Raw genomic sequence first — 56,323 nt, forward strand, 5'->3', positions numbered from 1 at the left:
GAGCGGACCCGCGCCCACGTGCCCGCCGTCCTCGTCCACGACACACCCCGCCACCCCGAGCCCGGCTCGCCCGAGGCGAGGGAGAGCCGGTATCCGGTGACCGTCCGCTTCACCGGCCCCGACGGCGAGACCCGTACCGGCACCGCCGAGGTGGAGCCGGGGCTCACCGCCGGGAACACGGTCCACGTGTGGACCGACGCGCGCGGCACCATCACCGAACCGCCGCTGGGCGCCGGGGAGATCCGCAGCCGCGCCATGGGCTGGGCGATCCTCGCCCTCCTGGCCGTGGTGCTGAGCGGCCTCGCCGCGTACGGGATCGGCGGGCGGATGCTGCACCGCCGCAACCTCGCCGGGTGGGACACCGACTGGGCCGCCACCGAGCCCCGTTGGAGCCGCTTCCCCTGACGTGAACCGGCCGCACCCGCACCCGCACCCGCGCCCCGCACCCGCGACCCGGCCGACGACGGGACGAGGGCCCTGCGCCGGTCCCTCCCCCGGACCCCCGCCCGCGGACCCGCCTACGCCGTCGCCGCCCCCGTGGCCGGCGGGGCCAGATGGCGGGCCAGCCACGTCGGCACCCCGCCGAGCAGGCGGAACAGCCGCCGCGCCTCCTCCCGCAGCCGCGACGCCTCCGGCTCGGTCTCCGCGTCCGCGAGCGACACCAGCGCGGGCGCCGTGCCGACCAGGTACCCCAGTTCCTCGCGCAGCCGCAGCGACTCGGCGAAGCCGTCCCGGGCCTCGGCCAGTTCGCCCTCCCGCAGCGCCAGCCCGGCCAGGTGGCGCCAGGTGAAGGACTGGAGCAGCGGATCGTCCTGGGAGAGCGCCGCCGCGTGCGCCCGCCGGTACGCGGCCCGCGCCGCCTGCGGGGAGCGCGTCACGTTCTCCGCGAGCAGGCCCCGCCGGAAGTCCAGCACCGCCCGCTCCCGCGCCCCCGGCGCGATCAGCGCCGCCGCCCGGCCCAGCGCGGCCCGCGCCTCGTCGGCCCGGTCCCGTACGCCGTGCACGGTGGCGGCGTAGGCGAGTTGCCCGCGTTCGCAGGCGGCGGCGCCGCGCTCGTCGTCGGTGTCGGCCAGCGCCTCGGCGGTGCGCAGCGCCTCCTCCGCCTCGGCCCAGCCCTGCTCGGTGTAGAGGCACCGCTCCACCAGGAGCGCGGTGCGCTGGAGCGCCGCGGCGGCGGTCGCGGGCCGCAGCAGTTCGGCGGCGTCGGCCCAGCAGGCGCGCGAGCGCAGCCGCCATACCGCGGTCTGGAGCGGATCGTCCCCACCGGTCGTTCCCGAACCAGCACCAGCCATGGCGGAGTCCGCCACATCGCCCTCCCAAGCACGCCGTCGAGCCGTCGAGTGGTGGCGGCATCTCAGCATGGATCACCGGGCCCGGCCAAGAGGATGGGTGAAAATTTTCACAAAGTCGTGGGACTTCCGGCCACCCCGGACGACGGCGGAACGGGCCGCCGCGCGGCTCAACTCATCCGCAGCGCAAGGAAGAAGTCCAGTTTGTCCTCCAGTCGCGCGAGGTCACGGCCCGTCAACTGCTCGATCCGCCCGACGCGGTAGCGCAACGTGTTGACGTGCAGGTGGAGCCGGGCAGCGCACCGGGTCCAGGAGCCGTCGCAGTCGAGGAACGCCTCCAGGGTGGGGATCAGCTCCGCGCGGTGGCGCCGGTCGTAGTCGCGCAGCGGGTCCAGCAGCCGCGCGGTGAAGGCCCGCCGTACGTCGTCGGGGACGAAGGGGAGCAGCAGTACGTGCGAGGCCAGCTCCTGGTGGCCCGCCGCGCAGACCCGGCCCGGCCGGGCGGCGGCGACCCGGCGGGCGTGCCGGGCCTCCTCCAGGGCGCCGCGCAGCCCCTCCGCCGAGTGCACCGCCGCGCTGACGCCGAGGGTGATCCGCCCGTCGCCGTCGAGCCCGGCCGTGAGCGGCTCCCGTACCGCCTCCAGCAGGGTGTCGGCCTGGACGTCCGTCCCGGAGCCGTCGTGCTCGCCGCCGACCGAGGGCAGCGGCACCAAGGCGACGGCCTCCTCCCCGGAGTGGGCCACCGCGATCCGGTCCCCGTGGTCCGGCCCCGCCGGGACGCCGGAGCGGGCCCGTCCCGCCGGGGAGGGGTCGACGAGGATCTCCTCCAGCAGCCGCCGCGCGGCCGGGCCCGGCTCGCCCCGCGCCCCGTCCGCCCACTCGACGCGGGCCACCACCACCTGCCAGTGCGGGGCCGCGCCGACGCCGGGCAGCAGCACCGGCGCGGCGACCCGGAGCCGGGCGGCGATCTCGGCGGGCGGGGCGCCGGACTGCACCAGTTCCAGCACCTCCTGGGCGAGCCGGCGCCGCACCGTGCGGGCGGCGTCGCGCCGCTCCCGTTCCACGGCGATGAGCTGCGTGACGCCGTACAGCAGGTCGAGCCGTTCCCCGGGCCAGTCACCGGCGTCCGCCTCCACCGCCAGCAGCCAGTCGGAGAGCACCGTCTCGCGCACGTCCCGCCCGGCCCGCGGGGCCCGGCCGCCGCCGTGCACCGGGAAGAGGCTGTACGCCGTCGTGCCCACGGTCACCCGGTGCGGCGCGGGGCGCTCGGCGCGGGCCGCGGCGAGGCGCTCGGCGGCGAGCCGCGTCCGGACCTCGGCGGGCAGGTCCGGCCCCGCCGACTTCGCGCCGGCCACCAGGCGGCCGGTGGGGGAGAGCACCCAGGCCCGCAGGTCCAGGTCGGAGCCGAGCAGGTCGAGGACGACGTCGGGGCCGCCGCCCACCGGTCCCGAGGTCATCATCCGGCGGTGCCGGTCGACCACGGCCGCCAGGTCCCCGGCGCGCTCCCCGGAGACCTGGCGCACCACGTGCTCGGTCACCGTGGCGAAGGCCACCGACTCGTTCACCGCGAACAGCGGCAGCCGGTGCCGGGCGCAGGCCGCCACCAGGTCCTCCGGCACCTCGCCCAGCTCGGCCTCCCCGGCGGCGAGCGCGGCCACCCCGGAGCGCACCAGGATGCGCACGAACGGTTCGGAGTCGGCGGGTCCGCGGCGCCAGGCCAGCCCGGTGAGGACCAGCTCCCCGCCGTTCAGGTAGCGGCTGGGGTCCCGCAGGTCGGTGGTCATCACGCCCCGTACGGAGCGCTCCAGCTCGCCCTCGCCGCCGAGCAGCCTGAGGCCCAGTGCCTCGGTGTCCAGCAGTGCGCGCAGCCGCATTCTCGTCGCCGCCGTTCCGTGTCTCGAAATACCGTGTCGATCGTGGACGTCCGGTGCGGGAGCCGTCCGGGGCCGGCGGGCGTCGCGCGTCCGCGGCGGGGCCGCGTTCCAGGTCACATGGCCGGAACGCCCGCTTCCAGAGGAAGACGCGGAGGGAACCCCTGCCCTCCGTTCATACGAATCTACAAGATGTGTGCCCTGGCCAGCCAACTCCTTCATGGTTTCGGCGACTGACCCCGTCGGCGCACCCGGCGGCGTACCCGGGCCACTTCGTGAAGAGGGCACGGGAAGGGGCCCTGCCCGCCGCGCCCGGATTGGCTCGATCCGTACGCCCACGGGACGAAGAGGAGAGCCGGTCGTGCACGAGGCGCCCATGAGGGAACTCCCTCCCCATCACCGCCGTGAGGAGGCCGACAAGATGCTGGACATCGCCGAAGAGCTGTACCGGTGGGTCGAGCAGGGCCGTGACGCCGCCGTGGCCACCGTGGCCGCCGTCTCGGGCAGCGCTCCGCGCCGCCCCGGCGCCGCCCTCGCCGTGGACGCCGAGGGCACCGCCATCGGCTCGGTCTCCGGCGGCTGCGTGGAGGGCGCCGTCCACGCACTGTGCCGCCAGGCCCTCGACGACGGCGAAACCGTCCTGGAACGCTTCGACCACAGCGACGAGGACGCCTTCGCCACCGGCCTGACCTGCGGCGGAGCCATCGACGTCCTCGTCACCCCGCTCCGGGCCGCAGACCCGGCCCGCCCCGTCCTCGCCGCCGCCCTGGCCGCCGCCGCGCGCGGGGAGGCGGTGGCGGTGGCCCGCGTCGTCACCGGACCGGCGGAGCTGAGGGGGCGCGCGCTGCTCGTGGGCGCCGACGGCACCCGTACGGGCGGTTTCGGCGCCCACCCCGCACTGGACGCCACGGTCGCCGCGGAGGCCGCCGCCTTCCTCGCCGCCGGCCGCACCGGCATGCTGGGGATCGGTGAGCGGGGCTCGCGCTGCGGGGCGCCGCTCACCCTCCTCGTGGAGTCCTCGGTGCCCCCGCCCCGCCTGATCGTCTTCGGGGCCGTCGACTTCGCCCAGGCCCTCGCCCGGATCGGCCGCTTCCTCGGCTACCAGGTCACCGTCTGCGACGCCCGCCCCGTCTTCGCCACCCGCGAGCGCTTCCCCGAGGCCGACGAGGTCGTCGTCGAGTGGCCCCACGCGTACCTGCGCCGCACGCGGGTCGACCGGCGTACGGTCCTGTGCGTGCTGACGCACGACGCCAAGTTCGACGTCCCCCTGCTCGCCCTCGCCCTGCGCCTTCCGGTCGCCTACGTCGGCGCGATGGGCTCCCGCCGGACCCACCTGGACCGCACCGCCCGGCTGCGCGAGGCCGGCCTCACCGACCGCGAGCTGGACCGGCTCAGGTCCCCCATCGGCCTCGACCTCGGCGCCCGGACGCCCGAGGAGACGGCCCTGTCCATCGCCGCGGAGGTCGTCGCCGCCCGGCACGGCGGCAGCGGGGCCGCGCTGACCGGCGCGGGCCGGCCCATCCACCGGGACGGACCGGAGCCGGCGGGGGTGAGGTGGCGGGGGTGAGGCGCGGGTCGGTCGTCAGGGGGTGCGCAGGAGGTGGTTGACGGCTCGCCCGAAGACGTGGCGTCCGGCGGCGCGCAGCGCGCCGTCGGCCGCCGGGGGCAGGAACCGTACGCCCAGCTCCTCGTTCCACACCACACGTGTCCGGCCGCCGGGCCCCGGACGGACCTCGATCTCGGCCCAGCCCCGCACGAGCCGCCCCCGCTTCTCCAGTCGGCACCGGCCGCCCCCGCCGTCGCGCGGGGGCTCCCAGACGGTCACCTCCATGCGGTCGTCGAAGCCGAACGGCCCGACCCCGGTACGCGCCACCACGACCGTCCCCGGGCCGGTGGGCGGCGGCGTGACCTCGTCGACCCGGGTCAGCGGCACGGTGTCGCCGTGCCGCTGCCACCGCGTGAGCCGTCGCCACGCCTCCTGCGGGGAGAGCGGCGCCGTGCGTTCGATACGGAAGGTGACCACGCCCCGATGGTAGGGAACGCCGCACCCCACCGGCGGTGCCCGCGAGGGGGTACGCGTGGTGTACGGCCGGAGGGCGGGCTTCCTCGAATGTCAGTTCGGGGGTAGTGGGGGCCGTCTCCGGTTACTCAGCCGGCACGCACCTGTCGGCGAGGACGAGGAGGACCCCGTGAGCGAGAGCCCGACCGGGTACGCCGTGGTGGTCCCCACCCTCGTACGGGACACGCTGGCCGACTGCCTGGCCGCGCTGGCCGCCTCCACCGGCCCCGGCCCGGACGCGATCGTCCTCGTCGACGACCGACCCGGGCCCGACGACGACCCCGCCGCGCTGGAGCACCCGCTGAGCGTCCTCGGTGACCTGCGCGACCGCACCGTGGTGCTGCGCGGCGGCGGCCGTGGCCCCGCCGCCGCCCGCAACACCGGCATGCGCGCGGTGACGTCCCCGTGGACCGCCTTCCTCGACGACGACGTGCAGGTCGGCCCGCACTGGTGCGCCGAGCTGACGCGGGACCTCGCCGAGGCGGCCCCGGACACGGGCGCCGTCCAGGGCGTGATCGCCGTACCGCTGCCCGGGGGACGCCGGCCCACCGACCGGGAACGCGGTACGGCGGGACTCGCGCGGGCCCCCTGGACCGCCGCCGACATGGCCTACCGCACCGACGTCCTCAAAGAGGCCGGCGGCTTCGACGAGCGGTTCACCCGGGCCTTCCGGGAGGACGCCGACCTCGCGCTGCGCGTGCTCGGCGCGGGCTGGCGCATCCGGCGCGGTCGGCGCACCACCCGGCACCCGGTCGGGCCCGCCTCCCGCTGGGCCTCCCTGACCGAGCAGCGGGGCAACGCCGACGACGCCCTCATGCGGCACCTGCACGGCCCCGACTGGTGGGCCAAGGCGGTCGCGTCCCGGGGCCGCATCCGCCGCCACGCCGCCATCACGGCGGCGGGCCTCGCGGCGCTCGCGCTGGCCGCCGCCGGCCGGCCCCGGGCCGCGGCGGTCACCGGAGCCGGCTGGGCGGTGGGCACCGGCGAGTTCGCCTGGGCCCGGATCGTGCCCGGCCCCCGGACCCGCGAGGAGGTGGTGACCATGCTGGTCACCAGCGTGCTCATCCCGCCGGCCGCCACCTGGTACCGGCTGACCGGGCTGTGGCGGTACCGCGGCGCCCCGTACTGGCGGGGGACGTCCGCGTAGCCCCGCCGGGGCGGTGCGCTCCGGCGGGGCTACGCGGCCCGTGACGCGACGACGGCACGGGGCGGCCTGGTGGCACCCGTACGGCCCCCGCGAGGGCGCCGGTCCGCAGACCGACGCGCTGGTCACAGGGGCCGTACGGCGGCCGTCACCGCTCGCGTTCCTCGCCGGTCCGGTGGCACAGCAGGCGGAAGACGGCGAAGAGCGTCACCGGCCAGGACAGGGCGAAGGCCCAGATCACGCCGGGTACGGAGGTGGCGATGCCGGTGGCCATCAGGGTGAGCGAGACGGCGAGGAGCAAGACGGCGGTCAGCGGGCGCGGCCGGCAGGCCGCGAGACGCGACAGATCGGGGAGGCGGCTGAGCCGCATGGTGCGCAGCCGCCGGTCGAGGCGGTGGTCGTGGCGCAGCGCCCGTTCCACTTCGTCGAGGACGCGCTGCTCGCGTGCGGAGAGTCGGCCGATGGTCACGGTGTCTCCCTCGGGGCCGGGGACCGACGCTCAGCCGAGTGCCCGCGCGGCCCGGGGCCTAACCGCGCCCGTCCGGCGCGAGCGACTGCCCGCCCGCCCGGCCCGGGAGGCGGAAGCGGCCGGTCACCGGGCGTGCCGTCCCGCTACTCCTCCTCGGCGGCGACGTTCATGTCCGCGTCGAGGACTCCGTCGGCCTGGAAGAGGTCGGAGGTCAGCCGGACCGCGTCCCCGGTGCCCTCCAGCCGCAGCAGCACCCGGGCCGCCGAGTCGGTGCGGCCGGGCAGCCGGTCGGCGGTCACCCGCAGGATGCGGAACCCGCGCCGCGTGCACGTCTCCATCAACTGGGGCAGCAGCGCCTGTCCGATGAGGTAGGTGATCCGCAGCTCGATCGTGGTGGTCACCGTCTTGACGAGCCTGCGGGTCAGCGCCGGATAGCCGCGTACGACGAGGAAGTGGAGGATCGTGACGGCCACCGCGAGGATCGGCAGCCCGCCGCCGCAGGCCATGCCGACCGCGGCCGTCAGCCAGATCGTCGCCGCCGTCGTCAGCCCCCGTACCGCGTCCCGCCGTACGAAGATCAGACCGCCGCCGATGAAGCCGATCCCGGAGACGATCTGGGCCGCCACCCGGGACGGGTCCAGGCCGACGCCCTCCATGCCGAGGACGGCGGAGAAACCGTGCTGGGAGATCTCCATCATCAGCGCGCTGGCGACGCCGACCAGGGTGTGGGTGCGCAGGCCGGCGCTCTTCTGCTGGGCCTCGCGCTCCCAGCCGATGAGACTGGACAGCACCAGGGCGAGCCCCAGTTCGGCCAGTTGGCGCGGGCCCTGCCCGCTGTCCAGGTCCCACAGCGCCATCGCCACGTCGCGCATCCACGGCCTCCCTCGCAGTCGGGCCATCCTCCCACCGCGCCCGCGACGACCGGGGGCGCTCACACCGGAGGGACCCCTTCGGGTGTTCCCCGGCACGGGGCGCCCACGGGGGAGGGGGAGCACGTGGAAAGGGGGCGTTGCGGGCCGCTCGTGGTGGCTCGCAACGCCCCCTGGTCTGGGCCTGAGCGGCGCTCAGGGGAACACGGGAGCCGTACGGGGTGCGGAGGGTGATCCCTGCCAGGACGCCCCAGGAACCCGGGGAACCGCCGCTGTCGTCCTGGCAGGTGTACGTGTCGCCGGGCGGCTCCCCGGCGTACGGGCGGTGCGGGCGGGCACCGCGGACGCCGCCCCGCGGCGGCCGGCCCGGGAGACGGGCGGCACGGCGGCGGTGGGCGGTCTGGCGCGGGTGAGGCCGGACATGGGTCTCCTCGAAGGCCGGTGGGGGGTCGCCGGGCGTGGGGGGTACGGAGACCTCGGGAACCGCCTCCGTGTGCCCGGCGAGCGGCACGTGCTCACGCTAAGACCGGCCCGAGGGACGGCCCAATGAGGGAGTCCCCTAAGGGAGTTCGGACAGGGAAAACCCTCGGTCCGCCCGCAGAAGAGGAGTTGACGGCCCGCCGAGGCCCCCACCCCGGCCTTCCCTCGCCCCGGGCGGGAGCCCCCCGTTCACTCGTCGCGGCGGCCCGCCGCCAGGCGGACGAGGTCCACCCGGGAGCGGATGCCCAGTTTGCGGTAGACGCGGGTCAGGGTGGCCTCGACGGTCTTGACGCTGACGAAGAGGCGGGCGGCCGTCTCCCGGTTGGTGGCGCCCTCCATCACCAGCGCGGCCACCTGACGCTCCATCGCGGCGAGCCCCGCCAGCCCGTCCGGCGCGGCGGCCCGCGCCGGGGGCGGCCCGGCGGCCCGCTGCGCCGCGGCGGCCTCCACCTGCCGCAGCCAGGGCAGCGCCCGGCACCGCCGGAAGAGCCGCACCGCCTCGTCGTACGACCCCGGGCCCGGCCGGCCCTCGCCCAGTTCGGCCAGCGCGAACGCGGTCCGCGCCTCCTCCAGCCCCTGCCCGAGCGCCGCCAGCCGGTCCCGCGCCGACACCAACTGCTCGACGGCCGCCCGGCGTTCGCCCCGCGCCGCGCGCACCAGCGCCTCGGCCCGGTCCAGGACGGCCAGGACGCTCTCCCGGCCGAGCCTGAGCGCCTGCGCCCGGCTGGCGTCGACGACCTCCTGCGCCTCGGCCGTCCGCCCGCCGCGCACCAGCGCCTCGGCCAGATCGCCCTGCCACCGCCCCCGCGCCGGGTCGGTGATGCCCGCGCCCGCCTCCAGCTCCCGCACCCGGCCCAGCGCCCGTACCGCCGCCTCCGCCTCACCGGCCACCAGATGGGCGTGGCCCAGCGCGGCCAGCGCCCGCGACAGGTACACGGCGTCGCCGTCGGCCTCGGTGTGGCGCACCGCCTCGTGCCCGAGCGCGAGCGCCTGGGCCACGTCGCCGCCGGCCGCCTCGGCGAGGGAGGCGAGCATCACGCCCGCGCCCTCGCCGATGCCCGCGTCCCGGGCCAGGGTGAGGCTCTCCCGGGCCAGCTCCAGCGCCCGCCCGCAGTGCCCGGCGTACAGCTCCGTCTCGGCGAGGAACCGCAGGTAGTGCACCTCGCTCTCGGCCATGCCGCGCCGCCGCACCTCGCGCAGCAGCCCGGTGAGGATGGCGCGCGCCTCGGCCAGCCGGTCGCTCATCACCAGCCAGCGGAACCGGGTGGAGCCGGCCCCGTTGTGGTGGCAGGCCACCCGCGGGTCCTGCGGTTCGCGCTGCGCCCGCTCGATGGTCGACGCGGCGTCCGGGTGGCCCATCAGGGTCTCGGCCTGGGCCTGGAAGGCGAGCGCGAGCAGCTCCGTGCGGCGGTCGCCGGCCCGCGCCGCCAGCTCCGCCGCGTGCGCCGCCTCCTCCCGGCCCTGCGCGAAGTCGCCCTGCACCACCAGCCCGCGCCAGGCGAGCTGGTAGTGGACGAGGGCGAGCAGCCGGGGATCGTCGCCCGCGTCGGCCAGGGCCTGCGGGAAGACCGCGTCGACCTCGCCGATCGCCTGCCCGGCCGCCTCGATCACCACCATCCAGGCGCGCACCCGGCGGCCGGGCGCGCTGTCCCGGGCCAGCACCTCGCGGGCGACCTCCCGGGCGAGGTCCGCCTCCCCGGCGGTGATGGCGTCCTCGGCGGCCTGGAGCCGGTACTCGTCGGGGCAGGGGTCGCCGTCCGGCGGGGTGTGCCGGGCCGCGAGCAGCCCCAGCGAGGCCGCGACCGACGGCGCCCCCCGGTCCCGGGCCAGCGCGGCGGCCTCGGCGAGCCGCGCCGCCACCCCGGGGTCGGTGCCCGGGGTGGCCAGCGCCAGGTGCCGGGCCCGTTCGATCGGGTCGGAGGCGGCCGTGGACAGCGCCGCGTGCGCGGCCCGCCGCTCCGGCGCGGGGGCCTCCGCGTAGAGCGCGGCGGAGATCAGCGGGTGCGCGAAGCGCAGGGTCGGCTCCTCCGGCTCGGCGGCGAGCAGGCCCAGCTCGGTCGCCTGCGCGGTCTCCGCCTCGGCGTTCTCGCGGCCGGCCGCGTGCAGCAGGGCCGGGGTGGGCCGGGCGCCCGCGCTGGCCACCAGGAGGGTGTGGCGGGCCTCGGGCGAGAGCATCTCCAGGCGGCTGAGGACCAGCGCCCGCAGCGAGGTCGGCACCGGCAGCGGCTCGCCCGGCCGGGGCGGGGTGGGGCTCTCCGCCAGGGCCCGGCCCAGCTCCAGGGCGAAGAGCGGGTTGCCGCCGCTGGTGCGGTGGATGTCGCGGACCGTGGAGCGCGACAGGGCCGGGAAGCCCTGGCGGGCCAGCAACTCCGCCACCTGCGGCCGGGTCAGCGGGCCCAGCCGTATGGCGCGGGTGTCCGGCGGGCAGGCGCGCAGGTGGCGGTCGTACTCCTGGTCGTCGGTGCGCACCGCGCACAGCAGCCGTACGGGGGTGTCGCCCAGGCGGCGGGCGGCGAAGCCGAGCAGTTCGGTGCTGGCCGGGTCCAGCCACTGGAGGTCGTCGGCGACGACGAGGACCGGCCCGTCGGCGGCGAGCGCGCGCAGCGCGGAGAGGACCGCGAGCCGCAGCGCGAGCCCGTCGCGGCGCAGCGTGGACTCGCCGCGCCCGGTGAGCGCCGCCTCCAGGGCGGTGCGCTGCGCCACGGGCAGGGCGCCGGAGACCCGGTCCAGGACGAGTCCGAGGAGGTCGGCGAGGGCGAGGAAGGGGAGATGGGATTCCGACTCGGTCGCCGAGCAGCGCAACACGGTGCTCGCCGTGCGGGCATATTCCGCGGCCAGTGTCCGCAGGACCGTCGACTTTCCAATTCCGGCCGGGCCGTGCAGGAGCACACTCCCGCCCCCGAGGAGCTGTCCACGCGCCGCCTCGAACGGCTCCTCCCTGCCGATGACCAGGTCGGAGCGGTTTCCGGCAGACTTCGTGACGTCCCGTCGCACGGTAACCGCTCCCTCCGATGGTGTGTAGGGGCCAATATTAGGCTTTGGCCCATTGCATAACGGAGCGGAGAGCCCGCGGGCGGAATCGACAACGCTGTCGGTGACGAATACATAAAGAGCGGGACGGGAAAACCGGGAGCCGGCCGCTACGGCAGCCGGCCCGCCCGGCGGGCCGCGACGACCGCCTCGCCGCGGGTGGCGGCACCGAGCTTGCGCATGGCCGAACGCAGGTACCCCTTGACCGTTTCGGGCCCGACCCCCAGCTTCTCGGCGGCCATCGCGTTGGTCGCGCCCGCGGCGACACAGGCCAGCACGTCCACCTCGCGCGGCGCCAGCCGGACCCCGGGGCCCTCCCCGTGCCCGGCGGCCAGCAGCCCGCAGGCCCGCAGCAGCTCGTCGCGGAGCGCGGCGTCCTCGATCCGCGGCGCCAGCGCCCGCAGCGCCGCGTGCGCCTCCCGCACCCGCTCCCACGCCGGGGCGTCCGCCGGCTCCCGGGCCGGCTCCGGCCGCGCCGCCGCCAGCAGCTCGCCCGCCTCCTCCCGCAGCAGCAGGGCCTCCGCCACGTCCCGGGCCGCGTCCACGGCCGCGCTCAGCGTGCGGTCGCCCAGCGGGTGCGCCGCGCGCAGGGCGCCGTAGAGCACGCCGCGCACCCGGCGCCGTACCACCACGGGCACCGCCAGCACCGAGCGCAGGCCCTCGGCGGCGACCGGGCGGTCGTACTCGTGGCTGATCTGCCGGGAGGCCGAGTAGTCGGTGACGGCGCACGGCCGGGTCAGCGCGATCGCCTTGCCGCCGAGCCCGTTGCCCGAGGTCACGGCGAGGGCGCTCAGCGCGCCGGTGGCGGTGCCGCTCAGCTCGCTGATCCGCACCTGCCGGCGCCCGGACTCGACCAGGCCGCCGAAGGCGACCGGGAGCCCGGTCGTCCGCCGCATCCGCCCCAGCGCGTTGCGGATCTCCACCACGTCCGTCGCCACCCGTCCGCCCTCTCCTCGACGCCTCCCGAGGCGTACACCCCCGTTCGGGGGTAGTGAGACCAGCATCACGGATTACACGATGACAGAGAGCCGCCCGGCAAGGCCCCAGGAGGACGACAGATGACGACGGCGACGGAGCTGTTCCGCGAGGCGCGGGACTTCCTGCTGGAGCACCGCGAGGACTACACGGCCGCCTACGAGGGCTTCGCCTGGCCCCGGCCCGCGCGGTTCAACTGGGCGCTGGACTGGTTCGACGTCATCGCCGAGGGCAATGCGCGCACCGCCCTGCACATCGTGGAGGAGGACGGCTCCGAGGTCCGGATCTCCTTCGCCGAGATGGCCGAGCGCTCCGACCGGGCCGCCAACTGGCTGCGGGAGAACGGGGTGCGCGCCGGGGACCGCGTCCTCGTCATGCTCGGCAACCAGGCCGAGCTGTGGGAGACGGCCCTCGCGGCGATGAAGCTGCGTGCCGTCGTCATCCCCGCCACCCCGCTGCTCGGCCCCGCCGACCTGCGCGACCGGGTCGACCGCGGCCGGGTCCGGCACGTGATCGTCCGCGCCGGGGACACCGGCAGGTTCGACGGCGTGCCCGGCGACTACACGCGCGTCGCGGTCGGCGGCACCACCGCCCCCGGCTGGCTGCGCTACGAGGACGCCGCCGCGGCGCCCGCCGCCTTCGTCCCGGACGGGCCGACCGCCGCCGACGACCCGCTGATGCTCTACTTCACCTCCGGCACCACGGCCCGCCCCAAGCTGGTCGAGCACACCCACACCTCCTACCCGATCGGCCACCTGGCCACGATGTACTGGATCGGGCTGAAGCCGGGGGACGTGCACCTGAACATCTCCTCGCCCGGCTGGGCCAAGCACGCCTGGTCCAACCTGTTCGCGCCGTGGAACGCCGAGGCCACCGTCTTCCTGCACAACTACACCCGCTTCGACGCGGCCCGGCTGATGGCGGAGATGGACCGGGCCGCGGTCACCACCTTCTGCGCCCCGCCCACCGTGTGGCGGATGCTGATCCAGTCCGACCTGGGCCGGCTCGCCACCCCGCCGCGCGAGGTCGTCGCCGCCGGCGAGCCGCTCAACCCCGAGGTGATCGAACGGGTCCGCGACGCCTGGGGCGTGACCATCCGCGACGGCTTCGGCCAGACCGAGACCGCCGTACAGGTCTCCAACAGCCCCGGCCAGGTGCTCAAGACCGGCTCCATGGGCCGCCCCAGCCCCGGCTACCGCGTCGAACTCCTCGACCCCGTCTCCGGGGCGCCCGGCGCCGAGGAGGGGGAGATCTCCCTCGACCTGTCCGACCGCCCCGTCGGCCTGATGACCGGCTACCACGGCGACGCCGACCGCACCGCCGAGGCGATGGCCGGCGGCTACTACCGCACCGGCGACATCGGCGCCCGCGACGCCGACGGCTACCTCACCTACGTGGGCCGCGCCGACGACGTGTTCAAGGCGTCCGACTACAAGATCTCCCCGTTCGAGCTGGAGAGCGCGCTGCTGGAGCACGAGGCGGTGGCCGAGGCCGCCGTCGTCCCGGCCCCCGACGAGCTGCGGCTCGCGGTGCCGAAGGCGTACGTCGTCCTCGCGGCCGGCTGGGAGCCCGGACCGGACACCGCGAAGGTGCTGTTCGAGCACTCCCGCGAGGTGCTCGCCCCCTACAAGCGCCTGCGCCGCCTGGAGTTCGGCGACCTGCCCAAGACCGTCTCCGGCAAGATCCGCCGCGTCGAGCTGCGCGAGGCCACGGCGGCCGGATCGCCCCACGAATACCGCGAGGAGGACTTCCGGTGACCCCGTCGTACGCCCACGGCACCAGCACCACCCCGCTGCTCGGCGACACCATCGGCGCCGGCCTGGCCCGGACCGTCGCCGCCCATCCCGGCCGCGAGGCCCTGGTCGACGTCCCTTCCGGCCGGCGCTGGACCTACGCCGAGTTCGGCGCCGCCGTCGACGAGGTGGCGCGCGGCCTGGTGGCCCGGGGCATCGCCAAGGGCGACCGGGTCGGCATCTGGGCCGTCAACTGCCCCGAGTGGGTCCTCGTCCAGTACGCCACCGCCCGCATCGGCGCCGTCCTGGTCAACGTCAACCCGGCCTATCGCGCCTACGAGCTGGAGTACGTCCTCAAACAGTCCGGCGCGGTGATGCTGGTCGCCTCCCTCGCCCACAAGGGCAGCGACTACCGGGCCATGGTGGAGGAGGTGCGCGGCCGGTGCCCCGCGCTGCGCGAGACCGTCTACATCGGCGACCCGAGCTGGAACGCGCTGACCGCTGCCGCCGCCTCGGTGCCCGCCGCGGAACTGGAGGCCCTGGCGGCCGGGCTGAGCTGCGACGACCCGGTCAACATCCAGTACACCTCGGGCACGACCGGCTTCCCCAAGGGGGCCACGCTCTCCCACCACAACATCCTCAACAACGGCTTCTGGGTGGGCCGTACGGTCGGCTACACGGAGCGGGACCGGGTCTGCCTGCCGGTCCCCTTCTACCACTGCTTCGGCATGGTCATGGGGAACCTGGGCGCCACCTCGCACGGCGCCTGCATCGTCATCCCGGCCCCGTCCTTCGACGCGAAGGCGACCCTGGAGGCGGTCCAGAACGAGCGGTGCACGTCCCTGTACGGGGTGCCGACCATGTTCATCGCGGAGCTGAACCTCCCCGGCTTCGCCGCGTACGACCTGACCTCGCTGCGCACCGGCATCATGGCCGGCTCGCCCTGCCCGGTGGAGGTCATGAAGCGGGTCGTCGCCGAGATGCACATGGCGGAGGTCTCCATCTGCTACGGCATGACGGAGACCTCCCCGGTCTCCCTCCAGACCCGCCGGGACGACGACCTGGAGCACCGCACCGGCACCGTCGGCCGGGTCCTGCCGCACATCGAGGTCAAGGTCGTCGACCCGGCGACCGGCGTGACCGTGCCCCGCGGGACCGCCGGCGAACTGCGCACCCGCGGCTACAGCGTGATGCTCGGCTACTGGGACGAGCCGGAGAAGACCGCCGAGGCGATCGACGCCGGCCGCTGGATGCACACCGGGGACCTGGCGATGATGCGCGAGGACGGGTACGTCGAGATCGTCGGCCGCATCAAGGACATGATCATCCGGGGCGGGGAGAACGTGTACCCGCGCGAGATCGAGGAGTTCCTGCACGGGCACCCAAAGATCGCGGACGTCCAGGTCGTCGGGGTGCCGCACGAGCGGTACGGCGAGGAGGTCCTCGCCTGTGTCATCCCGAGCGACCCCGCCGACCCGCTCACCCTGGAGGAGCTGCGCGCCCACTGCGACGGGCAGTTGGCCCACTACAAGATCCCGAGCCGGCTCCAGGTGCTGGACTCCTTCCCGATGACCGTCTCCGGCAAGGTCCGCAAGATCGAACTGCGCGAGACGTACGGGGCGTGAGGGCACCGGGCCCGGGACGGCGACGCCCCGGGCCCGGCCGCCTTCGTCCCCCTCGTCGCTTCATCCTCCCTGTCCCTTCGTCCCCCTGGTCCCCCTGGTCCCCCTGGTCCCCCTGGTCCCCCTGGTCCCCCTGGTCCCCCTGGTCCCCCTGGTCTCCTTGGTCCCCTTGGTCTCCCTGGTCCCCCTGGTCCCCCTGGTCCCCCTGGTCCCCCTGGTCCCCCTGGTCTCCTTGGTCCCCTTGGTCTCCCTGGTCCCCCTGGTCTCCTCGGCCCCCGTCACCCCGCCCTCGCGTCCAGCGCGACGGCCGCCGCGTTGACCGCACGGCACCGCCCGCACGGTTCGAGCACGAACAGCGGGACGTCCAGCCGGTCCGCGCCCGCCAGCGCCCCGTCGGTGTACCCGCCCCGCGAGAAGTGCGCGCACTGCGCCGACTCCGCCATCGCGCTCAGCCACAGGCACTCCACGTCCCGCGCCGTCGCCAGTCGGCCGGGCACCGGGTCCACCTGCGCCACGATGCCGCGCGCCGCCAGCGCGATCCCCGGCGCCGCCCGCCGGTCCGCGCGCCGCACGTCCCGGTGGCCCAGCCCGCGCAGATGCAGCACGGCCGCCGTCACCGCGTCGCGCGCGGTCCGGACCGGCACCGCCCGGTGCGCCGGGACCCGTGACCCGGGAGCGCGGCCGGTGCGCCCCGCCGCCGACCGGTCCACCGGGACGCTCGTCACCGTCCCGCACGGGCAGCCCACCTCCGGGCGCGGCCACTGGCTCTCGGTCCCGCAGGCCGCGCAGCGCACGCCGACCCACTCCTCGTCCCACACCCGGCGGGTGACCGTCACGGGCGACCCGTGCGGGTCGAGCGGCGCGGCGACGGGCGCCCCGCACACGCACGGGTACGACGGGGCCGTGTAGCGGTGCCGGCGGCCACAGGTCGCGCAGCACACGAGAACGCTGTCGGACATGGTCCCCATCGTCGCCCCAAGTGCACCGCGCTGTCCCCGACTTCCCGCGCGGGGCCCGGTGCGCGTCTTGACGGCTCGGGACCGGACCGCTTACCGTACTTCCAGATCGTAGAAGTTCAGTTTCACTATACGGAAAACGATCGGACTTGGCTCACCGCGGGCGCGACGGGAGGGCGAATCCGGCAGTCGGACCAGGAGACTCCATGGCTCGAATGACCGCTGCCCGCGCGGCAGTTGAGATTCTCAAGCGGGAAGGCGTCACGGACGCGTTCGGCGTTCCCGGCGCGGCGATCAATCCCTTCTACGCGGCGCTCCAGGCGTCCGGTGGCATCACGCACACCCTCGCCCGCCACGTCGAGGGCGCCTCCCACATGGCCGAGGGCTACACCCGCACCCACGCCGGCAACATCGGGGTCTGCGTCGGCACCTCGGGACCGGCCGGCACCGACATGATCACCGGCCTGTACTCGGCGACCGGCGACTCCATCCCCATCCTCTGCGTCACCGGCCAGGCCCCGACCGCGGTGATCCACAAGGAGGACTTCCAGGCGGTCGACATCGCCTCCATCGCCAGGCCGGTGACGAAGATGGCCGTCACCGTCATGGAGGCCGCCCAGGTGCCCGGCGTCTTCCAGCAGGCGTTCCACCTGATGCGCTCCGGCCGGCCCGGCCCCGTCCTCATCGACCTGCCGGTCGACGTGCAGACCACGGAGATCGAGTTCGACCCCGGCACGTACCAGCCGCTCCCCGTCTACAAGCCGGCCGCGACCCGTGCCCAGGCGGAGAAGGCCCTCACGATGCTCAACGCCGCCGAGCGCCCCCTGATCGTGGCCGGCGGTGGTGTCGTCAACGCCGACGCCTGCGACCTGCTGGCCGAGTTCGCCGAGCTGACCGGCGTCCCGGTGGTGCCGACCCTGATGGGCTGGGGCGCGCTCCCCGACGACCACGAGCTGAACGCCGGCATGGTCGGCCTCCAGACCTCGCACCGCCACGGCAACGCGACCTTCCTGGAGTCCGACTTCGTCCTCGGCATCGGCAACCGCTGGGCCAACCGGCACACCGGCCGGCTCGACGTCTACACCGCCGGCCGCACCTTCGTCCACGTCGACGTCGAACCCACCCAGATCGGCAGGATCTTCGCCCCCGACTACGGCATCGCCTCCGACGCCAAGGCCGCGCTCGCGCTCTTCGTCGAGGTCGCGCGGGAGCTGAAGGCCGGGGGGCGGCTGCGCGACCGCTCCGTGTGGGCCGCCGCCGCCCAGGAGAAGCGGGCCACGCTCCAGCGCCGTACCCACTTCGACGACATCCCCATCAAGCCGCAGCGCGTCTACGAGGAGATGAACAAGGTCTTCGGACCGGAGACCCGGTACGTCTCCACCATCGGCCTCTCGCAGATCGCCGGCGCCCAGATGCTGCACGTCCACCGCCCCCGGCACTGGATCAACTGCGGCCAGGCCGGCCCGCTCGGCTGGACCGTCCCCGCCGCGCTCGGCGTCGCCAGGGCCGACCCCGAGGCCCGCGTCGTGGCGCTCTCCGGCGACTACGACTTCCAGTTCATGATCGAGGAACTGGCCGTCGGCGCGCAGCACAAGATCCCCTACGTGCACGTCCTGGTCAACAACTCCTACCTGGGCCTGATCCGCCAGGCGCAGCGGGCGTTCGACATCGACTTCCAGGTCAACCTGGAGTTCGAGAACATCAACTCGCCCGAGCTGGGCGTCTACGGCGTCGACCACGTCAAGGTCGCCGAGGGACTGGGCTGCAAGGCGATCCGGGTCACCGACCCGGACGAGCTGGGCGGCGCGCTGGAGCTGGCCGGGAAGCTCGCCGCCGAGCACCGCGTCCCGGTGATCGTGGAAGTCATCCTGGAGCGCGTCACCAACATCTCCATGTCGGGCACCAACGACATCGGCGACGTGGTGGAGTTCGAGGAGGTGGCCACCGAGCCGTGGCACGCCCCGACCTCGATCCCGCCGCTCAGGAGCTGACGCCCGGCGCGGTCCCGCAAGGGGGCGGTCCGTCTCCCCGACGGGCCGCCCCCTCACGCGTCCTCGGGGTCACTCCTCGGGGGGTTCGTGCAGCCCCGGCCAGTGGTCCGGGCCGCCGCCCTGCCAGACGACGAGGTCGCTGGTGGCGACGTCGGTCACGTACAGGTCGGCCAGCCGCAGGAACTCGGCCACGTCGTCGACGTGGGAGGCGACGCCCAGCGTCTCCCCGTCCGAGGTGACCCGACGGGACCCGTCCATCCCGGGGGTGTGGACGACGATGCGGGGGTGTCCGGTCGGTTGTGCCATGCCTCCAGGCTGCGGCGCGGGGCGGCGTTCCGCACCCGGACCGGCGCACGCGGGGGCCGGGAACGCGGGAGACGCCGGCGGCGGGGTGGTCCGCCTCCGGCGTCTCGTCCGCGTACGTGGGTCCGTCCGGCGGCGCGGGGCCGGGCGCGACGGATCGTCCGCGCCGCCGGACGGGATCTGGGGGCCCGCCCCTCACGGGCGGGCGGACGTCCCCTCTGGGCCCCCGGCACCCGTACGGGGGGTGCGGGGACCGGCAGCGGGTGCCGGACGGTGTCGCCGCTCGGGCCCGACCGGACAGGTGTCGGCGGCGCCGCCGAGCGGGGTCCGTACGGGCCCTGCCTCAGACCCGGCCTCGTCTCGGACCCGGCCCCGCCTCAGATCCGGGCGCCGGAGAGGCGCTCCACGGCGCGCAGCAGCGCCGAGTGGTCGAGGCCGCCGTCGCCCTGTTCGCGCAGGGACGCGACGAGTTGGGCCACCACGGCACCGGCCGGCAGCGCGGCACCCACGGTGCGGGCGGCGTCGGTGACGATGCCCATGTCCTTGTGGTGCAGGTCGACCCGGAAGCCCGGCGTGAAGTCGCGGGCGAGGAAGTTGTCCTTCTTCCGCGTCAGCACGGTCGAGCCGGCCAGACCGCCGTTGAGCACGTCCAGCGCGGCCTTGAGGTCCACGCCGGACTTCTCCAGGAAGACCACCGCCTCGGCGCACGCCTGGATGTTCATGGCCACGATGAGCTGGTTGGCCGCCTTCACCGTCTGGCCCGAGCCGTGCGGCCCGCAGAGCACGATGGTCTTGCCGAGCGCTTCCAGGAGCGGCTTCGCCGCGTCGAAGTCGGCCTGCTCGCCGCCGACCATGATGGACAGCACCGCCTCGACGGCCCCGGCCTCACCGCCGGAGACGGGGGCGTCCAGGACACGGATGCCCTTGGCCCTCGCCGCCTCGGCCAGGTCGATCGAGGTCTGCGGGGTGATCGAGGACATGTCGATCAGCAGCGCGCCGGAGCGGGCGTTCTCCAGGATGCCGTCGGGGCCGTAGGCGACGGCCTCGACCTGCGGGGAGGCGGGCACCATCGTGATCACGACGTCCGCGTCCCGTACGGCCTCGGCGACGGAGCCGGCCGCGGTGCCGCCGGCGGCGGCCAGCCGGTCCCGCTTCTCCCGCTCCAGCGTGTAACCGGTGACCGGGTAACCCGCCTCGACCAGGTTCTCGGACATGGGGGAGCCCATGATGCCGAGCCCGATCCAGGCGACCTTGGGGAGGGTGCTCATGGAAGTGCCTCTCTCTGGGAACCTGGGGGTCAGCGGGGTGCGCGGGCGGCGGCGGGCAGCCAGCCGAAGGCTTCCGCGCTCGGGCGGTCGCCCGGCTTGTACTCCAGGCCGACCCAGCCCTCGTAACCGGCCCCGCGCAGCCGCCCGAGCAACTCCTCCAGCGGGAGCGAACCGGTGCCGGGTGCGCCACGGCCGGGGTCGTCGGCGATCTGGACGTGCCCGGTCCGCGCGGCGTACGCGTCGATCACCTTGGGCAGGTCCTCGCCGTTCCTGGACAGGTGGTAGAGGTCCATGAGGAACCGGGCGTTGCCGAGTCCCGTCGCCCGGTCGACCTTCTCGACGACGTCCACGGCGGCCGGGGCCGACAGCAGCGGGTAGTGCGGCGACTCGGGCCCGTTGAGCGCCTCGATCAGCAGGACGGCGCCGATCCGGTCGGCGGCCCGCGCGGCCAGGACCAGGTTCTCCAGGGCCAGCGCGTCCTGTTCGGCCGGGTCCACGCCCTCGACACGGTTGCCGTAGAGGGCGTTGAGGGCCGTGCAGCCGAGGGAGTGCGCGAAATCGGCGGCCACGTCGACGTTGGCGCGGAAGCGCTCCGACTCCTCGCCGGGGACCGACAGCGCGCCCCGGTCGGGGCCGGGGAGCCGCCCGGCGTAGAAGTTCAGCCCGGTCAGGCGGACGCCGGCGTCCTCGATCGCGCCGCGCAGCGCGTCCAGCTCGGGCCGCCCGGGGACCGGTGCGCCGGCCCAGGGCCACCACAGCTCCACGGCGCCGAAGCCGGCCGCGGCGGCTGCCGCGGGGCGCTCCAGCAGGGGCAGCTCCGTGAAGAGCATCGACAGGTTGACGGTGAAGCGGTGGTCCGCGGCGGTGCTCCACGCGATACCGGGCATCGGATGCCGCGCCCCCTTCCAGGAGAGTCCGTTAATTTCATATCGTGGAAAGTCATTTCTGCTTACTGGAAGGTTGCCGCCGGGGGGTGAGCCTTGTCAAGGGGGTCGGACGGCCCGAGCCGGGGAGCGGCGCGAGGCGGCCCCGGGCGGGCGCCGCCCCCGGCCTGAGCGCCCGCCCGCCCGAGCGGTGGCCGACCTGCGGAAGATCGCCCGGCGTCGGCGGTGTCCGGGCGCCGCCCCGCTCGTTGAGCCCTGCCGTAGACATGGCTCCAGGTGGGGAGGTGCCGGTGCGCGCGTCCGAAGGGGAACCGCGACTGGTGTTGAGCGGGGTGGCGAAGTCCTACGGACGCCGACGCGTCCTGAACGGCGTCGACCTGACGGTCCGGGCGGGCTCGCTCGTCGGCGTCGTCGGCGAGAACGGCGCGGGCAAGAGCACGCTGCTGCGCGTCATGGTCGGCGAACTGACCCCCGACGGGGGAGAGGTGCGCCGCGGCGGCGAGGTGGGCTACTGCCCCCAGGAGACCGTCCTCAACCCGCTGCTCACCATCGCCCAGCACCTCGAACTCTTCCGCGTCGCCTACCGGTTGCCGGACGCCGCGCGGGCGCGGGAACTGCTGGCGGAGTTCGGCTGCGCCGACCGGCTCGACCAGCGCGCGGGCACGCTCTCGGGCGGCACGCGGCAGAAGCTCAACCTCGTCCTCGCGCTCATGCACGATCCGCCGCTGCTCGTGCTGGACGAGCCCTACCAGGGGTTCGACTGGGACACCCACCAGCGGTTCTGGCGGCTCGCCCGCGCGCTGCGCGACCGTGGCCAGTCCGTCGTCGTGGTCTCCCATCTCGTGCACGACCTGGGCCACTTCGACGCGGTCCACCACCTGCGGGACGGCGTCCTGCGCGAGGGGGTGCCGGCCGCGTGAGCAGGCAGTGGACGGGGTTCACGACCGCGCTGCGGTTCACCCTCACCGCACACGTGCGCAACCGGCTGGCCCTCGTGCTGGCCGTCACCTTCATCCCGCTCTGGGTCCACCTGGTGCGGGTCTGCGCCTACGACGCCGTGCTCCACTTCCAGGTGCACGCCGCCGGCGGGGAGATCGCCGCCTCCAACAACCGCGCCACCCAGGTCAACAGCGCCCTCAACGCGGTGACCGTGATCGTCGGCTTCATGATGTTCATGGAGGCGTTCCAGTCCGGACCGCTCGACCGGCGCCTGGTCCTCGCCGGGTACCCGCGCCGCCACCTCATGGCCGGCAAGGTCGTCGCCCTGGTCGCCATCGCCGCGGTCCTCGCCGTCTACACCGCCCTGCTGCTGCGGCTGTCCTTCCCGCTGGAGCAGTTCTGGCAACTGGCCCTCGCCGTCTTCACCGCGAACCTGGCCTACGGCGGCATCGGCGTCATGCTCGGCCCGCTGCTCCGGGGCGAGTTGGAGGGCTTCTTCCTCATCATCATGACGAGCCTGGTGGACGCGGCCCTCCAGAACCCGGGCATGAACCCCCTCGCCGACCAGCCCGGCCTGCGGTTCCTGCCCATGTACGCGCCCTCCCAACTCGCGTACACCTCCGCCTTCACGCCCGTATGGGCCGGCTCGTACGCGGCCGGCGGCCTGGTCTGGTTCGCCCTCTGCACCACGGCCGGCCTGCTCTTCTTCTCCCTGCGCACCCGGTCCTACCGGCGTCCGGGGGCCCGGGGCCGGGGCTTCGCGCTGCCCGGCCAGAGGAGGGCCGGGCGCACGACGGAGGAACGGGCACGGCCCGGCGCGGAGGTGTGAGGGGGCGGGACGGGGGCGGGGCAGGGCGTGAGCGGGCGGGGCCGTGAGGGGGCCGGGGCCGTGAGCGCGCGGGGCGTGAGGGGGTGCCCGGGGGCGTGCCCCGGGCGTCGACGCGCCGCCCAACAGGCGGTCCAGGGCGCACCGTTGCACTCGCGGCCCCGGGGCGTGTCCTCCGTCGCGGGGCCTCGTTAGCCGACGCGTGAACGAGGTCATCTTCTCCGAGGCCGGCCCGCGGGCGGCGGCGTCGGGCCCGCCCGCGGCCCCCCGTGCCCACGTCCCCGCCCCGGCCGGCCCGGACGGCGGCGCGGCGCCGGTCCGCCCGGCCGTCCCGGGCGCCGGGGCACCCACCGGGACGCCCACCGAGGCAGCCACCGGGGCAGTCACCGGGACGGACGTCGCGTGGCGGTTCCGGCGGGCCGCGCTCCGGATCGAGGAGCACATCACCCGCCTCTACCCGCCCGCCCCGTCCGGCGTCGAGTGCTGGCTCTCCTCGCGGGCCGCGTCCGGCCTCGGCCCCGGCACCGCCGACCTCGTCGCCCGGCGCCTGCACCGGACGCTCGCCGCCCCGGTACGCCACCTGGTGGACGCTGGCGGCCGACGCTGGCGGCCCGGCCTGATCGCCGAGATGATCGACCTGCTCGGCGGGGACAGCGAGCACTACGGCCCGCTGTGCGCGGCGACGGAACTCACCCACACCGGATCGCTCATGGTCGACGACGTCCAGGACGGTTCCCCGCTGCGGCGCGGCATCCCGGCCGTGCACAGCGTCCTCGGCGTCGCGGCGGCGCTCAACGCCGGGACCAACGCCTACTTCGCCCTGGACCGCGCCATCGCCCTGACCACGGCGGACGATCCTGCCCTGGCCGGCCGGCTGCGGGAGGTGTACCTCGCGGCGCTGCGTACGGCGCACGCCGGGCAGGCGCTCGACATCGAGGGCCACCGCGCGGAGATGGAGCAGGCCGTGGCCACCGGCGACGCCGGTCCGGTCCGGGATCTGGTGCTGCTGACCCACCGGCTGAAGTCGGGGGCGCTGGTGTCCGCCGGTTCCGAGGCCGCCGCCCTGGTCACCGGCGCCGGCCCCGGCACGCGCGGGGCGCTGGCCGCCTTCGGCGACGCGGTCGGCACCGCCTACCAGATCACCGACGACGTGGCCGACCTGCTCGGCGTCACCCGGGACGGCACCGCCACCAAGCGGGTCGCCGAGGACGCGCGCAACGGCAAGGTGACCATGCCGCTCGCCCTCGCCGTCCCCCTGCTGCCCGCCCCGCGCCTGCGGGAGCTGTGGCACCTGGTCCGCGACCCCGGCGCCGACGACCGGCGACTGGAGGAGGTGCGCGACACCCTCACCGACTGCGGGGCCACCGACGCCTGCCGGCGCGAGGCCGACGCCCTGCTGGAGCGGTCCTGGCGGGAGCTGGAACCGCTGCTGCCCGCCGGACCCCGCACCCGGACCCTGCGCGACATGGCCTGGTACACCGTGCACGGCGACCGGGTCGCCTGACCGTGACGGGAGACCGAGGGTCACCCTGTTGACGCGGGGAACCCCGTCTCGCCCATGCTGGTCCGCGGGCCGCCCGCCGAAGGGGCCGGCCGCCCGTGGCAGCGGGCCGGGACACCGGGAGGAAGCGCATGGTCGAGAGGCGACGTTTCGCGGTCGTCGGCGGCGGCATCATCGGCGCCGCCGTGGTGGGGGAGGTGAACCGGCGCCTTCCGGACGCGGAGGTCGTCCTCTTCGAGAAGGAACGCGAGCCGGCGGCCCACCAGAGCGGGCACAACTCGGGTGTCGTGCACGCCGGGCTCTACTACGAACCCGGCGGGCTGAAAGCACGCCTGTGCCGCCGCGGCGTGCGGCTCTTGCGGGACTACGTGGCCGAGCGGGACATCCCGTACGAGCGCTGCGGCAAGGTCGTCGTCGCCCTCGACGAGGGGGAGCGCGGGCGCCTCGAAGCGATCCACGACCGGGCGAGGCGGAACGGGGTCCCCGGCGTCCGTCTCGTCGGCGGAGCCGAACTCCGCGAGATCGAACCGGAAGCACGCGGCATCGCCGCCCTGCACTCGCCGGACACCGCGATCATCGACTACGCCGCGGTCACCCGCGCGCTCGTGCGCGACGCCGAACGCGCCGGGACACACGTCCGCCTGGGCGTCGAAGTCCTCGGCGCCCAGGCCGCGCCCGGCGGCGGCGTCACCCTCCGCACCCGGCACGGGGACGAGCGGTTCGACCATGTGATCGCCTGCGCGGGGCTCCAGTCCGACCGGCTCGCCCGGCGCTCCGGAGCCGGCCCGTCCCCGTCGATCGTGCCCTTCTTCGGGCAGTACCTGCTCCTCGAACCCCGCTTCGGCGACATCACCCGCGGACTGGTCTATCCCGTGCCCGATCCGGCGTACCCGTTCCTGGGCGTGCACCTGACGAAACGGGTCGACGGCGCGATGACCGTCGGCCCGAACGCCTTCCTGTCCTTCTCCCGGGAGGTCTACCGGGGGCTCGGGATCGACGTCCGCGACACGCTGGCGGTGGCCGCGGACCCCGGCTTCTGGCGCTTCGCCTCCAGGAACCTCGCCGGTGCCCGGCGCGAGCTGCGCGGGGTGCTCTCCACGGGGAGGTTCCTCCGGGAAGCGGCGCGTTACGTCCCCGCGATCGAGGGGGCGGCCTTCACCCGCCTGCCCCGGGGCATCCGCGCCCAGGCCCTCGGCCGCGACGGCCGGCTCGTCGACGACTTCGTCATCCAGCACACCGGGCCCGTGACGCATCTGCGCAACGCCCCGTCCCCCGGCGCGACCTCGTCCCTGGCGATCGCCGAACACATCGTCCAGCACGTGATCGAACGGCAGGGCCTCGCTTCCCGCCCCCGCCGGTGAACCGCCCACGGCGCCCCCCGCTGTCGTCGACGACGCGGAACGTCCTTTCCCCGTAGGGGATTCGAGGCCCGGGAGTGTCCGTTAAGGTCGTGCCCGAGCGACCGGGGAACGCGCCCCGGACACGCCCCCTCGGCCACCAGGCCGGTGAAGGGTGCGGGGCCGGTCCAGTGAGGGGGCACAGTGCGTCGGAGAGCGGAGTCCACGACCGGCCCCTTCGGCCACGACGAGGCGCCCGCGATGCCGCGCCGCTCCCCGGGGGCCGGCGCCACCCGCGTCCCGCTCCAGGCCGCCGGGGCCGGGGAGGACGGGCGGTGACCGGTCCGGGGGAGGAGTCCTTCATCGCCGCCGTGAAGCCCCTGGTCGACGCCGTGGGCGGCGAGATGCTCCCGCCGGACGAGGCGGGCCGCCACGACGTCGTGCTCTCCTGGCAGGGCGCCGACCTCGTCGCCGTACGGCTGCCGCGGCTCGCCGACTCCCTGGATCACCTCCTGGCCGCGAGGGAGCGCCGCGAGGGCAGACCGCTGGCCGAGCTGGACCGCACGGCCAGGCAGGAGGTCGTACGGGACCTGGAGGCGCGCGGCGCCTTCTCGGTGCGGCACGGCGTCGAGACCGTGGCGAGCGCCCTCGGGGTCAGCCGCTTCACCGTCTACAACTATCTCAACCGCGAAAAGGGCGGCTGACGGGAACCCGCGCCGACGGCGACGTGCGGCCGGCCGGAGGGACGCCGCCCTGGCCGGCCACCCTGTCGACGACCGGGAGGCGCGGTCCCACCGCCCGCACCGCTCCTGCCCCACGCCCCGCCCGCTACGCCCGCCGGGGCGACGCCAGCAGATACCGTGCCCGGGTCCGCGGCTCGGTGTGCTCCCCGGCCTGCCAGCCGGCCCCCGCCAGCGTCGCCGCGCAGGCCGCGAGCGCCGCCGGGTCCTCCTCGTACACCGCGACGGCCTCGGGCTGCGGCGTCGCCCGCACCCGGTACCCCGCCCCGCCGCCGGGGCCCGCCGGGGTGTGTCCGGCCGCCTCCAGGGCGAGCGCGGCGGCCCGCACGAGGTGGCTCCGCTCCCAGTCGCAGGGCCGGTCCACGGCACCGTCGGCCCGGGTCATCCGGCGCAGCTCCAGCAGGCCCTGCCAGGCGCCGCGCACCTCGCGCAGCCGGGCCGCCGCCGCGCCCTCGGGCAGCGGCTCCTCGCCGCCCACCCGCGCGGCGAACACCCCGCCCGCCGACCCGTCCTTTGCCGGCTCGGGTGCCGGGGCCCCCGGCGCGTCGGCGGACTCCCGCAGCCGGTGCCCGGCCGGAGTGAGGAAGTGGTCGTGCGGCGGCCGGGGATGCCGGAAGACCAGGCCGCGCCTGAGCAGCGCGGCGAGCTGGGCGGGCGTCCCCCGCACCCGCCCGGTGACCGGATCGGCGGCGTCGACGACCCGCCGCTGCGCGGCGCTCGGCGGCCCTGCCATGGTGGTCCTCCCTCCCTCGCCGGGCCCATGAAAGACCCTGCCCGAAGGCTACGACGGGGGTCGGACATTCCAGGCGGCGATCACCGGCCGCCCGTGCTCCGTGCCCAGCCGGCACAGCGTGCCCGTGGCGAGCTGGAACAGCGCCCCGGCCGACGGATCGAGCCCGAGGTGACGCGCGGTCAGGACGCGCAGGAAGTGCCCGTGCGAGACGAGGACGACACAGCCCTCGGTGTCCGCGAACGCGGCCTCCACCCGGGCCAGCACCCGGTCGGCCCGCTCCCCGACCTGCTCCGGGCTCTCCCCGGGATGCTCCGGCGGCCCCGGCACCACGCCATCCGTGAACAGGAACCAGTCCGGCCGGCTCCGGTGGATCTCGACCGTCGTGATCCCCTCGTAGCCGCCGTAGTCCCACTCGTGCAGGTCCGCGTCGACGTCCGCGTCGTCCAGACCGATCAGCTCGGCCGTCTCCCGGGTGCGCTGGAACGGGCTGACGAACGCGGCGCCGATACGGTGCGAGCGGATCAGCGGGACCAGCGAGCGGGCCTGGTCCCGGCCGCGCTCGGTCAGCGGCACGTCGCTGAGCCCGGTGTGCCGCCCGCCGCGCGACCACGCGGTCTCGCCGTGCCGGACGAGGAAGAGATCACCCATACCGCCAGGCTACGAGCGGTGACGGCCCCGCGCCCGGCCGGACGCGGGGCCGTACGGGTCAGTGGCGGGCGGCGTAGGAGACGAAGGGAGCCCACTGCCGCGCGGCGAAGGCGAGGCGGGGGCCCCGTGTCTGCTTGGAGTCCCGTATGTGGATGGTGCCGGGGGTGGTGGCGATCTCGACGCAGGCCGCCCCGTCGGGGTTGCTGTGACTGCTCTTGACCCACCGCAGGCCGCAGCGGTGGTCGGCCGGGGGCTTCAGGCTCATGTCTCTCCCAGCACTTTCTCGATGAAGGCCAAAGACCCCCTGGGCGTGAGAGCCTGCGCCCGGATGATCCCATGGCGCATCTCAAGGACCTGCACGTCTTTCGGATCGGCGAGAACGCGGCTGATGAGCTGGACCTCGTCGAGCCCCACCGTCTTGCCCTCCTTGAGGCGCAGCAACCGGAACGAACCGGCGAGGGCGGCGTTGTCCTCGCGGTCCAACGGCAGTACCCGGATGTCGATGTTCCTGAACTGCCCCGCCTCCAACAGCCGTTCGAGTTGTCGGCGCATCACCATTTTGCCTCCGATGGGCCGACGCGGCGTCGCCTCGTCCTGGACGAAGCTGAAGACGGGCGCCGTGCGTGAGCCGTCGACGATCTCCTGGCGGGCCGGCCGCGCGGCGACCTGCCGCTCCAACTCGTCCTCGGCCAACGGTGGTCGACGCACGCCGAACAGCGCCCACGGGAGTGGTCCGGGCGCCGCTCCCGTCGCGTCCGCCGACGCCCCTCGTCATTTCGCCGTCCGTCGCAGCTCCACCCGCCGGGGCGCCCGGCTGGCGCGGCGTCTGGCGTCACGCCAACTCGATGTCTGGGGATGGCCGTACGACGTGGAGGGGAACCGTACGGCGACCCTGCTGGTGGCGGAGCCGGCCGCCAACGCGGTGCTGCACGGCAGGGTGCCGGGGCGGGACTTCCGGCTCGCCCTCGCGCTGCGTCGTGAAGCGGGCGTCCCCGTGCTGCGGATCGAGGTGACCGACGCCCGGCCGGAGCGCCGGCCGCCCGCTCCCGGGGCCCTCGAACCGCCCGGGAGTGACGCGGAGACCGGCCGTGGGCTGTTGCTGGTGGCCGCCCTGGCGGCCGGCTGGGGGACCGTGCGGGGTGACGGTTGTGGCAAGACCGTGTGGTGTGAGGTCGGCCTTGACCGACCGGCCGCGCGGGCCGAGCGGAGTGGCCGCCTACTGTCGGTAGCCGCTCAGGAAGCGGCCGATGCGGCCGATGGCGGCCTCCAGGTCCTGGGCGTGCGGGAGGGTGAGGATGCGGAAGTGGTCGGGGGAGGGCCAGTTGAAGCCGGTGCCCTGGACGACCTGGATCTTCTCCCGCAGCAGCAGGTCCAGGACGAACTTCTCGTCGTCGTGGATCGGGTGCACCTTCGGGTCGATGCGCGGGAACGCGTAGAGCGCGCCCTTCGGCTTCACGCAGGAGACGCCCGGGATCTCGTTGAGCTTCTCCCAGGCCACGTCCCGCTGTTCGCGCAGCCTGCCGCCCGGCGCCGTCAGCTCCCGGATGGACTGGCGTCCGCCCAGCGCGGCCTGGATGGCGTACTGGGCGGGCGCGTTGGCGCACAGGCGCATGGAGGCCAGCATGGTCAGCCCCTCCAGGTAGTCCCGCGCGTGCTGCCGGGGGCCGGTGACGACCAGCCAGCCGGAGCGGAAACCGGCCACCCGGTAGGTCTTGGAGAGGCCGCAGAAGGTGAGGACCACCAGGTCCGGGGCGAGGGCGGCGGCCGAGTGGTGCACGGCGTCGTCGTAGAGGATCTGGTCGTAGATCTCGTCGGCGAAGACCATCAGGCCGTGGCGGCGGGCCACGTCGAGGATGCCCTCGACGATCTCCTTCGGATAGACCGCGCCCGTCGGGTTGTTGGGGTTGATCAGGACGACCGCCTTGGTGCGGTCGGTGACCTTGGCCTCCATGTCGGCGAGGTCCGGGTACCAGTCCGACCCCTCGTCGCACAGGTAGTGGACCGCCTTGCCGCCGGCCAGCGTGGTGACCGCCGTCCACAGCGGGAAGTCGGGGGCGGGGATCAGGACTTCGTCGCCGTCCTCCAGCAGCGCCTGGACGGCCATGGAGACCAGTTCGGAGACGCCGTTGCCGAGGTACACGTCGTCGACGTCGACCTCCAGGCCGAGTGCCTGGTAGCGCTGGGCGACGGCGCGGCGGGCGGAGAGGATGCCCCGCGAGTCCGTGTAGCCGTGCGCCTGCGGCAGCATCCGGATCATGTCCTGGAGGATCTCCTCCGGTGCCTCGAAGCCGAACACCGCCGGATTGCCGGTGTTCAGACGCAGCACACTGTGGCCTGCCTCCTCCAGGGCGTTGGCGTGCTCGATCACCGGGCCGCGGATCTCGTAACAGACCTCGCTGAGCTTGTTCGACTGCCGGAACTCCATGCGCGGCTTCCCCTCGGGTATCCGTTGATGCTTGGTTTTACCAAGTGAACGCTTGGAAAGTCCAACAACATGTCTAGACTGCGTCGCATGTCACCTCGCCGACGCTACGACCAGTACTGTTCCGCCGCCCGCGCGCTCGACGCCGTCGGCGACCGCTGGACCCTGCTGATCGTCCGGGAACTGCTCGCCGGACCGCGGCGCTACACCGACCTCCACGCCGACCTGCCGGGCGTCAGCACGGACGTCCTCGCCTCCCGGCTCAAGGACATGGAGCGCGAGGGCCTGGCGACCCGCCGCCGGCTCGCCCCGCCCGCGGCGGCGACCGTCTACGAACTCACCGGACGCGGCCGGGCGTTGCTGCCGGTGCTGGACGCGCTCGGCGCCTGGGGCGCGGGCGAGCTGGGGGAGCGGCGGCCCACCGACGCCGTACGCGCCCACTGGTTCGCGCTGCCGCTGCTGCGCGCCCTCAGGGCGGCCGGAGCCGACCGGGGCCTGGTCGAAGTCCGCCTGGAGGAGGGCGACTTCCACCTGTACGCGGATGCCGGGGAGGGCCCGCTGTACGGCGACGGGCCGGCCCCCGGGGAGCCGGGTGCCCGGCTGGTGCTGGACGCCGGGGTGTGCGCGGAGGTCTGCCGCGGCGAGCTGTCGCTGCGGGACGCCGTGCGCGCGGGACGGGCCGGGCTCAGCGGCGAGGGACCGGCCGCGAAGGCGCTCCGCGAGGGGTGAGGACGGCGGAAGGCCCCGCCGGTGTCCGGCGGGGCCTTCCCCTGCGATGCTGAACCGCCTTGCCGACAGAGCCCGTCGGTCAGACGCCCGGCGGGACCCGGGAGGGCCGTCCGGAACCGCGGGTCAGCACGTAGCCGCCGATGCCCGCGAGCGCGGCCAGCGCCGCGCCGATCCCGGTCCACACCCACCGGTCGGACCACCAGCCGGTGGCCCAGCCGTCCTCGGGCTCGATCGCGGAGAGCAGGGCGTTCTTGCGCTTGCCCTCGCCGTCCTCCGTCTCCTCGGCGGCCTTCTTCGCGGCCTCCATGGCGATGCCCGGCACCAGCGGCTCGGAGAGCCGGCCGTCCACCGCGGTGGCGCCGCCCATGTCCTTGGAGTCGACCCGGACCTCGGCGCCGATCCGCGAACCCAGGTCGCCCGTCGGCAGGTTGGCCACCGTCAGCCGCAGGTAGTACGTACCCGGCAGCGGATCGTTGGCCCACGGCTCGGCCCAGGCGCGGACCGTGCGCAGCACGCAGGCCAGCTCCACGCTGGGGGAGCCGGCCGGGGCCGTGCGGATCTGCGCGCCGTACTGGCACGCCTGGTGGCGGCGGAGCCCGTCGTAGACGTCGAGCCGCCAGGTCTGCGCGGCGTGCGACTCCGGCAGGGTCACCGTGGCCTTCACGGTGGCGCGCTGCCCGACGTCGGCCGGGAACGACCAGTACAGGTAGTCGCCGGCCGAGCCGTTCGCGGTGGCCCGCTGACCCTGCTCGATCTCGGTCGCGGTACGGAAGGACGTGCCGGCCAGGGTCGGCCCGTCACCGTCCCCGGACGGGCTCGCGGAGGGCGAGGAGTCGGCCACGGCGGGGGCCACCGCGAGGCCGAGCACCAGGAGGGCGGCGCTCACGCTTCGTATGAGACGCATCAGTTGGTCCTCCAGATCGCGAACCGCCAGCGTGAGAGCCAGCCCCACAGCAGACCGGCGAGGAAGCCGGCGACGACCAGGACGCCCAGCAGCCACCAGCCGCGGCCGAGGCCGAAGGAGGCGACGTCGTCGGCCTGGCTCGGGCCGTCCACCACGTCGACGGTCAGCTCCAGCGGAAGTCCGGGCGTGGTCTGCACGCCGGACGCGGCGGAGAAGGAGTTGGTGACCTGGAGGCACACGGTCTCCGCGGGCGCCTCTTCCTCGTCGCTCGGGGCCTTCGGGTAGCGCAGGCCGGTGGAGAGCACGTCGGTGCGGCCGTTCTCGCCTGCCTCACCGCGTACGATCTCCCGGCCGTGCACCGTGACGGCGCGCAGCAGCACCCCGTAGGACGGGGTCACGGCCCGGTCGGCGCCCACGCTCAGCGAGGCCCGCAGTTCCTGGCCCGGCTTGACGTCCACCCGGTACCAGCGCTGCTTCCCGAACTCCTCGCGGTCGGTGTAGAGACCGGAGGTGAGGGTCGGCGCCCGGGAACAGGAGTCGGCGCCCTCGGTGGCCACCGGCGTCACCACCGGGTCGGCCGCCCGGTCCACCAACTGATTGACCCGGTCGGTGAGTTCGTCGGTGTGCTCGACCGAGGCGTAGGTGCCGCCGGTCGCCTCGGCGATGCAGCTCAACTGCCGGCGCAGCTTGGTGTTCGGGACCAGGCCGAGCGTGTCGATGGTCAGCCCGATACCGCGGGCGGCGATCTCGCGGGCCACCTCGCACGGGTCGAGCGGGGCGCAGGTGTCCTCGCCGTCGCTGATCAGCACGATCCGCTTCGAGCCGTCGCCCTCGGTGAGGTCGTCGGCCGCCTTGAGCAGCGCGGGGCCGATCGGCGTCCAGCCGGTGGGCGACAGGGTCGCCACCGCCGCCTTCGCCTCGGTGCGGTTCAGCGGGCCGACCGGGTAGAGCTGCGCGGTGTCCTTGCAGCCGGTCTGCCGGTCGTCGCCCGGGTAGTCGGCGCCCAGCGTGCGGATGCCGAGCTGGACCTCTTCGGGCGTCGCGTCGAGCACCTCGTTGAACGCCTGCTTGGCGGCGGCCATGCGCGTGCCGCCGTCCATGTCCCGCGTGCGCATCGAACCGCTGACGTCCAGCACGAGGTTGACCTTCGGCGCGTCCTCGCCGGTGGGTTCACCGGCGGACGCACCGGCGGGAAAGGCCACCCCGGCGGTCAGCGCGGCGAGCAGGGCGCAGACGCCCGCCGCCAACCGTTGTCTTGTGATCATCGGCGGATACTATTGAGCAAAGGTGCCGGGCTCCAAAACGGCGGGTGCCCGTTGTCCGCCCCGACGGTGAGCGAGGGCGGCCCGTGACACACGCTCCTTGGACCGTTTCCAACCACCTTGTGACGCATGGGGATGCGGTACGCGGCCGACGCGCCGTCAGGCGTCCGGCGCCGGGACCGGACGGCCCGTCACCGGGTTGGGCAGCTCCGTCCACAGGTCTCCGGCGCGGCCGGGGGAGAGGCGCATCAGGGTCAGGGCCTTCACCGGCAGCGGCTCCTCCCCGAGCGCCCGCGCGTCGTCCGTACGGGGCGCGTCCCGCAGCGCGGGCTCCAGCGCCGCCCGCAGCGCCTCGCCCGAGCCCACCGCGCCGGCCAGCGCGCCGCCCACCAGGGAGCCGAAGAGCTTGCGGCGCAGCGCCACCGGGTCGTCCGTGAGCATCCGGGCCGGCAGCGCGGGCGCCGTCAGCCCGTGCCGGGCGAGCCGGGCGGGACTGACCCGGATGTCGGCCAGGTCCCGGTAGACCAGGCGCAGCGGCTCACCGGACGCGGAGAGCACCACCAGCAGGTTCTGGCCGTGCGCCTCCAGCGCCACGCCCAACTCCAGCAGCCGCAGCGCCACCGTCAGCGTCAGCCGGGCGAGCCGGGCCGCCCACCCCGGCGACGCGGGCAGCCCCGTGCCGGCCAGCGCCGCCACCGGCACTACGTGCTCGCCGGGCGCCGCGTACTCCCGGGGCGACTCGCGCAGGACGGCGGCCAGATCGGGGGAGTCGGCGGTGGCCGCGCCCAGCGTCCGCGTGACGCGCAGCAACCCGTCCGTGTGCGCCGCGAGTTGCTGCCCGAACGCGGACACGGCCGCCGACGAGGTGATCGAGGCGACCGAAATGTCCCGCACCGAGGAGGTCAGCCGGGCGCTCAGCGCGGTCTTGACGTGCGGCCCGCCCGGCACGGCCAGCGTCCGCAGCGACATCAGCGGATGCGCGGCCAGATGCCCGTCCGCGCCCCACCGCACGCGGGGAAGCCCGGCGAGCCGCCCGTCAGCGCCCTCCCCGCCCCACCGCTCGTGCGGGAGCCCGGCCGGCCGGCCGTCCGCGCCCTCCCCGGCCCGTCGGCCGTGGACGTCCTGCCCGGCACGGCCGGCGTCCGCGTCCTCCCCCGCCCGCCGCTTGAGCACGTGCGTGGCCTGCCACGGGTGCACCGGCAGCAGCAGCCGCCCGCCGTCCCGCAGTTCCTCCGGCCACGCCCCGCTCACGAGACACCGGCCCACGTCCACCGGGAGCAGCGCCAGCTCCACCACCGGCCCGTGCTCGGGACCGTAGGCGAGCTGTTCGGCCACCGAGAACCCCGGCCGGGCCCGGCAGCCCGGATGGAACGGATGCCCGTCCACCACCCGCTGCTCCCACCCCCAGTCGGTCGCGGGCCACTCGTCCGGGTGAATCTCCGGCGCCCCTGCCCGCGCCAGCGCCAAGGAGGCCGCGCTGTGCCCCAGTTCGGCGGCGAAGGCGGCCGAGTGCGGTACGGAGAGGTCGGTCATCAGCCGCGCCGGATCGTCGTAGGCGACCTCGTCGAGGTGGACGACGGGGACGTACGCCCCCGTGCGGTACGGATCGGCCGCCGGGCCGCTCAGCACCCGGCCGTCGCGCAGGCGCAGCACCAGCGCGTCCCCGGCCGCGCGGCGCCCGGCGATCCACGGCAGTGGCTCGTGGGCGAGCGCACGCCACAGGCGCGAGAGCACCTCCGCGCGCGCCCCGGGCACCCCGGCCGTGAAGGCCGGTATCAACTCCGGTCGTACGTCGGCCAGTTCGTCGGTCATCTCGGCCTCTGCGGTGGGCGGACGGTGCACGGGCGGGCTCCTCGGGGTACGGGAAGGGCGTCACGGCGGCCGGACGACGCCAGACATACTGATCGTCTCCGCCACTGGATTGACCGTAGGGAACGAGTGGAACGCGTGGATCTCCTGCCCCCGCCCACCGGCGCCGACCCCGCCGCCCGTGACGACATCGCGGCGCGGGCCGACGCCTACGCGACGGCCCCGCTGCTGAACTGCCTGCTGCGCGAGGTGGCCCAGCCCGTGCCGGGACCCGCCGAACGCCCCGTCTACCGGCTCCCGGACGGCCGGCTGCTGCGCGTACGCGCCGGCCGCCGCCCCGCCGAACCGGAGGTGTACGCGGGCGCCGCCTGGCAACCCGTCGGCCACGACGCCCTGGTGAGACTCGTCACGGAGGAACTCCACCGCCACACCGGTCTGTCCAACCGCGAACTGCCCGCCGAGATGGCCGACAGCCGCGACGCCGTCGACGCCCTGCTGCGGGCACGGCAGCGGGCCCTGCCGCCCGACGACCCCTACCTGCGCTCCGAGCAGTCCCTCCTCACCGGCCACACCCACCACCCCGCCCCCAAGGCGCGCGGCGGCGGCCCGCACACCGGCTGGCTGCCCTACGCGCCCGAGGCGCACGCCCGGTTCCCGCTGGTGCTGCTCGGGGTGCGCGAGGACACGGTCGTCGAGGAGGGCGACACCAGCGCCCTGGACGCGCTCGCCGAGGCCCCGCCCGGCTACCGGACGCTGCCCGCCCACCCCTGGCAGCTCGACCTGACGCGGGCCGCGCTGGAGGCGGCCTTCGCCGACGGCCGCCTCGTCCGGCTCGGCACGACCGCCTTCCCGGCCTGGCCGACGGCGGCGATCCGCACGGTGTACGCGCCCGAGCGGGATCTCTTCCTCAAGTTCAGCCTGGACGTGCGCATCACCAACGACATCCGCCGCCTGTGGCGCCACGACCTGCTGCGGCTGCGGCGCACCGACACCGCCGTCGCCGAGGCGTTCGCGGCCATCGGCCCGCCCGCCGCCTGGCTCGACGACCGCGGCTACCGCACCGCCGACTTCGCCTTCGAGGAACTCGCCGTCGTCGTCCGCGACGGACTGCGCGGCCGGCTGCTGCCCGGCACCACGGCGCTGATCGCCGCCTCCCTGGTGGAGGCCGACAGCCCCCTGGAACGCGCCGCCGATCCGGCCGCCTGGTGGGAGGCGTACCTCGCCGCGGTCGTCCCGCCGGTCCTGACCGCCTTCGCCGACGACGGGGTGGTGCTGGAGGCACACCTCCAGAACACCCTGGTCGCCGTGGACGCGGCCGGCACCCCCGTGCAGGCGCTGTTCCGGGACGCCGAGGGCGTGAAGCTGCTCCCGGAGACGCCCCGCGCCGCCGGCTGGGAACGGCTGGTGTACTGCCTGGTCGTCAACCACCTGCACGAGATCGCCGGGGTCCTCGCCGAGCACCACGGCCTCGACCCCTGGCCCGCCGTCCGCCGCGAGCTGGCCCGCCACGACCTCCCCGAGATCCCCGCCCTGCTCGCCTCACCCACCCTGCCCGGCAAGACCAACCTGCTCCTGCGCTGGACCGGCGCCGACGGCGCCGCCTCCCACTACCGCCCCCTGCCCAACCCGCTCCGCGGCGCGTGAGGCCGCGCGTACCCGTCAACCGGCGGCGGGCGGACGGAACTCGGGCTGGTCCAGGACGCGCAGCCAGCTCCCGTCGGCCTGCCGGCGCACGACCTGCGCGCGGGCGCCCGCGCCGTCCCGAGGCGGGGTCGAGGTCAGGGCGAGGCCGCCGCTGACCAGCGTCGGCAGCGGCTCCTCCGGCGCGAAGCGCGGCGCCTGGGCGAGCACCTCCTCCCAGAGCCGGCGGATGGCGTCGCGGCCCGTGGTGACGCGGCCGGGCGGGTAGGCCATCACCGCGTCCTCCTCGTAGAGCGCGGCGAGCCCGGCGGCGTCGCCGGCGTTGGCCCGCTCCACGAAGAGGCGGGTGAGGTCCTCGGGGCGCAGGGCCTTCTCGTTCTCGGACACGGCGGATCGGGTCCCTTCATACGGTCCGGCATGGAGTCCGGCATGGGGCGCGGTACGAGGCGGTACGGAGTCGGTACGGGGTGCGGTCTGGCTCCGGACCCCTTCGCCTTCCATGCTGTGCGCCCGGCTCCCATCAGTCCAATCAATCGTTCTGATCGGCTCTATCATCGAAAGTTATGGAGATCAGGCAGCTCAGGTACTTCCTCGCGGTGGTCGAGGAGGCCGGGTTCACCCGGGCGGCGGAGCGGGTGCGGATCAGCCAGCCGGGGATCAGCGCGCAGATCCGCCGGCTGGAGAAGGATCTCGGTGCGACGCTCCTCGACCGCTCCGGCCGTACGGTCACCCTGACCGCGGCCGGTGAGGCGGTACGCGATCACGCCCGGTCGGTGCTGGCGGCGGCGGACGCGCTGCGGCAGGCCGTCGACGAGATGAACGGGCTGGTCCGGGGCCGGCTCGGGGTGGGCATGGTCACCGCGTGCACCATCACGCCGCTGTTCGACGCGCTGTCCGGCTTCCGCCGCGCCCATCCCGGCGTGGAGATCAGCCTCGTCGAGGACGACTCCGCCGCCCTCGTCGACCGGGTCCGCGACGGCACCCTCGACCTCGCCCTGATCGGCGCGGCCCGGCGTCCGCCCGAGGACCTGGACAGCCGCCTGGTCGTCAGCGAACCGCTGGTCGCCGCCGTGGCCGAGGGGCACCCGCTGGCCGGGCGGGACGGGATCACCCTCGCCGAGCTCGGCACCCACCCGCTCGTCTGCCTGCCGCCCGGGACCGGCATCCGCGCCGCGCTGGAGCAGGCGTGCGCCGCCCGCGGCCTCACCCCGTCCGTCGCCCTCCAGGCGAGCGCCCCCGGCGCGGTCCTCCAGCTCGCCGGGCGCGGGCTCGGCGTCGCCGTGCTCTCCGCCTCCATGGTCGTCCCCGGCGAGGGGCTGCGGAGCGTGCCGATCACGGACGCCGACGTACCGGCCGTACTCGCCCTGGTCGCCACGCGCACCCCGAGCCCGGCCCAGCGGCAACTGCTCCGCCACTGCCGCCGCGCCTTCGACCTGCCCGCGGGCGAACAGCCCGCCTCGGGCGCGAACTGAGGCGCCCTCAGGCCCAGGCCGCCGCGACCGCGGCCCGGCAGAACTCCTCGGGCGGGCGGTAGCCGTGGGCCGTGATGTAGTGGATCACCAGATTCGGCGCCGCGTACCGCGTGCCGTCCGCGCCCGTCACCCGGATCTCCGCCGAGCCGAGCCACACCGTGGTGTCCAGAGCGGGCCCGCCGAGCACCGTGGGCCGGTCGGCGGCGCAGAACGGGCAGAAATGGAAGCCGCGCATCTGGTTCCGGTACGCGGCGGCGAGCACCCGCAGCGCCCTGACCACCCGCTCCTCCACGGGCCCCGAGGCGTACGCGTGCTCCGCCGCCAGCCAGCCGACGTGGAGCGTGCCCGCGTCCTCGTCCCGGCCGCCGCTCGTCTCGTACGCGTAGGGCGTCAGGTCGGGGAAATAGGTCATCCACCGCTCCGTCGGGGCCGGGGCCGGGGCCGGGGCCGGGGCGGGGGCTCAGGCCGGGGCCGGGCAGTCGGCCGCCGGTGTCTCCTCGTCCTCCCCCGGGTGCATCACCTGGGCGCCCGCGAGCAGGGCCTCGACCACCTCGTCCAGGTCGAGGCGCCGCTCGACGGACCGCAACTGCGGCAGTCCGGCCCGGGTGCTGACGCGGGGCGGGGCGAGGAGGGTGCAGCAGTCCTCGTCGGGGAGGACGGAGATGTCGGCGGTGCCGAGGGTGCGGGCCTCGTCGATGATCTCCTGTTTCTCCCAGCCGATGAGGGGGCGCAGGAGGGGGAGGGTGGCGGCTTCGTCGACGGCGGCGAGGTTGGCGAGGGTCTGGCTGGCGACCTGGCCGAGGCTGTCGCCGGTGACGAGGGCGTCGGCGCCGGTGGTGGCGGCGAGGGCGGAGGCGGTGCGGACCATGAGGCGGCGCTGGGCGACGACCTGGAGGCGTCCGGCTCCGGCGACGGCGAGTTGTTTCTGTGCCTTGCCGAGGGCGATGACGTGGAGGTCGCCGGGCGGCTGGTAGCGGTTGAGTTCGCGGGCGAGGGCGTATGCCTTGTAGACGGAGGCGGGGTTGGTGTAGGGGGCGCCGGTGAAGTGGACGAAGTCGCAGGCCAGTCCGCGGCGCATGGCGCGGTGGGCGGCGACGGGGGAGTCGTAGCCCCCGGAGAGCAGCACCAGCGCCCGGCCGCTGGAGCCCACCGGCAGCCCGCTCAGACCCGGCAGCCGCTCACAGGAGAGGTACGTCTCCTTGCGGTCTATCTCCACCGTGAGCGTCACCTCGGGCGCCGTGAGGTCGACCGACAGCCCTGCGACCGCCCGGAGCACCCGGCCGCCGAGGTACGCCTCCATCCGGGACGAGGTCAGCGGGAACTGCTTGTCCCGCCGCTTCACCCGCACGGCGAAGCCGCGTATCGGACGCTCGGCGTGCAGCGCGCCCAGCAGATCGCCCGCGGCGCGCGTGATGCCGTCCAGATCGCTGGGGACGCGTATGGCCGGTTCGACCGAGTTGAAGCCGACCACCCGCCGGGCCCGCTCCACCAGGGCCTCCCGGGGGACCTGCCCGCCGAGCACGGTGACGTTCTGCGCGGTCTTGATCCACGTCGAGCCGCCGATGCCGCGCAGCGCGGTCCGCAGGTTGTCGTGGAGCCGCTCGGTGAACCGCCGGCGGTTGTGCCCCTTGAGGAAGACCTCGCCGTGCTTGAGCAGCACGCACGGGCCGTAGGCGGCGGGGGCGGAGCCGGCGGCGGCCCGGGGAGCCGGCAGGCGGGGGGCGTCGGACACGTGAACCTCTCGGACCCGGCGGCTGGACAACTGACCCCCGTAGCCTAACCGCGGCTCGTACGGGGTCTCCGGCCGCCCGGACGCGGCGGCTCAGCCCGTGGTGTGGGCGTCGTAGGTGTGGAAGCCGCGACCGGTCTTGCGGCCGAGGAGCCCGGCCTCCACCATGCGGCTCAGCAGCGGCGGCGGGGCGTACAGCGGCTCGCGGAACTCGTCGTACAGGGACTCGGCGATCGAGGCGACGGTGTCCAGGCCGATCAGGTCCGCGAGGCGCAGCGGGCCCATCGGATGGGCGCAGCCCAGCTCCATGCCGGTGTCGATGTCCTCGGCGGTGGCGAAGCCGGACTCGGCCATCCGCACCGCCGCCAGCAGATACGGCACGAGCAGGGAGTTGACGACGAAACCGGCCCGGTCCCGGGAGCGGATCACGGTCTTGCCGAGGGCGCCGGTGACGAACCCCTCGGCGATCCGTGCCGTCCGCGCCGAGGTGTGCAGGGAGGTGACGACCTCCACCAGCGGCAGCACCGGCACCGGGTTGAAGAAGTGCAGGCCCACGACCCGGTCCGCGCGGCCGGTCGCCCGGCCGAGCCGCATCACGGGCAGGGAGGAGGTGTTGGTGGCGAGCACCGCCTCCGGGTCCTCGACGACCTTGTCGAGCGCGGCGAAGACCTCCGTCTTGACGTCCGGACGCTCCACGACGGCCTCGATGACGAGCTGCCGGCCGGCCAGCGCGTCCAGGTCGCCGGTGAAGACCAGCCGGTCCAGCGCCCGCGCCGCGTCGGCGGCCTCCAGCCTGCCCCGGGCGACCGCCCGGTCCAGCGAGGCCGTCACCCGCTCCCGCGCGGCACGGGCCGCGACCGCGTCGGCCTCGACCACCACCGTGTCCCGGCCGGCCCGCGCGCACACCTCGGCGATACCGGCGCCCATCCGCCCGCCGCCGACCACACCGACCCGCTCGACGTCCCCGCCCACCCGCTCGCTGTCCCCGCCCACCCGCTCGCCGTCCCCGCTCACGCCCCGGCCTCCGTCCGCCGCACCAGATGGCGGGTGTAGGCGTCCGGGGTGAAGAACAGTGGCAACTCCCCGCACAGCGCGGTCCGTTCGAAGAGCGCCCGGACCTCGGCGACGGGCGCCGCCGGGTCCGCGGCGGCGAGCGCGGCAGCCTCCTCGTCGAGCAGCCGCAGCACCGTCTCCCGGTCCACCACCCGGTGCCGTAGCCACTGCCAGATCTGCACCCGGGCGATCTCGGCGGTGGCCGCGTCCTCCATCAGCCCGTCCAGCGCGACCGCGCCCCGGCCGCCCAGCCAGGCGGCGAAGTAGCGCAGCGCGACGGAGACGTTGGTGCGCACGCCCTCCGGGGAGGGCCGGCCCCGGGTCCGGCGGACCGAGAGCAGCTCGGCGGCGGTCACCTCCACGTCGTCGCGGGTCCGGTCGAGCTGGTGGGCCTGGTCGCCGAGCACCGCGTCGAACACCTCCCGGCACACCGGCACCAGCGCGGGGTGGGCCACCCAGGACCCGTCGAAACCGTCCCGCGCCTCCCGTTCCTTGTCGAGCCGCACCCGGGCGAGGGCCGCCTCGTCCGCCGCCGGGTCCCCGCCCGGCACCTGGGCGGCCATGCCGCCGATGGCGTGGGCGCCGCGCCGGTGGCAGGTGCGCACCAGCAACTCGGTGTAGGCGCGCAGGAAGGGCGCGGTCATCGTCACCCGGGCCCGGTCCGGGAGCAGGAAGTCGGTGCGGTGGCCGAAGGTCTTGATCAGGCTGAACAGGTAGTCCCAGCGCCCGGCGTTGAGCCCGGCGGAGTGCTCGCGCAGCTCGTGCAGGATCTCCTCCATCTCGAACGCGGCGGTGATCGTCTCGATGAGCACGGTGGCCCGCACGGTCCCCCGGGGGATGCCGAGCAGCTCCTGCGCCAGCACGAAGACGTCGTTCCACAGCCGGGCCTCGTACCGGTTCTCCAGCTTGGGGAGGTAGAAGTACGGTCCGCGGCCGGCCTCGATCTGGCGCCGGGCGCAGTGGAAGAAGTACAGGCCGAAGTCGGCCAGCGCGGCGGGCACGGGCCGCCCGCCGTACTCCAGGTGCTCTTCGTCGAGGTGCCAGCCGCGCGGCCGGACCATGACGGTGGCGAGCCGTTCCGGGGCGGCGAGGCGGTACTCGCGGCCCTCGGGGGTGGTGAAGTCGATACGGCGCTCGACGGCGTCGAGCAGGTTGAGCTGGCCGTCGATCAGGGTGTCCCACCGGGGCGCGGTGGCGTCCTCGAAGTCGGCCATCCACACCCGGGCGCCGGAGTTGAGGGCGTTCACGGTCATCCGGCGCTCGGGCGGGCCGGTGATCTCGACACGGCGGTCGGCCAGCCCCGGCGCGGGCGGCGCGACCCGCCAGCCGGTGTCGGCCCGCACGGCGGAGGTGACCATGGGGAAGTCGAGCGGGGAGCCCGCGGCCAGGCGCAGGGCCTGCCGGCGGCGCTCCTTCAGCAGCTCCCGGCGGCGGTCCCCGAAGGCGTCGGCCAGCCGGCCGACGAACTCCAGGGCGGCGGGCGTGAGGATCTCGTCGTGCCGGTGGCCCGCGGGGGCGAGCACGCGGACGCGGTGGGTCAGGGCGGTGGCGGGCATCGGATTCTCCTGAGGGGTCTCGGAGCGGAGGGGGACGGGGACGGTCGTCCGCCCTCCGCTCGGCCGGGGGACCGGCGGAGGGGCCGGTCGGCGGGGACGCCGCCGGTCTGCCGGTCTGCCGGGTCCGCCGTACGGGGGACCGGCCGGGGACACGGCCTAGTGGAACTGCTCCTCCTCCGTGGAGCCGGTCAGCGCGGTCGTGGAGGAGGCGGGGTTGACGGCGGTGGAGACCAGGTCGAAGTAGCCGGTGCCGACCTCGCGTTGATGCCGGACCGCGGTGAAGCCCTGCGCCTGCGCGGCGAACTCCCGCTCCTGCAACTCGACATAGGCGGTCATGCCGTGCTCCGCGTAGCCGCGCGCCAGGTCGAACATGCCGTGGTTGAGCGAGTGGAAGCCGGCCAGGGTGATGAACTGGAACCGGTAGCCCATCGCCCCCAGCTCCCGCTGGAACTTGGCGATCCGGTCGTCGTCCAGGGCCGCCTTCCAGTTGAAGGACGGCGAGCAGTTGTACGCCAGCATCCGGTCCGGGTACCGGGCGTGGATCGCCTCGGCGAAGCGGCGGGCCTCGTCCAGGTCCGGGGTGCCCGTCTCCATCCAGAGCAGGTCGGCATAGGGCGCGTAGGCCAGGCCGCGGGCGATGGCCGCGTCCATGCCGTTGCGGACCCGGTAGAAGCCCTCCGCCGTCCGCTCGCCGGTCGTGAAGGGGGCGTCCACCTCGTCGACGTCGCTGGTCAGCAGGTTCGCCGCGAGCGCGTCCGTACGGGCGACGATCAGTGTCGGCACGTCGGCGATGTCGGCCGCCAGCCGGGCCGCGTTGAGGGTGCGCACGTGCTGCGAGGTGGGCACGAGCACCTTGCCGCCGAGGTGGCCGCACTTCTTCTCGGAGGCGAGCTGGTCCTCGTAGTGGATGCCGGCCGCGCCCGCCGCGATCATGGCCTTGGTCAGCTCGAACGCGTTGAGCGGACCGCCGAAGCCGGCCTCCGCGTCGGCGACGACCGGGGCCAGCCACTCGGTGGTGTCCCCGGCGTCCTCGGCGGTGGCGATCTGGTCGGCGCGCAGCAGCGCGTTGTTGATCCGGCGCACCACCTGCGGCACCGAGTTGGCCGGGTACAGGCTCTGGTCGGGGTAGGTCTGCCCGGCCTGGTTGGCGTCGGCCGCGACCTGCCAGCCGGACAGGTAGATGGCCTCCAGCCCCGCCTTGACCTGCTGGACGGCCTGTCCGCCGGTCAGCGCGCCGAGCGCGTGCACGTAGTCCCGCTCGTGCAGCAGCCCCCACAGCCGCTCGGCGCCGCGGCGGGCCAGGGTGTGTTCCTCGCGGACGCTGCCGGAGAGCCGGACCACGTCCTCGGCGGTGTACGTGCGCTCGACGCCCCGCCAGCGCGGGTCCGTGGCCCAGCGCCGCGCGAGTTCCCCGGCCGCCCGCTTCCTCGCCTCTGCCATGACTGTCACCGTCTCCTCGGTCTGTCGCGTCTGCCAACGTCCGCGCCGGGCGTCGCCGCTCCGGCGCATGACGGGGGCACCGCGTGTCTCGTAGCTGGGATGCGGCCCGCCGGCGCCCCGGAGGGCGAAGGTGAGCAATGCTGCCGACACGGACCGCCACCCTCGCGGGATCTCCGACGTCAGGGCATGGATCGCGCCCCGGTCCGGGTGGGTGTCCGCCGGTTCCGGCGGGCCGCACCACAGACTCTGGCACTGGCACTGAGTGCCATCAAGGGTGGTCGTATGCCACGTTCTGCGAATCTTCCGGCCCGTAATTGCCAAGGTTGCGAAGGCCCGTCCGGGCGAGGTGCCACGTACGCTGAGGCCGTCTGGGAGACCAAGGAGCGCACGGTGGGCAAGACGTACGCGGGGGCGCGGCTGCGACGGCTGCGCGAGGAGCGCCGGATGAGCCAGGCGGAACTGGCCCGCGCCCTCGCCATCTCCCCGAGCTACCTCAACCAGATGGAGCACGACTCGCGCCCGCTGACCGTGCCCGTGCTGCTCCGGCTCACCGAGACCTTCGGCGTCGACCCGGGCTTCTTCTCCGAACGGGACACGGCCCGGCTCGTCGCGGACCTGCGCGAGGCGCTGACCGGCGAGATCGCCGAGAACCGCGTCTCCCCCTCCGACCTGGCCGACCTCGCCTCCCGGATGCCGGCGGTCGCCCGGGTCCTGGTCGACCTCGGCCGCCGCAACCAGCTCCTGTCCGAGCGGCTGGCCGCCGCCCCCGGAGGCCGCGACGGCGCCGGGGACGCGCCCCGCTCACCGCACGAGGAGATCCGCGACTTCTTCTACCGCCGGCAGAACTACCTCCACGACACCGACCTCGCCGCCGAACGGCTCGCCGCCGAGATCGGGGTGCGGCCCGGCGAGACCCTGCGGGCCCTCACCGCGCGCCTCGCCGACGCGCACGGCGTCCGCCTCGCCACCGGCAGCGGCGCGCACCTGCACCACTACGACGCGGCCACCCGCACCCTGCACCTCTCCACCCGCCTGCGCCCCGGCCAGCGCGCCTTCCGCATGGCGACCCAGCTCGCCCTCCTGGAACACGGCGACGACCTCGACCGGCAGGCCGCCGAGGACTTCCCCGAGGAGTCACCCGCCCGCCCCCTGGCCCGCATCGGCGTCGCCCACTACTTCGCCGCCGCGCTGATCCTGCCGTACACCGCCTTCCACGAGGGGGCCGAGGCGGTCCGCTACGACATCGAACGCCTCACCGACCGCCACGGCCTCGGCTACGAGACCGTCTGCCACCGGCTCAGCACCCTGCAACGGCCCCGGCTGCGCGGTGTCCCCTTCTCCTTCGTCCGCGTGGACCGGGCCGGCAACATGTCCAAGCGCCAGTCCGCGACCGGCTTCCACTTCTCCCGGGCCGGCGGCACCTGCCCGCTGTGGAACGTCTACGAGGCGTTCGCCGCCCCCGGCCGCATCCACGTCCAGATCGCCGTGATGCCGGACGGCCGGCGCTACCTGTGGACCGCCCGCGCGATCACCCGGCTCCGGGGCGGCTGGGGCGAGCCGGGCAAGACGTACGCCATCGGCCTCGGCTGCGAGATCCGCCACGCCCACCGGCTCGTCTACTCCGCGGGCCTGGACCTCGACAACGCCGCCGCGGCCACCCCCATCGGCATGGGCTGCCGGGTCTGCGAACGCCTCGACTGCCCCCAGCGCGCCGCGCCCCCGCTCGGCCGGCCGCTGCGCGTCGACCAGAACACCAGCACCTTCGTCCCCTACCCCGTCGCCGACGACCCGGCGTAGGCGCCGGGCCCGACGCGTTGCGCCCGGCGCCCGGCATCCGCCCGCCTCCGGCCCGCTGTTCCCCGCGCCGACCGGCACCTACCATGCCAGGACGCGATGCCGCCTGGCATCCGCGAGGGGCGGGGCAGGGGCACCCGCCCGCCGAGCCGCGGGGAGGCCGGGCGTGCAACTGCGCCAACTGGAATACCTGGTGGCCCTCGCCCGCGAGCGGCACTTCGCCCGCGCGGCGGCGGCCTGTTACGTCTCCCAGCCCTCGCTCTCCGCCGCGATACGCCGCCTCGAACAGGAACTCAAGGTGCCGATCGTGCGGCGCGGCCGGCGCTACGAGGGCCTCACCCCCGAGGGCGAGGTGGTCCTCGCCTGGGCGCACCGCATGCTCGCCGAAGGCGACGCCCTGCGCCAGGAGTTGTCCGCCCTCGGCGACGGGCTGGAGGGCACCCTGCGGCTCGGCGTCGTACCGACCGCGCTGCCCGCCGCCTCGCTGCTGACCACGCCCTTCTGCGAACGCCACCCCCGCGCCCGGGTGAGCGTCGAGTCGCTGTCCTCCGCCGACATCGCCCAGGGGCTGGCCGACTTCGAGCTGGACGCGGCGATGACCTACCTCGACGACGCCTTCCCCCGCGCCGTGCGCCGGCTCCCGCTCTACGAGGAGCGGTACGTGCTGCTGACCCCGGTCGACGGCCCCCTCGGCGAGGCGGGGACGGTGACGTGGGCGCAGGCCGCGGGCGTGCCGCTGTGCCTGCTCAACTCCCGGATGCGCAACCGCCGCATCATCGACGGGTGCTTCGCCGCCGACGGTGCGGCGGCGGCCCCCGCGATCGAGTCGGACAGCGTGGCCGGCCTGTACGCGCATCTGCCGGTCGGGCGCTGGTCGAGCGTCATCTCGCACGCCTGGCTGCACACCTTCGGCGTGCCGGAGGGCATGCGGGTGGTGCCGCTGGACGGGCCCGCGCGGGGGCCGCGGGTGGGGCTGGTGACCGGCCCCGACGATCCGCCGTCCGTCCTCGCCGCGGCCCTGCTGACCGAGGCCCGCCGGGCGGGCGTCCGGGAGTCGCTGGACGTCCTGCTGCGCCGCTACCTCGGCGGCCGGGGCGGCTGATAGCCCCCGGCTATCGCGGCATAACGACATTCGCTTTGACCGCCGGCCCGGCCGTGGCGCACGGTGGGTCCACCACCCCGATCATCGCCGGACCTTCCCCGCCCCGCTCACCCAGCCACCGGGCCTCCCCGCCCGGTTCACCCACCGGGCCTCCCCGCCCCTGCCGGCCACCGGGGCCTCCCCGCCCCGGACGCCCGGCGCCGACGCCCCGACGCCCGTCCCCGATGCCCCGGCGCCGACGTCTCCGTCGGCCGTCCGGTGCCCTGTGACCGGGGAGGCCACCGCTCCCAGGGCACCCGCCCCGGTGCTCTTCGGACGGTGACCTCCCCCCGGCCCCCGCGCCCCGCGCCGTTCCCGCGGGGCGCGGCGCTCCCGGCCACGGCCGGCCGTCCCCTCTCCCGTACCGGCCCGCCCCGCACGGGAGAGGGGAGGACGGCCGCGTCAGGGGGTCAGGACGATGCGGCTGCCCGGCGCGGTGGAGGTGGTCCACGCCTTTTCGACCTGGCTCAGCGGGAGGGGCAGCGGGTCCACGGCGAGGGAGCCGGACACGATCTCCCCGGCGAGGGAGGGCAGTTCGGCGAGGATTCCCGCCGCGGTCACGGAGCCCTGGCCACTGCCCATGACGGTGAGATCGGCGGCCCGCAGCACGAACGAGGGCAGAGTGATCTCCCGTCCGGCCATCGAGCCGACCTGGACCCACTTCAGGGACTTCGCGCGGTCGGCGCGGGCCCTGAGGAGGGCGGGCATCGCCAGCTCGGTGGGCCCGCCCCACAGGTAGTCGATGACCACATCCACGTCACCGGCGGCCCGTCCGAGGTGCTCGGAGACGTCCTGGGCCTCTCCGTCGAGGCTGACCACGGCGTCGGCACCGAGGCCCCCCAGCAGGCCGAGGCGCCGGGGGTCCCGGCCCGCGCCGACGACGCGGGAGGCGCCGAGGTGCCTGGCGATCTGGACGGCGAGCAGCCCCGCGTTGCCGGTGGCGCCCAGGACGAGAACCGAACCCCCGGCCCGGAAGGCGGCGCGGCGCCGGAGTGCCACCCAGGAGGACATGCCGGGGTTCATCGCGGCGGCCACCGCGACCGGGTCGGTGCCCTCGGGCAGGGTGATGGCGCGGCGCCGGTCCACGACGGCCTGTTCGGCCATGGTGCCCAGCGCGCCGTCGTCGGCGACGAAGTAGAGGAGCTCGCCCCGCGGGGTCCGGCCGACGCCGTCGATCCCCGGGATCATCGGCAGCGCGCCGTCGGACGTGTAGTGGGTGCCGTCGGCGGCCGAGCGGACCCGGGGATGCAGGCCGACGGCGAGGACGTCGACCAGCACCTCGTCGGCGGCCGAGGGCCGGGGGGTGGGGAACTCCTCGAAGCGGGGCGGGGTGTCGAAGGACCGGACGACTGCCGCGTACATGAGACCTCTCCTGATCCGTTGTCTCTTCGGTCCCGGTCCTCTTTGTGTCCCGTGTGTCCCGCCTCGGCGGAACGGGAAACGCATCCGGCCAGAACTGGTTTGTGGAACGTACTATCCGAAGATAGTTTGCATCACGTACTATGTCAACGGCCTCGGGGGTGGTTCGCGGTACGTACTACTTGCGTAGAGTCCGTGTCACGTACCAGCCGTGCCGGAGGTAGTCCCGTGAGCCAGAGCCCCCCACCCGACCGCGACCCGGTGGACGACGAACCACTGAGCACCATGGACGCCCTGGTCCAGATGTCCTTCCTGGTGCAGGGCGTCCTCGCGCGCGCCGGCGCGGAGGAGGGGCTCTCCCTGATCCAGGTCCGCCTGCTCGGGATTCTGCGGGACCGTACCTGCCAGAGCCTGGAACTGGCCCGCTACGTGGGCCTGGACAAGTCCTCCATGACCGGGCTGGTGACCCGCGCGCAGCAGCGGGGCCTCGTGAGGCGGACGCCCTCCCCCCACGACGGCCGCGCCGTCCTGGTCTCGCTCACCCCGCTCGGCCGGGAGGTCACCGACCGGTGCGGCGCGGAGATCGCCCGGCGGATCGACGGCCTCACCGAGGGGCTGACCGCCGCCGAGCACGCCCTGATCCGGACCGTGGCCCGCAAACTCCTGCCCGGCACCCCGCCCGCTCACGACCCGCGTTGAGCGCCGGCCTCACAGAAGCTTCATACACTCCGCCGCACGGGCGACACGAAGCTCTCGTTGTCTTGGCCCCATGCTCGTTCCCCTCACGTTCCTCTCCCCCCGGGGCGCCGTCCGCCGCCTGGACCCGCACTCGCCCGGCTCGGCCGCGCACGGTGCCCTGGCCGGCTCCCTCGCTCTCGCCGCAGCCCTCCACCTGGGCTGGGCCGCGGAGGTCGACCCCCTCAGGCACACCCTCAGCGACTACGCCCTGCACGACGGCGCGGCGGCGCTGTTCACCGCCTGCGCCGGCTCCGCGGCGGCCGGCTGCGGAGCCCTCCTGGCCGGACTGGTCCGCAGCCGGGCGACGGTGGGCACCGGCGCACCCGCGGCGCTGGCCGTGGGATGCGCGGGGCTGACCCTGTGCGCGCTCTTCCCCACCGACCCGGTCGGCCGGCCCTCGACGGCGAGCGGACTGATCCACCGCTACGCGACCGGAACGGCGCTCGCCGCACTGCCCGCGGCCGGACTGCTCCTGGCCCGCCGGCTGCGCGCCCGCCCGGCCGGCCGCGACATCGGCCGGCTCGCCTGGGCCAGTTCGGCCGCCGCGCTGCTCTTCCTCGGCACCCACCTGAGCGTGCGGCACCCCGTGACGCCCGCCGCCTGGCGGGCCGCCGGTCTGCTCGGGCTGGCCGAGCGGGTCACGCTGGGACTGGAGTTCGCCCTGCTCTTCACGATGGCCGGCACGCTGCGCGGCGCGGGACGGCCAGGATGACCGGTCTGGCGGTCTTCCTGGCCGTCCTCAACGCCGTCTGCTACACGACCGGCGCGCGCCTCCAGCACCAGGCCACGCACGCCACCGCCACCGCGGGCCGTACCTCCCGCGTTACCGCCCTGCCGCGCCACCCGCGCTGGCTGGCGGGACTGGCTCTGCTCGCCACCGGCGGCGCCCTGCACGTCACCGCCCTGCGCCTGGCCCCCGTGACCGTCGTCCAGCCCCTGGGCGTCACCACCATCGTGCTGAGCGTGCTGTGGGGAACACACTCCCGCTCGGCCCGCCCCGACCGGGCCACCGGGCTCGCGCTGGCCGCCATCGTCATCGGCGCGGGAGGGTTCGCGGCGATCGCGGCACACGTCACGGTGCCCACCACCGTCACGCCCTCGGCCCAACTGGGAGCCGTCCTGCTGGCGTTGTCCGTACTCGCCTGCTGTGTCGCCGTCGCCCGCCAGGTGAGCGGCCCGAGCCGGGCGCCCACCCTGGCGGCGGGCGCCGGCAGCGCCTACGGCTGCATGTCGGTACTGATGCGGGCCGCCGGCGAGGAGTTCACCCGGGGCGGTGTCAGCCCCGCGCTGTTCGGCACCCTCGCCGCCCTGGCCCTGACCGTCGCCGCCGGGTTCCTCCTGGTGCAGGGCGCCCACGCGTCCGGCCCGCCGGAGGTCACCGTCGCCTGCCTGACCCTGGTGGACCCCTTCGTCGCCGTCCTCATCGGCGTCGGCCTGCTGGGGGAGGCCCCCGGGCTCACCCTGCCCACCGCAGCGGCGGCCCTGTCCTGCTGGACGCTCGCCCTGGTGGGCGTGGTCCGCATCGCCCGAGCCACCCCCGCCACCCCCAGCCCCCTCGCCCCGCCCATGCCGGCCCCCTCAGACCCACAGGAGTACGACGACATGCCCGCCTCCCACCCCGCCCCCCAGCGCGTCGTCATCGGTGCCGACACCTTCCCGCCGGACGTGAACGGCGCGGCGAACTTCGCCCAGCGGCTGGCCGCGGGGCTCGCGGCGCGGGGCCACGACGTCCACGTGATCTGCCCCGCGACCCAGACCGGCGCCGGCAGCGGGGTGGAACACGGCATCACCGTTCACCGCGTCCCCTCGTACCGGACCCCCTTCCACCCCACCTTCCGCGTCTGCCTGCCGTGGTTCAGCACCCGGTCCCTCGCCCGTATGCTGCACGAGCTCCAGCCGGACGTCGTGCACGTCCAGTCGCACTTCGCCCTCTGCCGCGCCCTGGCCGGCGCCGCCCGCCGCCGGGGAGTCCCGGTGGTGGCGACCAACCACTTCATGCCGGAGAACCTGATCGGCTACACCCGGCTCCCCGCCCGGCTCGCCTCCGCCGCCCGCGAGATCGGCTGGCGTGACCTCGTACGCGTCCACCGCCGCGCCGACATCGTCACCGCCCCCACCCCGCGCGCCGCCCGGCTCCTCCACGAGCAGGGTCTCGAAACCCCGGTCCTGGCGGTTTCCTGCGGCCTGGACCTGGACCGCTTCTCCCGGCCCGGCCGCCGCCGGGGCGACGACGACCGGGCCCGGGTGCTGTTCGTCGGCCGGCTCGACGAGGAGAAGAACGTCCACGAACTGCTGCGGGCCCTGGCCCTGCAACCCGCCCGCCTCGACGCCACCGCCGACATCGTCGGGGACGGCTCCCGCCGCCGCGCCCTGGAGGAACTCGCCGACACCCTCGGCATCCGCGAGCGCGTGACCTTCCACGGACTCGCCACCGACGAGGAAGTCCTCGACGCCTACGCCCGGTGCGACGTGTTCTGCATGCCGGGCACCGCCGAACTACAGAGCCTGGCCACCATGGAGGCCATGGCCGCCGGCAAGCCCGTCGTCGCCGCCGACGCGATGGCCCTGCCCCACCTCGTCCACCACGGCCGCAACGGCTACCTCTTCCCGCCCGGCGACATTCAGGCGCTGGCCACCTGCCTCACCCGGCTCCTCGACGACCCCGCGGCCCGCCGGGACATGGGCGCGGCCGGCCGCGAGATCGTGGCCGAGCACGACATCACCCGCACCCTCACCGTCTTCGAGGACCTCTACCTTGAGGCAGCCGGCCACGGACACCCCCGCGCCGCCGGCCGGCCGCCGCGCCAGGCAGTGCGCAACGACCCCCTGGAGCACACGCGATGAAGACCCGGCGCGTCCTGGTCGTCGACGACGAACCCAAGATCCGCATGACCGTGCGCGGCTACCTGGAAGCCGACGGACTCCAGATCATCGAGGCCGCCGACGGCCCCTCCGCCCTGCGGACCCTCGCGGCCAACCAGCCCGATCTCGTGATCCTGGACGTCATGCTGCCCGGCCTCGACGGTTTCGAAGTCCTCCGCCGCATCAGGCGGACCAGCCAGATCCCGGTCATCATGCTCACCGCCCGAGCCGAAGAGGTCGACCGGCTCATCGGCTTCACCGGCGGAAGCGACGACTACGTCACCAAACCCTTCAGCCCCCGCGAACTCGCCCTGCGCGTGCGCGCCATCCTGCGGCGCACCGACCAGGGTGACGACGCCCCCGCCGACCCCGTCCTGCGTTTCGACGGACTCACCCTCGACCCGGACGCCCGGACCGTCCACGTCGACGGCGCGGGGCCCGCGGGGCTCTCCGCCCTCGACTTCGACCTGCTGACCGCCATGGCCCGCAACCCCGGCCGGGTCTTCACCCGCCGCGCCCTGCTGGCCCACGTATGGGGCGAGGACTTCTTCGGCGACGAACGCGTCGTGGACGTCCACATCCGCACCCTGCGCCGGGCGCTCGGCGACGACGCCACCACCCCCCGGTTCGTGGGCACCGTCCGTGCCGTCGGATACCGGTTCCTCGCCCGCCCCCTTGTCTAGGGCCTTTCGTACCGGGCCCGCCACGGGCCGGGGGGGTCCGGTACGTACATCCGCCGTGCCGCCGCCGTCACGGGCCGACTTCCGCGGGCCCGGCCGCGCTCGTACGGGGGCGCCCCGTGGCGCGGGCCCGCGGGGGCCGGTACGTACACCCGCCGTACCGCCGTCGTTCCACGGCCCGATTCCCCCACACCCGGCCGCGCTCGCACAGGGGCGCCCCGTCGCACCCCGCCCTCGACCATCCCGCCCCCAGAACAGGACACCGGTACATGCGGCCCACCACCCGCCCGGCACCCGCGCCCCGACGCGCCCGGCTGCGCCAGTTCCCCGGCAGGCTGTCGCTGCGCAACCGCCTGATCCTCTCCCACCTCGCCGTCCTGCTCATCGCCCAGGCGGCGATGGGAGCCGCGCGGGCCATCGTCGAAGGCCCGGCCAAGGGGTACCTCGATCCCGCCGCGCAGATCCACCGCCAGGACGGCCCCATCGACTCCGACCTGGCGCTGGGGCTGGGCCTGGGGACCGCCGCGGCCTTCCTCGCGGCCGTGGTGCTCTCCCGGTTCCTGCTCCGCCCGCTGGACAACGTCCGCTCGGCCACCCACCGGCTGGCCGAGGGCCACTACGACGACGTCCTCACCGTCCCCAGCGAGCCCGGCCTCGCGGCCCTGGTCCAGGACGTGAACTCGCTGGCCGCGACCCTCGCCGACACCGAACGGCGCCGCGCCCGTCTCGTCTCCGAGATCGCCCACGAGATGCGGACCCCCATCACCATCCTGCACGGCCAGATCGAGGGCATGGCCGACGGCATCTTCACCCCCGACGACGCGATGTTCGCCTCACTCGCCGACGACCTCGACCGGCTGCGCCGCCTGGCGTCGGACCTCTCCAGCCTCTCCCAGGCCGAGGAAGGAGCCTTCGCCCTCCGCTCCGCGAGCACGGACGTCGCGGCCCTGGCCCGAGCCACCGCCCGGCGGCTGCGCCCCCAGTACGACGACCAGGGCATCACCCTCACCGTCGACGCGGACACCCCGGCCGTCATCTCCGGCGACCCCGACCGCATCACCCAGGTCCTGATCAACCTCCTCGGCAACGCCCTGACCGCGTCCCATCCGGGAGGACACGTGGTGCTCTCCGTCCACGGCGGCACCGGCACACGGACGGCGCCCCGCCACGTCACCGTCGGCGTCACCGACGACGGCATCGGCATCGCCGAGCACGACCTCAACAGGATCTTCACGCGCTTCGAGCGCATCAAGCATCCCGGACGGCCCAGCCCGGCCGGCGGCAGCGGCATCGGCCTCACCATCGCCCGCGGCATCGCCGAGGCCCACGGCGGTAGCCTCACCGTCGCGTCCCCCGGAGTGGGCCGGGGCTCCACCTTCACCCTCCGGCTGCCCGTCACCGGCTGAACCGGGCGATCACCGGCCCGGACTCCACCGGGGAGGTCATCGGTTCGTCCGGGCCCCCGGTTCCCCGCCCGGCCCGGTGGTGCGCGCCCCGACGGGGACAGGGCTCGGCCGGTGCCTTGCCAGCGTGAAGACCACGACTGTATAACGTTGTAAAACCAGGGCTCGGCGCACGGTGGCGACACCGCACCCGCACCGGCCGCCCGAGTCGGGCCGTTCAGGAAAGGGATGGACGTGCGGGTCAGCCTCAAGGACGTCGCCGCGCACGCGGGAGTCTCCATCAAGACCGTCTCCAACGTGGTCAACAACTACCAGCACGTCACCCCTGCCATGCGCGAGCGCGTCCAGCGGTCCATCGACGCGCTCGGGTACCGGCCCAACCTGGCCGCCCGGCACCTGCGCAAGGGGCGCACCGGCATCATCGCCCTCGCCCTGCCCGAACTGGGCAACCCCTACTTCGCCGAACTCGCCGCCGCCGTCATCGACGCCGCCACCCGGCACGAGTACATCGTGCTCCTGGACCACACCGGCGGACGCCGGGAACAGGAGATCCTGGTCAGCCAGGGGTTCCGGGCGCGGGTCATCGACGGGCTGATCCTCAGCCCCATCGAGCTGGAGGCGGAGGACCTGCGCGACCGCCCGGAGAACGTGCCGCTGGTCCTGCTCGGCGAGCGCGACTACGACCTGCCGTACGACCACATCGCCATCGACAACGTCGCCGCCGCCCGCGACGCCGTGCGGCATCTGGTCGGCCTGGGGCGCCGCGAGGTGGCGTTCATCGGCGCCCGGCGCGGTCGCAGCGAGCCCGCCCAACTCCGGGTGCGCGGCTGGCGCGAGGAGCTGAGGGCCGCCGGGCTCTCCGCCGACGACGGGCTGGTCGCCGCCACCGACGGCTGGGGGCACGCGGACGGCGCCGCGGCCATGGCCCGCATCCTGGACTCCGGACGGCGGCCGGACGCCGTGTTCGCCTACAACGACCCGATGGCCATCGGCGCGATGCGGGTGCTGCACGCGAGGGGGCTGCGGGTGCCCGAGGACGTCGCGGTGGTCGGCTTCGACGACGTCGTGGAGGGACGGTTCGGCGCGGTCACCCTCACCTCGGTCTCCCCGGACAAGGAGGCCATCGGCCGGCTCGCGGTCGAGTCGGTCCTCGCCCGGCTCGGCGGGCAGGCCCCCGAGCCCCGGCGGGTCCGAGCCGAGTACCGGCTGGTCGGACGGGAGAGCACGCTGGGGCACCACCCGGCGGACGACGGCGTGAACGGTGCGAGCGGCGCGAACAGCGCGGACAGCGCGCACGGCTGAGCCGGGGGGCGTACGCGGGGCCCGCCGCCCGGACGAGGCGGACGACGGCGTCGCCGCCCAGTCCGCCCCGGCGCCGGGGTGTGCGGTGAGACGGTTCCGCACGGCCGACGCCGAGTCAAGTACGTACGACACAAGCGGGGTTGGCGGGCGGCCATGTCGCGCGCTCCCGTTCCCCACGTACCACGCCCCTGTCGTGCGCGGGGGGTTTACAGCATCCTTCCAACGATGTAAAACCTCCTTGCGGAGGTCCGGACGAGGTCCGGCGCCGGGGCGAGAAGCACCGTTTCCGCTCGTCGTTCCGCTCCCCAGTTCCCTTCCAGCGTCGCCCGGATCGGGGTCACCCATGCAGCGAACCACCCACCGCCCTCGTCTCCTCGCCCGCCCCGTCGTCGTGGCCCTCGCCGCCGCGGTGGCCCTGACCGCGAGCGCCTGCACCAAGTCGGAGGACGACGCCTCGGACGACAAGCGGTCCTCGACGGCCGCCGCCGACACCGAGCAGAAGGTCGTCACGCCGAAGCCCGGAAGCAAGTCCTGCACCATCGACGCCTACGGCGCCGAGAAGATCGACCTGAAGAACGCCACCGTCGGCTTCTCCCAGTCGGAGAAGGAGGCCAACCCGTTCCGCATCGCCGAGACGCAGTCCCTCAAGGACGAGGCCGGCAAGCGGGGCGTCAAGCTGCTGACGGCCAACGCCCAGTCCCAGTTCTCCAAGCAGATCAGCGACGTCCAGGACCTGCTCGCCAAGGGCGCCGACCTGCTGGTCATCGCCCCGCTCAACTCCGACGGCTGGGAGCCGGTGCTGCGGGCCGCCGCCGCCAAGAAGGTCCCGATCGTCACCATCGACCGCAAGATCAACGCGACGCCGTGCAAGGACTACGTCTCGTTCATCGCCTCCGACTTCGTCGAGCAGGGCCGCCGCGCCGCCGACCAGATGATCGAGGCGACGGGCGGCAAGGGCGAGGTCGCGATCCTGCTCGGCGCGGCCGGGAACAACGTCACCACCGAGCGCACCAAGGGCTTCAAGGAGCGGATCGCGGAGAAGGCCCCCGACCTCAAGGTGGTCTTCGAGCAGACCGGTGACTTCGCCCGGGAGAAGGGCCAGCAGGTCACCGAGCAGCTCATCCAGTCCAAGCCCGGGATCAAGGGCGTCTACGCCGAGAACGACGAGATGGGCCTCGGCGCAGTCGCCGCGCTCAAGGGTGCGGGCAAGAAGGCCGGCGCCGTCAAGATCGTCACCGTGGACGGTACGCGCAACGCCGTCCAGGGCATCGTGGACGGCTGGATCAGCGGCGTGGTCGAGTCCAACCCGCGCTTCGGCCCGCTGGCTTTCCAGACCCTGGACGCCTTCACCAAGGGCGAG

The 56,323-nt window shown here is 74.9% G+C and carries 50 protein-coding genes and 1 pseudogene (2 of these 51 only partly in view); 25 read left to right on the forward strand and 26 right to left on the reverse strand.

Annotated features, from left to right (window positions below; genetic code table 11):
- Positions 1-405, forward strand: partial view of an Rv1733c family protein gene (locus tag J5Y05_RS02670; protein ID WP_210868103.1) — the 3' portion only. The gene continues 228 nt to the left of window position 1, outside the view; only the last 405 of its 633 coding nucleotides appear in the window; the start codon falls outside the window, past its left edge; its stop codon occupies positions 403-405.
- A gap of 113 nt (positions 406-518) precedes the next feature.
- On the opposite strand, the gene J5Y05_RS02675 is transcribed toward J5Y05_RS02670, so the two are convergent.
- The gene (locus J5Y05_RS02675; protein WP_210868104.1) at positions 519-1,292 is read right to left on the reverse strand and encodes a hypothetical protein; all 774 of its coding nucleotides are present in this window, start codon (positions 1,290-1,292) and stop codon (positions 519-521) included.
- Between the two features lie 167 nt (positions 1,293-1,459).
- Positions 1,460-3,163 carry a PucR family transcriptional regulator gene (locus J5Y05_RS02680; protein WP_210868105.1) on the reverse strand — a complete coding sequence of 568 codons (1,704 nt, stop codon included), beginning with the start codon at positions 3,161-3,163 and terminating at the stop codon, positions 1,460-1,462.
- A 418-nt stretch (positions 3,164-3,581) separates the two neighbouring features.
- Here J5Y05_RS02680 and J5Y05_RS02685 point away from each other — a divergent pair, with 418 nt between their 5' ends.
- Positions 3,582-4,727: an XdhC family protein gene (locus tag J5Y05_RS02685; RefSeq protein WP_210869633.1), complete on the forward strand. Its 1,146-nt coding sequence runs from the start codon at positions 3,582-3,584 to the stop codon at positions 4,725-4,727.
- Between the two features lie 15 nt (positions 4,728-4,742).
- On the opposite strand, the gene J5Y05_RS02690 is transcribed toward J5Y05_RS02685, so the two are convergent.
- Positions 4,743-5,183, reverse strand: coding sequence for an SRPBCC family protein (locus J5Y05_RS02690; RefSeq protein ID WP_210868106.1), 441 nt, complete (start codon positions 5,181-5,183; stop codon positions 4,743-4,745).
- Positions 5,184-5,349: 166 nt separating this feature from the next.
- Here J5Y05_RS02690 and J5Y05_RS02695 point away from each other — a divergent pair, with 166 nt between their 5' ends.
- Complete coding sequence (locus J5Y05_RS02695; protein ID WP_210868107.1) at positions 5,350-6,366, forward strand: glycosyltransferase; 1,017 nt, start codon at positions 5,350-5,352, stop codon at positions 6,364-6,366.
- A gap of 145 nt (positions 6,367-6,511) precedes the next feature.
- Here J5Y05_RS02695 and J5Y05_RS02700 read toward each other — a convergent pair whose 3' ends face one another.
- From J5Y05_RS02700 to J5Y05_RS02715, 4 genes are all read right to left on the reverse strand, one after another.
- Complete coding sequence (locus J5Y05_RS02700) at positions 6,512-6,832, reverse strand: DUF3040 domain-containing protein (RefSeq protein ID WP_210868108.1); 321 nt, start codon at positions 6,830-6,832, stop codon at positions 6,512-6,514.
- A gap of 143 nt (positions 6,833-6,975) precedes the next feature.
- Positions 6,976-7,704: an MgtC/SapB family protein gene (locus J5Y05_RS02705; protein ID WP_210868109.1), complete on the reverse strand. Its 729-nt coding sequence runs from the start codon at positions 7,702-7,704 to the stop codon at positions 6,976-6,978.
- Positions 7,705-8,370: 666 nt separating this feature from the next.
- Positions 8,371-11,175, reverse strand: coding sequence for an AAA family ATPase (locus J5Y05_RS02710; RefSeq protein WP_210868110.1), 2,805 nt, complete (start codon positions 11,173-11,175; stop codon positions 8,371-8,373).
- 146 nt (positions 11,176-11,321) lie between these two features.
- Positions 11,322-12,107 (reverse strand): helix-turn-helix domain-containing protein, encoded by a 786-nt coding sequence (locus J5Y05_RS02715; RefSeq protein WP_247614189.1) that lies wholly within the window; start codon positions 12,105-12,107, stop codon positions 11,322-11,324.
- Positions 12,108-12,269: 162 nt separating this feature from the next.
- Here J5Y05_RS02715 and J5Y05_RS02720 point away from each other — a divergent pair, with 162 nt between their 5' ends.
- Both J5Y05_RS02720 and J5Y05_RS02725 read left to right on the forward strand, forming a co-directional pair.
- Positions 12,270-13,943, forward strand: coding sequence for an AMP-binding protein (locus J5Y05_RS02720; protein ID WP_210868112.1), 1,674 nt, complete (start codon positions 12,270-12,272; stop codon positions 13,941-13,943).
- A complete protein-coding gene (locus J5Y05_RS02725; RefSeq protein ID WP_210868113.1) occupies positions 13,940-15,544 on the forward strand; it encodes an AMP-binding protein in 1,605 nt (534 codons plus the stop codon). Before J5Y05_RS02720 ends, J5Y05_RS02725 begins: the two co-directional genes overlap by 4 nt.
- A gap of 275 nt (positions 15,545-15,819) precedes the next feature.
- Here the strand turns inward: J5Y05_RS02725 and J5Y05_RS31505 are convergent, their stop codons facing one another.
- Positions 15,820-16,509: a hypothetical protein gene (locus J5Y05_RS31505; protein WP_247614004.1), complete on the reverse strand. Its 690-nt coding sequence runs from the start codon at positions 16,507-16,509 to the stop codon at positions 15,820-15,822.
- A 194-nt stretch (positions 16,510-16,703) separates the two neighbouring features.
- Between J5Y05_RS31505 and gcl the strand changes: the two genes are divergently transcribed.
- Positions 16,704-18,488 carry a glyoxylate carboligase gene (gene gcl, locus J5Y05_RS02735; RefSeq protein ID WP_210868114.1) on the forward strand — a complete coding sequence of 595 codons (1,785 nt, stop codon included), beginning with the start codon at positions 16,704-16,706 and terminating at the stop codon, positions 18,486-18,488.
- Between the two features lie 69 nt (positions 18,489-18,557).
- On the opposite strand, the gene J5Y05_RS02740 is transcribed toward gcl, so the two are convergent.
- The 3 genes from J5Y05_RS02740 to J5Y05_RS02750 all read right to left on the reverse strand — a co-directional run bounded on the left by J5Y05_RS02740 (position 18,558) and on the right by J5Y05_RS02750 (position 20,946).
- Positions 18,558-18,794, reverse strand: a complete 237-nt coding sequence (locus tag J5Y05_RS02740; RefSeq protein WP_210868115.1) for a hypothetical protein — start codon at positions 18,792-18,794, stop codon at positions 18,558-18,560.
- Positions 18,795-19,168: 374 nt separating this feature from the next.
- On the reverse strand, positions 19,169-20,059 hold the full coding sequence (locus J5Y05_RS02745; protein WP_210868116.1) for a 2-hydroxy-3-oxopropionate reductase: 891 nt from the start codon (positions 20,057-20,059) through the stop codon (positions 19,169-19,171).
- A 29-nt stretch (positions 20,060-20,088) separates the two neighbouring features.
- Complete coding sequence (locus tag J5Y05_RS02750) at positions 20,089-20,946, reverse strand: TIM barrel protein (protein WP_210868117.1); 858 nt, start codon at positions 20,944-20,946, stop codon at positions 20,089-20,091.
- Positions 20,947-21,233: 287 nt separating this feature from the next.
- On the opposite strand from J5Y05_RS02750, the gene J5Y05_RS02755 reads away from it, so the two are divergent.
- The 6 genes from J5Y05_RS02755 to J5Y05_RS02775 all read left to right on the forward strand — a co-directional run bounded on the left by J5Y05_RS02755 (position 21,234) and on the right by J5Y05_RS02775 (position 26,250).
- Positions 21,234-21,863, forward strand: coding sequence for an ABC transporter ATP-binding protein (locus J5Y05_RS02755; RefSeq protein ID WP_307853669.1), 630 nt, complete (start codon positions 21,234-21,236; stop codon positions 21,861-21,863).
- Positions 21,860-22,711 (forward strand): hypothetical protein, encoded by an 852-nt coding sequence (locus J5Y05_RS02760; RefSeq protein ID WP_210868119.1) that lies wholly within the window; start codon positions 21,860-21,862, stop codon positions 22,709-22,711. Before J5Y05_RS02755 ends, J5Y05_RS02760 begins: the two co-directional genes overlap by 4 nt.
- Before the next feature lie 199 nt (positions 22,712-22,910).
- Positions 22,911-24,212 carry a polyprenyl synthetase family protein gene (locus tag J5Y05_RS02765; RefSeq protein ID WP_210868120.1) on the forward strand — a complete coding sequence of 434 codons (1,302 nt, stop codon included), beginning with the start codon at positions 22,911-22,913 and terminating at the stop codon, positions 24,210-24,212.
- Between the two features lie 128 nt (positions 24,213-24,340).
- Positions 24,341-25,570: an L-2-hydroxyglutarate dehydrogenase gene (lhgD, locus tag J5Y05_RS02770; protein WP_210868121.1), complete on the forward strand. Its 1,230-nt coding sequence runs from the start codon at positions 24,341-24,343 to the stop codon at positions 25,568-25,570.
- A gap of 180 nt (positions 25,571-25,750) precedes the next feature.
- Complete coding sequence (locus J5Y05_RS32140) at positions 25,751-25,885, forward strand: hypothetical protein (protein ID WP_281730662.1); 135 nt, start codon at positions 25,751-25,753, stop codon at positions 25,883-25,885.
- Complete coding sequence (locus tag J5Y05_RS02775; RefSeq protein WP_210868122.1) at positions 25,882-26,250, forward strand: helix-turn-helix domain-containing protein; 369 nt, start codon at positions 25,882-25,884, stop codon at positions 26,248-26,250. Before J5Y05_RS32140 ends, J5Y05_RS02775 begins: the two co-directional genes overlap by 4 nt.
- A gap of 124 nt (positions 26,251-26,374) precedes the next feature.
- On the opposite strand, the gene J5Y05_RS02780 is transcribed toward J5Y05_RS02775, so the two are convergent.
- The 4 genes from J5Y05_RS02780 to J5Y05_RS02795 are packed head-to-tail and all read right to left on the reverse strand — an operon-like array spanning position 26,375 to position 28,360.
- Positions 26,375-27,019: a hypothetical protein gene (locus J5Y05_RS02780; RefSeq protein WP_210868123.1), complete on the reverse strand. Its 645-nt coding sequence runs from the start codon at positions 27,017-27,019 to the stop codon at positions 26,375-26,377.
- A 48-nt stretch (positions 27,020-27,067) separates the two neighbouring features.
- The gene (locus J5Y05_RS02785) at positions 27,068-27,667 is read right to left on the reverse strand and encodes a histidine phosphatase family protein (protein WP_210868124.1); all 600 of its coding nucleotides are present in this window, start codon (positions 27,665-27,667) and stop codon (positions 27,068-27,070) included.
- 58 nt (positions 27,668-27,725) lie between these two features.
- Positions 27,726-27,932, reverse strand: coding sequence for a DUF397 domain-containing protein (locus tag J5Y05_RS02790; protein WP_210868125.1), 207 nt, complete (start codon positions 27,930-27,932; stop codon positions 27,726-27,728).
- Entirely contained in the window at positions 27,929-28,360 is a 432-nt protein-coding gene (locus tag J5Y05_RS02795; RefSeq protein WP_372450450.1) for a DUF5753 domain-containing protein, read from the reverse strand. Before J5Y05_RS02795 ends, J5Y05_RS02790 begins: the two co-directional genes overlap by 4 nt.
- Here J5Y05_RS02795 and J5Y05_RS31510 point away from each other — a divergent pair.
- A pseudogene (locus J5Y05_RS31510) lies at positions 28,305-28,847 on the forward strand (ATP-binding protein); the annotation flags it as partial. The gene J5Y05_RS02795 and the pseudogene J5Y05_RS31510 overlap by 56 nt on opposite strands.
- A gap of 36 nt (positions 28,848-28,883) precedes the next feature.
- Here the strand turns inward: J5Y05_RS31510 and J5Y05_RS02800 are convergent.
- Positions 28,884-30,092 carry a pyridoxal phosphate-dependent aminotransferase gene (locus tag J5Y05_RS02800; protein WP_210868126.1) on the reverse strand — a complete coding sequence of 403 codons (1,209 nt, stop codon included), beginning with the start codon at positions 30,090-30,092 and terminating at the stop codon, positions 28,884-28,886.
- An 87-nt stretch (positions 30,093-30,179) separates the two neighbouring features.
- On the opposite strand from J5Y05_RS02800, the gene J5Y05_RS02805 reads away from it, so the two are divergent.
- A complete protein-coding gene (locus tag J5Y05_RS02805; RefSeq protein ID WP_210868127.1) occupies positions 30,180-30,818 on the forward strand; it encodes a winged helix-turn-helix transcriptional regulator in 639 nt (212 codons plus the stop codon).
- Between the two features lie 79 nt (positions 30,819-30,897).
- On the opposite strand, the gene J5Y05_RS02810 is transcribed toward J5Y05_RS02805, so the two are convergent.
- The 3 genes from J5Y05_RS02810 to J5Y05_RS02820 all read right to left on the reverse strand — a co-directional run bounded on the left by J5Y05_RS02810 (position 30,898) and on the right by J5Y05_RS02820 (position 34,826).
- The gene (locus J5Y05_RS02810; RefSeq protein WP_210868128.1) at positions 30,898-31,722 is read right to left on the reverse strand and encodes a hypothetical protein; all 825 of its coding nucleotides are present in this window, start codon (positions 31,720-31,722) and stop codon (positions 30,898-30,900) included.
- Entirely contained in the window at positions 31,722-32,987 is a 1,266-nt protein-coding gene (locus tag J5Y05_RS02815) for a VWA domain-containing protein (RefSeq protein WP_210868129.1), read from the reverse strand. Before J5Y05_RS02815 ends, J5Y05_RS02810 begins: the two co-directional genes overlap by 1 nt.
- A 156-nt stretch (positions 32,988-33,143) precedes the next feature.
- Positions 33,144-34,826: an IucA/IucC family protein gene (locus J5Y05_RS02820; protein WP_210868130.1), complete on the reverse strand. Its 1,683-nt coding sequence runs from the start codon at positions 34,824-34,826 to the stop codon at positions 33,144-33,146.
- Positions 34,827-34,922: 96 nt separating this feature from the next.
- Between J5Y05_RS02820 and J5Y05_RS02825 the strand changes: the two genes are divergently transcribed.
- Positions 34,923-36,437, forward strand: coding sequence for an IucA/IucC family protein (locus J5Y05_RS02825; RefSeq protein ID WP_210868131.1), 1,515 nt, complete (start codon positions 34,923-34,925; stop codon positions 36,435-36,437).
- Positions 36,438-36,452: 15 nt separating this feature from the next.
- Here the strand turns inward: J5Y05_RS02825 and J5Y05_RS02830 are convergent, their stop codons facing one another.
- Positions 36,453-36,821, reverse strand: coding sequence for a YybH family protein (locus tag J5Y05_RS02830; RefSeq protein WP_210868132.1), 369 nt, complete (start codon positions 36,819-36,821; stop codon positions 36,453-36,455).
- Positions 36,822-36,997: 176 nt separating this feature from the next.
- Here J5Y05_RS02830 and J5Y05_RS02835 point away from each other — a divergent pair, with 176 nt between their 5' ends.
- A complete protein-coding gene (locus tag J5Y05_RS02835) occupies positions 36,998-37,906 on the forward strand; it encodes a LysR family transcriptional regulator (RefSeq protein ID WP_210868133.1) in 909 nt (302 codons plus the stop codon).
- A gap of 7 nt (positions 37,907-37,913) precedes the next feature.
- Here the strand turns inward: J5Y05_RS02835 and J5Y05_RS02840 are convergent, their stop codons facing one another.
- The 5 genes from J5Y05_RS02840 to aceA form a co-directional block, all read right to left on the reverse strand.
- A complete protein-coding gene (locus J5Y05_RS02840; RefSeq protein WP_210868134.1) occupies positions 37,914-38,318 on the reverse strand; it encodes a DUF7919 family protein in 405 nt (134 codons plus the stop codon).
- Positions 38,319-38,366: 48 nt separating this feature from the next.
- Entirely contained in the window at positions 38,367-39,638 is a 1,272-nt protein-coding gene (gene thiI, locus J5Y05_RS02845; protein ID WP_210868135.1) for a tRNA uracil 4-sulfurtransferase ThiI, read from the reverse strand.
- 90 nt (positions 39,639-39,728) lie between these two features.
- The gene (locus J5Y05_RS02850) at positions 39,729-40,649 is read right to left on the reverse strand and encodes a 3-hydroxybutyryl-CoA dehydrogenase (RefSeq protein WP_372450451.1); all 921 of its coding nucleotides are present in this window, start codon (positions 40,647-40,649) and stop codon (positions 39,729-39,731) included.
- On the reverse strand, positions 40,646-42,244 hold the full coding sequence (aceB, locus tag J5Y05_RS02855; protein WP_210868136.1) for a malate synthase A: 1,599 nt from the start codon (positions 42,242-42,244) through the stop codon (positions 40,646-40,648). Before aceB ends, J5Y05_RS02850 begins: the two co-directional genes overlap by 4 nt.
- 156 nt (positions 42,245-42,400) lie before the next feature.
- Positions 42,401-43,684 (reverse strand): isocitrate lyase, encoded by a 1,284-nt coding sequence (aceA, locus tag J5Y05_RS02860; RefSeq protein ID WP_210868137.1) that lies wholly within the window; start codon positions 43,682-43,684, stop codon positions 42,401-42,403.
- A 390-nt stretch (positions 43,685-44,074) separates the two neighbouring features.
- Between aceA and J5Y05_RS02865 the strand changes: the two genes are divergently transcribed.
- Together J5Y05_RS02865 and J5Y05_RS02870 are read left to right on the forward strand one after the other, a co-directional pair.
- Positions 44,075-45,481 (forward strand): short-chain fatty acyl-CoA regulator family protein, encoded by a 1,407-nt coding sequence (locus tag J5Y05_RS02865; RefSeq protein ID WP_210868138.1) that lies wholly within the window; start codon positions 44,075-44,077, stop codon positions 45,479-45,481.
- A 163-nt stretch (positions 45,482-45,644) separates the two neighbouring features.
- Positions 45,645-46,580 carry a LysR family transcriptional regulator gene (locus J5Y05_RS02870; protein WP_210868139.1) on the forward strand — a complete coding sequence of 312 codons (936 nt, stop codon included), beginning with the start codon at positions 45,645-45,647 and terminating at the stop codon, positions 46,578-46,580.
- A gap of 441 nt (positions 46,581-47,021) precedes the next feature.
- Here the strand turns inward: J5Y05_RS02870 and J5Y05_RS02875 are convergent, their stop codons facing one another.
- Positions 47,022-47,981: a quinone oxidoreductase family protein gene (locus J5Y05_RS02875; RefSeq protein ID WP_210868140.1), complete on the reverse strand. Its 960-nt coding sequence runs from the start codon at positions 47,979-47,981 to the stop codon at positions 47,022-47,024.
- Positions 47,982-48,206: 225 nt separating this feature from the next.
- Here J5Y05_RS02875 and J5Y05_RS02880 point away from each other — a divergent pair, with 225 nt between their 5' ends.
- From J5Y05_RS02880 to J5Y05_RS02910, 7 genes are all read left to right on the forward strand, one after another.
- A complete protein-coding gene (locus J5Y05_RS02880; protein ID WP_307853671.1) occupies positions 48,207-48,677 on the forward strand; it encodes a MarR family winged helix-turn-helix transcriptional regulator in 471 nt (156 codons plus the stop codon).
- 70 nt (positions 48,678-48,747) lie between these two features.
- Complete coding sequence (locus J5Y05_RS02885) at positions 48,748-49,428, forward strand: DUF998 domain-containing protein (protein WP_210868141.1); 681 nt, start codon at positions 48,748-48,750, stop codon at positions 49,426-49,428.
- Positions 49,425-51,560 carry a glycosyltransferase gene (locus J5Y05_RS02890; RefSeq protein WP_210868142.1) on the forward strand — a complete coding sequence of 712 codons (2,136 nt, stop codon included), beginning with the start codon at positions 49,425-49,427 and terminating at the stop codon, positions 51,558-51,560. Before J5Y05_RS02885 ends, J5Y05_RS02890 begins: the two co-directional genes overlap by 4 nt.
- On the forward strand, positions 51,557-52,261 hold the full coding sequence (locus J5Y05_RS02895) for a response regulator (RefSeq protein ID WP_210868143.1): 705 nt from the start codon (positions 51,557-51,559) through the stop codon (positions 52,259-52,261). Before J5Y05_RS02890 ends, J5Y05_RS02895 begins: the two co-directional genes overlap by 4 nt.
- 266 nt (positions 52,262-52,527) lie before the next feature.
- Entirely contained in the window at positions 52,528-53,664 is a 1,137-nt protein-coding gene (locus J5Y05_RS02900; protein WP_247614005.1) for a sensor histidine kinase, read from the forward strand.
- A 231-nt stretch (positions 53,665-53,895) separates the two neighbouring features.
- Positions 53,896-54,963, forward strand: a complete 1,068-nt coding sequence (locus J5Y05_RS02905) for a LacI family DNA-binding transcriptional regulator (protein ID WP_307853766.1) — start codon at positions 53,896-53,898, stop codon at positions 54,961-54,963.
- 343 nt (positions 54,964-55,306) lie between these two features.
- Positions 55,307-56,323: the 5' portion of an ABC transporter substrate-binding protein gene (locus J5Y05_RS02910; protein ID WP_210868144.1), read on the forward strand. Its footprint extends 81 nt past the window's final position; only the first 1,017 of its 1,098 coding nucleotides appear in the window; its start codon is at positions 55,307-55,309; the stop codon falls past the right edge of the window.

The organism is Streptomyces tagetis (assembly GCF_018069565.1).
In the GTDB taxonomy this organism is placed as follows: domain Bacteria; phylum Actinomycetota; class Actinomycetes; order Streptomycetales; family Streptomycetaceae; genus Streptomyces; species Streptomyces tagetis.

Excerpts from the sequence above, each read along its gene's own strand:
- J5Y05_RS02675 (WP_210868104.1), bottom strand. The coding sequence starts at position 1,292 with ATGGCTGGTGCTGGTTCGGGAACGACCGGTGGGGACGATCCGCTCCAG.
- J5Y05_RS02680 (WP_210868105.1), bottom strand. The coding sequence starts at position 3,163 with ATGCGGCTGCGCGCACTGCTGGACACCGAGGCACTGGGCCTCAGGCTG.
- J5Y05_RS02685 (WP_210869633.1), top strand. The coding sequence starts at position 3,582 with ATGCTGGACATCGCCGAAGAGCTGTACCGGTGGGTCGAGCAGGGCCGT.
- J5Y05_RS02705 (WP_210868109.1), bottom strand. The coding sequence starts at position 7,704 with ATGCGCGACGTGGCGATGGCGCTGTGGGACCTGGACAGCGGGCAGGGC.
- J5Y05_RS02715 (WP_247614189.1), bottom strand. The coding sequence starts at position 12,107 with ATGCGGCGGACGACCGGGCTCCCGGTCGCCTTCGGCGGCCTGGTCGAG.
- J5Y05_RS02720 (WP_210868112.1), top strand. The coding sequence starts at position 12,270 with ATGACGACGGCGACGGAGCTGTTCCGCGAGGCGCGGGACTTCCTGCTG.
- J5Y05_RS31505 (WP_247614004.1), bottom strand. The coding sequence starts at position 16,509 with ATGGGGACCATGTCCGACAGCGTTCTCGTGTGCTGCGCGACCTGTGGC.
- gcl (WP_210868114.1), top strand. The coding sequence starts at position 16,704 with ATGGCTCGAATGACCGCTGCCCGCGCGGCAGTTGAGATTCTCAAGCGG.
- J5Y05_RS02740 (WP_210868115.1), bottom strand. The coding sequence starts at position 18,794 with ATGGCACAACCGACCGGACACCCCCGCATCGTCGTCCACACCCCCGGG.
- J5Y05_RS02745 (WP_210868116.1), bottom strand. The coding sequence starts at position 20,059 with ATGAGCACCCTCCCCAAGGTCGCCTGGATCGGGCTCGGCATCATGGGC.
- J5Y05_RS02750 (WP_210868117.1), bottom strand. The coding sequence starts at position 20,946 with ATGCCCGGTATCGCGTGGAGCACCGCCGCGGACCACCGCTTCACCGTC.
- lhgD (WP_210868121.1), top strand. The coding sequence starts at position 24,341 with ATGGTCGAGAGGCGACGTTTCGCGGTCGTCGGCGGCGGCATCATCGGC.
- J5Y05_RS02780 (WP_210868123.1), bottom strand. The coding sequence starts at position 27,019 with ATGGCAGGGCCGCCGAGCGCCGCGCAGCGGCGGGTCGTCGACGCCGCC.
- J5Y05_RS02785 (WP_210868124.1), bottom strand. The coding sequence starts at position 27,667 with ATGGGTGATCTCTTCCTCGTCCGGCACGGCGAGACCGCGTGGTCGCGC.
- J5Y05_RS02790 (WP_210868125.1), bottom strand. The coding sequence starts at position 27,932 with ATGAGCCTGAAGCCCCCGGCCGACCACCGCTGCGGCCTGCGGTGGGTC.
- J5Y05_RS02800 (WP_210868126.1), bottom strand. The coding sequence starts at position 30,092 with ATGGAGTTCCGGCAGTCGAACAAGCTCAGCGAGGTCTGTTACGAGATC.
- J5Y05_RS02805 (WP_210868127.1), top strand. The coding sequence starts at position 30,180 with ATGTCACCTCGCCGACGCTACGACCAGTACTGTTCCGCCGCCCGCGCG.
- J5Y05_RS02810 (WP_210868128.1), bottom strand. The coding sequence starts at position 31,722 with ATGCGTCTCATACGAAGCGTGAGCGCCGCCCTCCTGGTGCTCGGCCTC.
- J5Y05_RS02815 (WP_210868129.1), bottom strand. The coding sequence starts at position 32,987 with ATGATCACAAGACAACGGTTGGCGGCGGGCGTCTGCGCCCTGCTCGCC.
- J5Y05_RS02835 (WP_210868133.1), top strand. The coding sequence starts at position 36,998 with ATGGAGATCAGGCAGCTCAGGTACTTCCTCGCGGTGGTCGAGGAGGCC.
- J5Y05_RS02840 (WP_210868134.1), bottom strand. The coding sequence starts at position 38,318 with ATGACCTATTTCCCCGACCTGACGCCCTACGCGTACGAGACGAGCGGC.
- aceB (WP_210868136.1), bottom strand. The coding sequence starts at position 42,244 with ATGCCCGCCACCGCCCTGACCCACCGCGTCCGCGTGCTCGCCCCCGCG.
- aceA (WP_210868137.1), bottom strand. The coding sequence starts at position 43,684 with ATGGCAGAGGCGAGGAAGCGGGCGGCCGGGGAACTCGCGCGGCGCTGG.
- J5Y05_RS02875 (WP_210868140.1), bottom strand. The coding sequence starts at position 47,981 with ATGTACGCGGCAGTCGTCCGGTCCTTCGACACCCCGCCCCGCTTCGAG.
- J5Y05_RS02885 (WP_210868141.1), top strand. The coding sequence starts at position 48,748 with ATGCTCGTTCCCCTCACGTTCCTCTCCCCCCGGGGCGCCGTCCGCCGC.
- J5Y05_RS02890 (WP_210868142.1), top strand. The coding sequence starts at position 49,425 with ATGACCGGTCTGGCGGTCTTCCTGGCCGTCCTCAACGCCGTCTGCTAC.
- J5Y05_RS02895 (WP_210868143.1), top strand. The coding sequence starts at position 51,557 with ATGAAGACCCGGCGCGTCCTGGTCGTCGACGACGAACCCAAGATCCGC.
- J5Y05_RS02900 (WP_247614005.1), top strand. The coding sequence starts at position 52,528 with ATGCGGCCCACCACCCGCCCGGCACCCGCGCCCCGACGCGCCCGGCTG.